Here is a 57,671-nt window from a genome sequence, read left to right as displayed (position 1 = left end):
TTCACCGCGGCCGCGAGCCGGCGCAACTGCGCGTCCGGCCAATCGGCGAGCCTGGCCGGGCCGGGCACCGCCTCGACGATCAACTGCGCCAGCCGCTTGGGCAGAAATGCCGCCAGCGCGGTCTGCGGCGCCTGGCGGCCGTTACCGACGCGCGCCGCCTTGAGCTCGGCCAGGACGTCGATGCCGGGAGCCAGCGACAGCGTGATGTCGTCGCCCTCACGCCAATACGACGAGACCTGCAGCACCGCCGGGCCGCTGAGGCCCCGGTGGGTGAACAGGAGCCCATCGGCAAACTGCGTTCTGCCATGGCGCGCGACGGCTTCCACGGCAACACCGACGGCCGGGCGCAGGCGCTCCAGGGAGGGCGGATCGAGCGTCAACGGCACCAGCGCCGGGCGTGGCTCCACGACGGCGAGCCCGAACTGCTCCGCCAGTTGGTAGCCGAAGCCGGTGGCGCCCATCTTCGGGATCGATTTGCCGCCTGTCGCCACCACCAGCGAGCTGCAGCCGACGACCTCCACGCCATCCGTTGCGGTGCCGCCGTTCCGGCCCCGCCCAGCGCGCTGCAGCGCCACTGCGAAGCCCCCGCCGGCCGGCTCGACGCCCACCACCGCCGTGTCGAGCCGCAGCTCGGCGCCGTGGCGCTGCATTTCGCCCGTCAGCAACTGGACGATCTGGGTCGCGGAGCCATCGCAGAACAATTGGCCGAGCGCCTTCTCGTGGTAGGCGACGCCATGCGCCTCGATCAGCGCCACGAAGTGCCGGGCCGTATAGCGGCGCAGCGCCGAGATGCAGAAGCTCGGGTTTTGGGACAGGAAGTTCGACGGCTGCGCATTCAGGTTGGTGAAATTGCAGCGTCCGCCGCCGGAGATGCGGATCTTCTCGCCGGGCGCCGACGCATGGTCGACGATGAGCACCGAGCGACCGCGCTTGCCGGCCTCGATGGCGCACATCATCCCGGCGGCTCCCGCGCCGAGCACGATCACATCGAACCGGTTTGGTGAATGCCCTCCCGCCATGCGGCCTACACGCGGGGAGCCCGCGCGAAAGTCAACCGCCGCGGCACGCCGGTGCCTTGCGCATGCTCCCATCCGATCGGGCCGTCTGATTGCGTGGACATCATCCAACTCTTTGAGCTTGAGCCATTTTTCTTGCGATTTGGTGGTGCCCCGAGAGCGCGCGGCGCTCTCGACGGCACGCTCCGAAAGTGAGACGCTCAACGCCGTGCGGGGCCGGCTGTCCGCTGCATTGCGAAAAACAATTCCGCATGCGTTGACTTGCTCGTTTCGCCCGTGTCAAGGAAGACCAAATGCCGGGTTGGGCCAGATGCCGGCCCGCCAGTCCTCATTCAAGGGAGCGAGCGCGGATGGGATGCCTCGAAGGTAAAGTGATCATCGTCACCGGCGCGGGACGCGGCATCGGCCGCGACATCGCGCTGCTCGCCGCCAAGGAAGGCGGCAAGGTCGTCGTCAACGATCTGGGCGTGGACCCGGAGGGCGAAGGCGCCGACACCGGCCCGGCGGCCGACGTCGTCAAGGAGATCCGCGCGGCGGGCGGCGAAGCGATCGCCAACGGCGCCAGCGTGGCGGAGCCCGGACCGGCCGAGTCGATCGTCAAGGCGGCGGTCGATACGTTCGGACGCATCGATTGCGTCGTGAACAACGCCGGAATCCTGCGCGACCGCATCTTCCACAAGATGAGCGTCCATGACTTCGAGACGGTCATCAAGGTGCACCTGCTCGGCTCGTTCTACATGGCTCGCGCGGCCGCCCAGTATTTCCGCGAGCAGGAGAGCGGCAGCTTCGTCCACTTCACCTCGACCTCCGGCCTCATCGGCAACTTCGGCCAGGCCAACTACGCCGCGGCCAAGCTCGGCATCGTCGGCCTGTCGAAGTCGATCGCGCTCGACATGGCGCGCTACAACGTGCGCTCCAACTGCATCTCGCCCTTCGCCTGGAGCCGGCTGATCGGCACCATTCCGGCCCAGTCGGAGGCGGAGCGGCTGCGGATCGAGCGCATGAAGGCGATGGGGCCGGAGAAGATCGCGCCGCTGGCGGTGTTCCTGGCAAGCGACCTGTCCCGCGAGGTCACCGGTCAGATCTTCGCGGCACGCATGAACGAGATCTTCCTGATGGGCCAGTCGCGGCCGCTGCGCGGCATGCAGCGCTCCGAGGGCTGGACGCCGCAGACCATCGCGTCGCACGCTCTGCCGGCGCTGAAGTCGTCGTTCTATCCGCTCGACCGCTCGGCCGACATCTTCGGCTGGGATCCGGTCTGAGCCGCAACGGCCGGGCTTGCCCGGCACGGTCTACGCTCAAGCGCCGGGCTCGCCCGGCATCGACCGAAGGCTGATCCGCCGGGCAAGCTCGGCACGATCTGCGCTCAAGGGCCGGGCGCGCCGCGCCCGGCCTCGCCAGAATACGCCGCGGCACCGTCCGTCGAGCCCTCGGGCAGGGCCCGGAGCGGTCCGAAAGGAGGAAGCATGACGTACGGCATTCTGTCCTATGGGGCCTACATTCCCCGGCTGCGATTGCAGCGTAAGGCCATCGCCGAGGCCAATTCCTGGTTCAACGCCGCCCTGAAGAGCCAGGGCAAGGGCGAGCGCGCCATGTGCAACTGGGACGAAGACCCGGTGACCATGGCGGTCGAGGCCGGCCGCGACGCCCTGCACGGGCATGAGCGCGGCGGCGTCAAGGCGCTGCTGTTCGCCTCCACCACCTTCCCCTTCCTCGACCGGTTGAACGCCGGCGTCGTCGCCGGCGCGCTCAGCCTCTCGGAAGAGATCGCCTCCAACGACGTGGCCGCCACCCAGCGGGCCGGCACCTCGGCGCTGCTGCAGGCCCTGGCGAGCGGCGGTGAGGCGCTGGTCGTCGCTGCCGAGAAGCGCGATTCCAAGGCCGCGAGCCCGCTCGAGATGCAGGCCGGCGACGGCGCCGCCGCCATCCTGGTGGGCGAAGGCGAGCCGGTGGCCAAGCTGCTGGCGCAGGCGACGCGCTCCGCCGATTTCGTCGACCACTACCGCACCATCGACTCCGGCACCGACTACGGCTGGGAGGAGCGCTGGATCCGTGACGCCGGTTACATGACCATCGTGCCGCCGGCCATCGCCAGCGTGCTCGACAAGGCCGGCCTCAAGGCCGCCGACGTCACCCACTTCTGCATGCCGGCGGTGCTGCCCAAGCTCGCCAACACCATCGCCAAGGCCGCCGGCATCCCCGACGCTGCGGTGCGCGACAACCTGCATGCCGTGTGCGGCGAGACCGGCGCGGCCCATCCGCTGGTGATGCTGGTGGCTGCGCTCGAGCAAGCCAAGCCCGGCGACCGTATCCTGGTGGTCGGCTTCGGCCAGGGCGTCGACGCGCTGCTGTTCGAGGTGACGGCCGCCAACGCCAAGACGACCGGCCGTCTCGGCGTCAAGGGGCACCTGGCGCGCAAGCGCGAGGAAGGCAACTACAACAAGTTCCTGGCCTTCAACGACGTCATCGAGATCGAGCGCGGCATGCGTGCCGAGGCCGACAAGCTGACGGCGCTGTCCGCCATGTGGCGCAACCGCGGCGCCGTGACCAGCTTCACCGGCGGCAACTGCACCAAATGCGGCACGTTGCAGTATCCGCTGAGCCGGATCTGCGTGAACCCCAATTGCGGCGCCGTCGACACCCAGGTGCCCGAGCCCTTCGCCGAGAAAACCGGCAAGATCAACTCCTACACCGCCGACCGGCTGACCTATTCGCCCGATCCGCCGGCCTCCTACGGCATGATCCAGTTCGAGGAGGGCGGCCGCTGGATGATGGACTTCACCGACGTCGACGAGAGCGATCTGGAGGTCGGTCGTCCCATGCGGATGATGTTCCGGGTCAAGGATATCGACACGCAGCGGGGTTTCCGCCGATATTTCTGGAAAGCGGCCCCGGCTGGCGCTGCAGGGAGGAGCTGAGATGGCCAAGGGTATTCGCGACAAGGTCGCCATTCTGGGCATGGGCTGCTCGAAGTTCGGCGAGCGCTGGGACATGAACGCCGAGGACCTGATGGTCGAGGCCTATATCGAGGCGCTGGCCGATGCGGGCATCGAGACCAAGCAGATCGACGCAGCCTGGCTCGGCACGGGCATCGAGGAGCAGCACGTCGGCAAGTCGGCGGTCCCGCTCGCCGTGGCGCTGCGCCTGCCGTTCATCCCGGTGACGCGCGTCGAGAACTTCTGCGCCTCGGGCACGGAAGCCTTCCGCGGTGCGGTCTACGCGGTCGCCTCGGGTGCGGCCGACATCGCTCTGGCGCTGGGCGTCGAGAAGCTTAAGGACACCGGCTACGGCGGCCTGCCGCAGCGCGGGCGCGGCACGGTCAACAACATGACCTGGCCGAACCTGTCGGCGCCGGGCTCGTTCGCCCAGCTGGCCGCGGCCTACCGCGCCAAGCACGGCACGGCGCCGGAGGACCTGAAGCGCGCCATGGCGCACATCTCGGTCAAGAGCCACGACAACGGCTCGCGCAACCCCAAGGCGCACCTGCGCAACAAGATCACCATCGACACCGTGCTCAATGCGCCGATGATCGCCGAGCCGCTCGGCCTCTTCGACTGTTGCGGCGTGTCGGACGGCTCGGCTTGCGCCATCGTCACGACGCCCGAGATCGCCAAGAGCCTGGGCAAGACCAACCTGATCTCGGTCAAGGCCCTTCAGCTGTCGGTCTCCAACGGCACCGAAGCCCAGCACAACTCGTGGGATGGCAGCTACTTCGCCACCACCCGCATCGCCTCCAAGCGCGCCTATGCCGAAGCCGGCATCGACAACCCGCGCGAAGAGGTCAACCTCATCGAGGTGCACGATTGCTTCTCGGTGACCGAGCTGGTCACCATGGAAGACCTGCACATCTCGCCCGAGGGACGGGCCGTGCACGACGTGCTCGACGGCTTCTACGACTCCGACGGCACCATCCCCTGCCAGATCGACGGCGGGCTCAAGTGCTTCGGCCACCCGATCGGTGCGTCGGGCCTGCGCATGATCTACGAGATGTATCTGCAGATGCAGGGCCGGGCGGGCGAGCGCCAGCGCAAGGAACTCCCGCGCATCGGCCTTACCCACAACCTGGGCGGCTTCCCGCACCAGAACGTCTGCTCGATCTCGATCGTCGGCCACTACGAGGGCTGACCGGGCGTGGAGCAGTCTCGGCTGCTCCACGGCTCATGCCTCCGGAACCGGGCGTGCCCGCGTCCCGGCGCCGGATCCAAGGTGCGTTCGTCATGGCCGGGCTCGCGCCCGGCCATCTTCTTATGGATGGCGTCGTCAGGGGCCGCGCGTCTTCGCCTGCTCGCGATCCCAGGTCGCCGGCCCGATGCCCCGTTGGCGCAGCTCCGTCTTGCGCACCTTCTCGGTCGGCGTCTTGGGCAAGGCGTCGACGATTTCGATGTAGCGCGGCTGGGCGAAGCGCGGCAGCTCGCGGTCGGCGTGGCGGGCGATGTCGTCCGGCGTCAACGCCGCGCCCTGGCTGACGATGACCGCCAGCATCACCTCGTCCTCGCCGCCGCTCATCGTGGCCGGCACGGCGAAGGCGGCGACCTCGGCCACGCCGGGCAATTGCGCGATCGCCTGCTCCACCTCGAACGAGGAGATGTTCTCGCCGCGGCGGCGGATGCAATCCTTGATGCGGTCGACGTAGTAGAGGTAGCCGTCGGCATCGATGCGGCCGGCATCGCCGGTGTGGAACCACAGATTGCGCCACGCCTCCACCGTCTTGCCCGGCATGGCGTGGTACTCGGCCATGAAGCCCGACGGCAGCCTGGGCCGCACCATGATTTCGCCGACGAGCCCGGCGGGCACCTCGGCATCGGTCTCCGCGTCGCGGATGCTCACCTCGAAAAAGCGGTCATAGGGTTTGCCGGCGGAGCCGGGCCGCGTGCCCTCGGCCGTGCCCCAGGCGACCATATTGACCTCCGTCATGCCGAAGCCGGAGCTGACGGCTGGCACGCCGAAACGCTCGTGCCAGACCGGGACGTGGTCGGCCGGGTTGGGGGCGGCGAGCACGAGACGCAGCTTGTGGTCACGATCCTCGGGCCGCGGCGGTGTGTCGACGATGAAGGCGCTGACCACGCCGAGCGCGTTGGTGACGGTGGCGCCGGTGCGGCGCACATCGTTCAGCCATGCGGCGGCGCTGAAGCGCCGCCGCACCACGGCCGTCGCGCCGGCGATCAGGCAGGCGTAGAGCTGCATGAACAGGCCGTTGGCGTGGAACAGCGGCAGCACGATGTAATAGGTGTCGGCTTCGCTGACCTTCAGGCAGTCGACGGTGCCGAAGCCGAACAGGAAGCAATGGGCATGCGGCATCAACACGCCTTTGGCCGGCCCGGTCGTGCCCGAGGTGTACATGATGGCGGCGATGTCGTGCGCCTGCGGTAGCGGGCCGGCATAGGCCGTGGCGGCGCGCCAGCCGGAGAACGGCAGCAGGGTCCAGTCGGCCGGCCCGTCGGGTATCTCGTCGCTTTCGGCAACCAGGGCGGTCCGCAGCGTCGACAGGCGCGGCGCGATCTCGGCCAGCACCGGCAGCAGGTCGGCCCCGACGACGGTGATGGCCGCGCCGCAGTTCTCCAGCTGATGAGCGAGGAAAGCGCCTTTGAGCTCGGTGTTCAGCAGCACGCAGACGGCGCCGAGCCGGCTGATCCCCGTCCAGGCGCGGACGAAGTCGAGACTGTTGCGGACGAACACGGCCACCTTGTCGCCGGGCGCCACGCCCAGCGCCAGCAGATGGCCGGCGACCTTGTCCGCGTCGTGCGCGGCCTCCGCGAAGGTGAGGGCCTGGCCGTCGACGATCTCGATGAAGCGTTTGTCGGCATGGGTCGCGGCGCGGGCCGCCAGGACCTGAGGCAGCACCCACTGACGGCTATCCTCGCTGTAGATCGTCACCTCCGCGCCCTCGTTCGATCGGTCTCGTTGCATGGTGGGCGCGAGCGCCGGCGCGGCGCAAGCCCTCCAGATTCCCAAACCCTTCAAATTCCAAAGATTTGGAGCATGTCTATCCGATCAGGCGCCCCCATCTGACCAGAAGATGTTCCTGTCAGCGGCCGGTGCCGCCGAGCTGGGCGGCGATCTGACGGGCGGTGTCGGCGAGCATCGGCCCGTAGTGGCTGGCGATCTGCTCCTCGCTCAGCAGATAGGCCGGGCCGCCGAGCGCCAGCATATAGATGCCGCGGCCGTCCGGCATGACGATGGGGGCGGCCGCACCGTTGATGTCGCGCTGCCATTCGCCGATCGACGTGCAGTAGCCGTGCTCCGCCAGTTCGGCGATGGCGAGCTCGACGGCTTGCGTGAGGCGCGGCCAGTCGTCCGGCGTCTGGCGCCGCAGCGCGTCCAGCACGGTGGACCGCTCCGCCTCCGGCGCGCTGGCGAGCCAGGCCTTGCCCATCGAGGTGTTGCCGATCGGCATGCGCGTGCCCGGCGGCAGCCGCAGGCCGATCAGCGCCGAGCCCTCGCAGGTTTCGACCGCGAGGATCTGCAGGCGATCGCGCAGACTGAGCGAGATGTTCATGTTGCCGCTGTCGGCCAAGGTCTGCATCAGCGGCCGCGCGACCCGCCGGATGTCCAGGTTGGACAGCGCGGCGAAGGCCAGCGACAGCGTGCGCGCGCCGAGCTCGTAATTGGCGAGCCGCGGATTGTAGGTGAGATAGCCCAGCTGCATCAGCGTGTGGGTGATGCGGGAGATGGTGGGCTTGGGCAGGCCGGTGCGCTCGGCCAGCTCCTGGTTGCCCAACGCGCCGTCGCGGGCGCGGAAGGCGCCGAGCACATCGAGCCCGCGCGCCAGCGCGGCGACGAACAGACGCCCGCCCTCGGTGTCGGTCGCGCCCTCCCGCGGCCGCCGCGTCGCCGCCCGGCTGCCGCCGCCCTCGCGCACGGTCCGTGGGCTCGCCGGGGGCGAAACGCCGTTGATCGGACCGTCGTCCCCAACGGCCGATGCTGGTCGGGTCCGTCCGGATGCCTTGCTCGGCTTGGTCTTTGGCATTCGCTCCCTTTGCGCGTCGCCCTCTGCGCGCGTCTTGTACACATTTGCCGGCTCTGGCAACCATCGTCGCATGGTTGCGCACGAAGCCGGCTCCTGTTGCCCCATATCCTGCGCGGCGCCCGGTGCCGTCGGCTGGCTTTGCAAAAATCGTTTTCGCAGATTGATCGACAGCGGGCGCTGTGACAAGGTCCGGCCAAGAAGCATCAACAAACGGGCTCAAGGAGGAGCGCTCCGATGCCGATCGATCCCCAGCGACTGCTGAACTGGCCGTTCGAAGACCTCGAGCACACCTATACCGCGCGCGATACCATGCTGTACGCGCTGGGGCTCGGCGTCGGCGCCGATCCGCTGGACGAGGCCCAGCTGCGCTTCGTCTACGAGGAGAACCTGGCGGCGCTGCCGACCATGGCGGTGGTGCTCGGCTATCCGGGCTTCTGGGTCAAGGACCCGGCGACCGGCGTCGACTGGAAGAAGGTTCTCCATGGCGAGCAGGGCCTCCAGGTGTTCAAGCCGCTGCCGGCGGCGGGCACCGTCATCGGCCGCACCCGCGTCACCAACATCATCGACAAGGGCGCCGGCAAGGGCGCGCTGCTGTTCTCGGATCGCGATGTCATCGACAAGAAGACCGGCGACCTGCTGTGCCGGGTCAGCGGCACCAGCTTCCTGCGCGGCGACGGCGGCTTCGGCGGCTCGAGCGGCCCGGCGCCGGCGCCGCACCCGATGCCGGAGCGCGCGCCGGATCTCAGCGTCGCCATCCCGACCCTGCCGCAGGCGGCGCTGATCTATCGCCTCTCCGGGGACTACAATCCGCTGCACGCCGACCCCAAGGTTGCGGCCGCCGGCGGCTTCAAGGCACCGATCCTGCACGGGCTGTGCACCTACGGCGTCGCCGGCCGGGCGTTGCTGCAGGCGGTGGGCGGATCGCGGCCGGAAAGCCTGCGGCGCATGGACGTGCGCTTCACCTCGCCGGTCTATCCGGGCGAGACCATCGTCACCGAGATCTGGACGGGCGAGGGCGGGGAGGTGTCGTTCCGCGCCAAGGTCGCCGAGCGCGACATCGTCGTGCTCAACAACGGCCGCGCCGAGTTTGCGTAGGTCGTGATCTTGACGCCGGAGGCGGCTCGATCCGCATCGGGGGCGGGGCCGTCACGGCGCTGGCACCAGCCGCTGCCTGAAGAACGCGATCATCGACTGCTGAAATGTGCGCAGGAAGGCTGGCCGGTCGAAACCGTCCGCGTCCTTGCAGATGTGCGGTGCGCGCGCGGCCAGCGCCTCGCCGCAAGGGGCCAGAAACGCGTAGTGGCCGGCCCTCGCGACAAGGTGATCGTCGGGCGGGGTCGGTAGCAGCGATCGGAACAGCGCGGCGTTGGGTACGATCGTATCGTCGGCGGCAACCCAAAGCTGAACCGGCACCTTCACGTCGGCCAGGCCGTCCGGTGCGAAGGCGACGGCCAGCGCCGGGGCCGCCACCACGGCTGCCTTGATCCTCCCATCCGCGTGCACGATCAACGGCATGTCATGGCCGGGCGCTGCATCGGCATTGCCGCGCTGCCGGCCGTTGCGGCATCCCCAGTCGTCCGGCGTTTCCCGGCAGAAGGCGACGACGCGGCCCCAGTCGGCTTTGCCGCCGATGGCGATCAGCGCGGTCGTGCCGCCGGCCGAATGCCCGAAGATGCCGATCCGCGCCGGATCGAGGCTGCTGCGCCCGGGCCATCGGCCGAGCATATGATCGATGACTTGGCTGATCTGCTGCGCTCGCTTGGCGAAGTTCTGCGGCGTGAAGGCGCTGCTCCGCTCCTTGTAATTGTCGCCGCCGTGGGTGACCGCCGCGACGACGAAGCCGGCCTCGGCCAGTGCCATCCCGGTGTCGTAGGAGTTCAACGCCGATCCGCCGGTGCCGTGCGAGATGACGACGAGGGGGAGCGCCGTCCCTGCGACGGCGCCGTTCGGCGCGACGGTCAGCCGGAAGGGGCCGAACTGCTGGGGCGCCGCGCCGGCGTCGCTGGGGTACCAGATGGCGACCTCGAGCGATTGGCCGTCGCTGTCGGGAACCATGGCCCACTGGAAGCCGACGGCGCTCGCCGAATCAGCCGCGAACGCCAGCAGCACTCCAGCCAGGAGGGCCAGGAGATAGCGAGGGGTCATGACAGGCTCCCGAAGTCGACGATGTTGCGCAGATTAGCGGTCGGCGCGCACCTGGCGGCGGAGGCGCCTCGGACGAGTCAGGGGAGGCGCGTGCCGCGCCCGTGGGCCGGCGCGATCCCGTCCGGCGCCGCGTCGGAGAAGCCGAGCTCGGCGCTGACGAGGCTCGCCGCCCGCTTGACCAGAACCGCCACCTCGGCGACGCGCGCCTCGTCCATGTGCTTGACCGTGCTGGAGACGCTGATGGCGGCGACGATCTTGCCGCCGGCGGCGCGCACCGGGGCGGCGACGCACATGGCATTGGGATCGCTCTCCTGGCGATCGAGCGTGTAGCCGTTGTCCACGTACGTGTGGAACGCCTTGAGCCAGCTCTCCACGTCGACGACCGGGCGCATGATCTCGCCCACGGCTTCATAGTAGGAGCGCCAGGAGGACGCATCCTGGTCCAGCACCAGTGCCTTGCCGACGGCGGTCGGCGCGATCGGATAGCGTTCGCCCACGCGTGACCTGAATTCGAAGCGGCGAGAGCCCGACAGCTTGTCGACGAACAGCATGCTGCCGCCGTCGAGCGTCGCCAGGTGGACCGTTTCCCCGGTCTCGTGGCACAGGGCCTGGAGGAACGGCCTGGCGCATTTGACGATGCTGTTCTGGGCCTGGCCCAGAAAGCCGAGCTCCAGGAGCTTCGGCCCCAGCGCGTAGCCCTCTCCCAAGGTGAAGCTCAGGTAGCGCCGCTGCACCAGCGCGGACGCCAGGCGGTGGCAGGTGCTCTTCGACAGCCCGAGCCGGCTCGACAGCTCGGCCAGATCCCTGGGCCTGGCGCCGACCGATTCGAGCAGGTCGAGGGCCCGAAAGAGGCTTTGCGCGCCCTTCACCTCCGACTTGATGGCCTGCTCCAACGCGTTGTCCGGCGGCAAGGCGTTCTCCGCAACGTCCAAGATTGACTCTCCTCTGGAAGATTTCTAGCATCTCGCAATACGGAAGGTCATCCCATAATATGGGATATCCCGGCTCTTCGATAGTGGGAAACCAAGTCGGGACTCCCATATCTCCAACGACATGACCGCCACCGCTAACGGGTGCGAAACATGACAGCTCTCGCGAACGTCACGCTCGAGGACAAGTACACGCTGCCCTCGGGCCGCATCTATCTCTCGGGCATCCAGGCGCTGGTGCGCCTGCCGATGCTGCAGCGCCAGCGCGATCTGGCTGCCGGCCTCAACACCGCGGGCTTCATCTCCGGCTATCGCGGCTCGCCGCTCGGCATGTACGACAACGCCCTCTGGCAGGCGAAGAAGCTGCTCAAGGCCGAGCACATCCATTTCGAGCCTGGCCTGAACGAGGACCTGGCGGCGACCGCCGTCTGGGGCAGCCAGCAGGTCGGCCTGTTTCCCGGCGCCCGCTACGACGGCGTCTTCGGCATGTGGTACGGCAAGGGCCCGGGCGTCGACCGCTCCGTCGATGCGCTGAAGCACGCCAATGCCGCCGGCACCTCGCCGAACGGCGGCGTCCTGGCGCTGGCCGGTGACGACCACGGCTGCCAGTCGTCGACCCTGGCGCACCAGAGCGAGCAGGTGTTCGAGGCGGCGATGATGCCGATCCTCAACCCCGCGACCGTTCAGGAGTACCTGGATTTCGGCCTGATCGGCTTTGCGCTGTCGCGATTCTCGGGCTGCTGGGTGGGCTTCAAGGCGATCTCCGAGGCGGTCGAGAGCTCGGCTTCCGTGCGCGTCGACCCCGCGCGCATCCAGATCGTCCGGCCGGGCGATTTCGAGATGCCGCCGGATGGGCTGAACATCCGCGTCGGCGATACGCCGCTGGTGATGGAGGCGCGCCTGCACGGCGCGCGCATGGCGGCGGTGGCCGCCTTCGCCCGCGCCAACGCCATCGACCGCATCGTGCTCGACAGCGCGCCGGGCACGCCGGCCCGCTTCGGCATCCTCACCACCGGCAAGGCCTATCTCGACGCCCGCCAGGCGCTCGCCGACCTCGGCATCTCCGACGCCCAGGCGAGCGCGCTCGGCATCAGGATCTACAAGGTCGGCCTCACCTGGCCGCTCGAGCGCGAGGGCGCGCTGCGCTTCGCCGAGGGGCTCACCGACGTGCTCGTCGTCGAGGAGAAGCGCGGCTTCGTCGAGGACCAACTGGTCAGATATCTCTACAACATGGATGCCGCCCGGCGCCCCAGCGTCGTCGGCAAGCGCGACGAAGCCGGCTCCATGCTGCTGCCGAGCGAAGGCGAGCTGTCGCCGACGCTGGTCGCCGGCGCCATCGTCTCCCGGCTGAAGCGGCTCGGCCACCAGGATCCGGGCCTCGATCAGCGTCTGGCGCGTCTGGCCTCGTTCGAGCAGATCGGTGCGACGCCCGCGACCAAGACGGTGCGCTCGCCGTTCTTCTGCTCCGGCTGTCCGCACAACACCTCGACCAAGGTGCCGGAAGGGTCGCGGGCGCTGGCCGGCATCGGCTGCCACGCCATGGCCATGTACATCCCGGCCCGGCGCACCTCGATGATCACCCACATGGGCGCCGAGGGCACCAACTGGATCGGCCAGGCGCCGTTCACCAGCGAGCCGCACATCTTCCAGAACCTGGGCGACGGCACCTACACCCACTCCGGCATCCTGGCGATCCGCGCCGCCGTCGCCGCCAACGTCAACATCACCTACAAGATCCTCTACAACGACGCCGTCGCCATGACCGGCGGCCAGCCGGCCGAAGGCAGCTTCACCGTCGGTCAGATTGCGGCCCAGGTGGCGGCGGAAGGCATCAAGCGCCTCGTCGTGCTGTCCGACGAGCCCGAGAAGTACCCGCCGGCGGGCTACTTCCCGCCCCACACCGACGTCTTCCACCGCGATGATCTCGACCATGTGCAGCGCGAGCTGCGCGAGACCGACGGCGTCACGGTGCTGATCTACGATCAGACCTGCGCCGCCGAGAAGCGCCGGCGCCGCAAGCGCGGGCTGTACCCGGATCCGGCCAAGCGGGTCTTCATCAACGACTTGGTCTGCGAGGGCTGCGGCGACTGTTCGGTCAAGTCCAACTGCGTCTCCGTCAAGCCCCTGGAGACCGAGTTCGGCCGCAAGCGGCAGATCGACCAGTCGAACTGCAATAAGGACTATTCCTGCGTCAACGGCTTCTGCCCGAGCTTCGTCACCGTCCACGGCGGCTCGCTGCGCAAGCTGACCAAGCCCTCCGCCAAGGGCCGCCCGGCGGCGGCTGCGGATCGCGATCCGTTCGCCGCGCTGCCGCTGCCCCAGTCCAAGCCGCTGATCGAGCCCTATGGCATGCTCATCACCGGCATCGGCGGCACCGGCGTGATCACCGTCGGCGCCCTGATCGGCATGGCGGCGCACCTGGAGGGCAAGGGCTGCACGGTGCTCGACTTCACCGGCCTGTCGCAGAAGAACGGCGCCGTCATGAGCCACGTGCGGCTGGCGGCGCAGCCCGAGGACCTGGCGGCGGTGCGCATCGCGCCCGGCGGCGCCGACCTGCTGCTCGGTTGCGACATGGTGGTGGCGGCGAGCGCTGCCGCGCTGTCCAAGGTGGAGACGGGCGTCAGCCGCGCGGTGGTCAACGACTACCTGCAGCCGACGGCGGGCTTCGTCATCAATCCGGACGTCGATTTCGAGGCCGCGGCGATGAGGCGGTCGCTGCGCCAGGCGGTGGGCGAGAAGGGCATCGACTTCATCGACGGCACGGAGCTGGCGACCGCTCTCATGGGCGACTCCATCGCCACCAACCTGTTCATGCTGGGCTACGCCTTCCAGCGCGGGCTGGTACCCTTGTCGCTGGAGGCCATCGAGCGGGCGATCGAGCTCAACGGCGCCGCCGTCGACATGAACAAGCGTGCCTTCGCCTGGGGACGGCTGGCCGCCCACGCCCCAGCCGAGGTCGAGACGATCGCGCGGCCGCTGCTGGCGCCCGCGCCGCCGCAAGCGCCGAGCCTCGACGAGGTCGTCGGCCGCCGCGCCGGCTTCCTCACCGCCTACCAGGACGCCGCCTACGCGGCGCGCTACCGCGCGTTCGTTGCGGAGGTGGAGCGGGCGGAGGCGACGCTCGGGAGCCGCCGTGATCTCACCCAGGCCGTCGCCCATAACCTGTTCAAGCTGATGGCCTACAAGGATGAGTACGAGGTGGCGCGCCTCTACACCGACCCGGCGTTCAAGGAGAAGCTGGGCCGCCAGTTCGACGGCGACTACACGCTCAAGGTCTATCTGGCGCCGCCGCTGTTTGCGCCCCGTGATCCGCACACCGGCGAACTGAAGAAGCGCGCCTTCGGGCCATGGGTGTTCCGCGCCTTCAAGCTGCTGGCCCGGCTGAAGGGCCTGCGCGGCGGGCCGCTCGACATCTTCGGCTACACCCAGGAGCGGCGCACCGAGCGGCAGCTCATCACCGACTACGAGACCCTGGTCCGCGAGATCCTGTCGGGGCTGACGTCGGCGAACTACAAGACGGCCGTCGACCTGGCCAAGATCCCCGAGCAGATCCGCGGTTATGGTCACGTCAAGGAGAAGAGCCTGAAGACCGCCAAGGACAACGAGGCGGCACTGCTGGCCGTGTTCCGCAACCCGGCGCCTCAGCTGGCGGAGGCGGCGGAGTAGAGGGCAGGCGCCCGTCGTTCGCCGGCTGCGCGGCCGTCATCCGGAGCGCACGGCATCGCGGCGGGCTTCGGCCGGGCGGTTGCCTGGCCGCAGTGTCCAGCCCTCGGAGGCGGCACGGGCGTTGCGGAAGCTGGCGTAGCGGCCGCCCAAGGCGATCAACTCGTCGTGGGTGCCCTGCTCGACGATACGGCAGCCGTCGAGCACGGCGATGCGGTCGACGCGCGATAGCGTGTCGAGCTGGTGGGTGATCACCAGCATCGTGGCGCGACCATGCAGGCGGCGAAGCCCTTCGGTGACGGCCGCCTGGCTTTCAGCGTCGAGCGCACCCGTCGCCTCGTCGAAAAGCAGGATCGGCGCACGCTTGAGCAGCGCCCGCGCGATCGATACCCGCTGACGCTCGCCGCCCGACAGCTGCGCCCCGGCCTCGCCGACCGGACTGTCCCAGCCCGCGGGCAGGCGCGCGATCACATCGTCGAGCCGGGCCATGGCAGCTGCTTCGTGGAGCTCGGCTTCGTCGGCATCGGGACGGCCGAGCAGCACGTTGTCGCGCAGCGTGCCGGCGAACAGGTAGTCATCCTGGAACACCGGCGCGATGAGGCTCGTCAGCTCGGCGCGCTCGAGATCGCGCAGATCCACGCCGCCGACGCGGATCGAGCCCACGTCGGGGTCCCAGAAGCGCGCGATGAGCCGCAGGATCGTGGTCTTGCCCGCGCCCGAAGCGCCGACCAGGGCGGTCGTCGTGTGGGCAGGCAGCGTCAGGGCGAGCCCGTCGAGGACGCGCGCACCCGGGCCGTAGCCGAAGCCGACCCGATCGAAGACGACATCGTGGCGCGTCGGCAGCGCCACCGGGACGGCGGGCTCCGACAGGGGGCGGGCCGCGAGGATCTCCTCCACCGCCTCGATGTGAGCCGACGCCATCCGGATGCCCGCGCTGTAGGCGGCGACCTCCGTCAGCGGCTCGACGATGCGGTTGACCAGCACGAGCACGGCGACGAGGGCCGCGACGCGGCGGGGATCGCTATCCTGGAGCGCCAGGGACGTGGCGCAGGCCATCAGGCTCAGGAAGCTGAGCTGGGCGACCCAGGAGTTGGCGAGCAGCGGCGGCAGGACGGCCCAGAGCTGCCGCCGGCTGGCGCGGTTCTGCGCCACCAGGGCTCGGTCGAACACCGCGTGCCCGCGCTCGCCGCACCCGAAGGCCCGCAGGACGAACTGGCTCTGCGCGAACTCGACCATGCGCTCGCCGGCCTCGGCCGCCGCGGCGTGCGCGGACCGGTCGACGGAACGGCCGAGCCGCCCGGCCCACCAATAGACGGCTGCGACGGCGGGGGTGACGATCGTCGCCGCGAGCGCCATGCGCACGTCGTAGAGGGCGAGCGCCGCGACCAGGACCACCGGCGTGACCACGGCGCGCAGCAGGGGGGTGAGCTGGTGGGCCGGCAGGCCGAGGATGTCCATGACGCCCTGGCTCAGCGTCACGCCGAGGCGGCCGACGTTGTCGGGCGTGAACCAGCCCAGCGGCAGCGTCACCACGTGCTCGCCGATCCGGTGGCGAAGGGTATCCAGCAGCGCCAGCGCCACGTCGAAGCCACCTTGCGCGGCGGCATATTGCAGCCGCCACGTCACCGCGGTTCCGATCAGCAGCGGCGCGAGCCAGGCGGCGGCCCGCGCGATCTCGCCTTCGAGCAGCGCTCCGACGAGCGGGGCCGCCAGCGCGAAGGTCGCCCCTTGCACGGCGCAATAGGCGAGCGTCCAGCGGACGTAGCGGGTCAGCCGCGCGCCATCGTCCGCGGACAGCAGCCTGGACAAGCGGCTCAGGATCATGACGCTGCCGTTGGGCCGACGGGCGCCTCGAGCGCGCGCCACATCCGCGCGTAAGCGCCGTTCCGCGCCACGAGCTCGCCGTGGGAGCCGGTCTCGGCGATCGCGCCGTCCGCGAGCACCACGATCGCGTCGGCGCCGGCGATGCTGCGAAGCCGGTGCGTGATGATCAGGACGGTGCGGCGGCGCGGGCCGTCGGCGATCAGCGCGCTCAGACCGTCCTGGATCGCGGCCTCTGCTTCGGCGTCCGCCTGCGCCGTGGCTTCGTCGAGCACCAGGACGGGCGGATCGAGCAGAAGGGCGCGCGCGATGCTCACGCGCTGCGCCTCGCCGCCGGACAGCCGCGCGTCCTCCCCGTAGACCGACTGGTAGCCGCGCGGAAGCTTCAGAATGCGCTCGTGGACGTGGGCGGCGCCGGCGGCGGCTTCGACCTCCGCGTCCGTTGCATCGGGCCGCCCCAAGGCGATGTTGTCACGGATGCTCATGCGCAGAAGACGCACCTCCTGCGGGACGAAGCCGATCTGCCGGTGGAGATGAGCCGCGTCGACGTCCGTCAGGTCGGCGCCGCCGAGGGTGATCCGCCCGCTCTGGGGCCGGTCGAGGCCCAGCATCAGCTTGGCCAGCGTCGACTTGCCGGACCCGGAGCTCCCGACGAGCGCGGTCACGGTGCCCGGACGCAGCGTCAGAGACACGTCCCTCAGGATCTCGCGCTCGGCCCCGAAGGAGAAGCACACGTGCTCGAATACGACGTCGCTTCCCGGTGGGCGCAGCCTGCCCGTGGTTGTGGGCTGCTCGGGGATGGCGAGCAGCGCGTCGATGCGCGTGGTCGCGGCGCGCGCCACCTGCAGCGCCTGCGCGCCGCCGCTCAACGCGACGACCGGCACCGAGATGCCGAGGCCGATCACCGCGAAGGGCAGCACCCGCCACGGCTCGATCCAGCCGAGGCTCGCGAAGGTGATACCGAAGCCCAGCACGATGAGCAGCAGGGTGACGGGGGCGATGGCGATCGACGCCCGCGTCTCGGGCTCGATGAGGGGGCGGACCCAGTCGAGGAAGAAGCTGCGGAAATCGTCCACGGCGCGACGGTAGGCAGCGTGGGCCTGGCCTTGCCGGCCGTAGGACTTCACGACCGGAATGCCCTGCGCGAACTCGACGACGGCGTGGCTGACGCGCTCCAGCGCCCCGCCGTAGCGGGCCATCGTCTCGTCGTCGCACGCCGCCATGACCCGCCCGTAGAGCATGGCGAACAGCGGCAGCGGCAGCAGCGCGACCAGCGTCATGCGCCAGTCGACCCAGGCGAGGTAGCCGTAGACGAACAGCGTCGTCGCGACGGCATCGGCGAGATCGACATAGCTGTGCGCCACCAGGTGGTGGATCGCCGTCACGTCGTCCTGCATGGCCTGCCGGATGCGGCCGCTGCTGTTGGCCGTGAACCAACCGATCGGCGCACGGGAGAGCCGTTCGGCGAGCCGGCGGCGCAGGTGCAGGGACAGAACGCTGTCGGCGAGGTGGGTGATGAGCTGGACGAGGCCGCGCAGCGCCAGGCCGGCGCTCAGGGCGCCTGCGGACCAGGCGACGATATGCCAGGCGCGCTCACTGCGGCCGGCGTCGTCGCCGAGCAGGGTGCGCGCCAGCTCGGTCAGCCCGATGAGCGGTGCGAGGACGAGGGCGGACGATGCGACCTGCAGCAGGATGGCGAGGCAGAGCCGCATGCGGACCGGCTTGAGCAGGCTCGGTCCGCGGGACGGCCGGAAGGCGTCGACGAGCAGGCTCACCGTCGTCCTCCTGCCGGCTCGGGCCATCCGGCCGCGCGGCGGTGGAGCGCGAAGCCGAGCGCCAGTAGGGCGCTGAGGAGATAGCCCAGGCCGGCGATGAGCAGGGTGGAGCCATAGCCCAGCCGCTGCGCCACGACGCCGCTGGCGGCGAAGCCCAGCAGCGCGATGGCCGACATCATCGAGGTCAGGAAGGTGACGTCGGTGGCCGCCTCGCCGGCCTTGGCGAGTGAGAGGAACCACGTGGTGAACGCGACGTGCTGGATGGCGAGGGCGGAGAAGACGGCGGCGACGCTCAGCAGGGCATGCAGGCGCGCGGCCGGCCAATGCTCGGCCACCACCAGGAGGGCAAAGCAGACGGCGAGGAGCAGGCAACTGCCGACCACCGCCCGTCCTGGTGCGACCCGGGCGATGGCATAGCCGGCGAGGGGGCCGACCACCGTGAAGGTGGCGACGTTGGCGGCGGCGCCGATGTAGCCGATGTCGACGGTACCGAACTCGAGGTCGACCAGCCGCGGCTGGACCATGGCGAAGGCCAGGGCGATCCCGAACACGGCCGGCGCGATGACCGCTACGGCCGTCCAGAGCCGCGCGCTGGCGATGATGCCGAGCAACGGCGTCGGCGTGGCTGCACGCCGATCGTCTCGTTTGGGTTCCGGCACAATCAGGATGCCTGCGGCAAAGACCACGAGAAGTCCGGCGAAGCCGAGCAGGGCCGGGCGCCAGCCGACGGCGTCGATGAGCTGTAGGCAGAGGGCGCCGCCGATGGCGTTGCCGAGCGCGCCGCCCCAGCCGAACAGGGCGGTCCCGAGCGCCCGTTCGTTCTCGCCCAGCGCCTCCGCCAGGTAGCCGAGCGTGGCAATGCGCTGCGTGGCCGCCAGCCCGGCCAGGCCGAAGCTGAGGGCGAGGATCGGAGAAAAATCGTGCCGAGGATCACAGGCGGCCATCAGCGCCACCAGCGCGGCGCTGCCAAGCTGCATGGCGAAGATCCACGATCGCCGCAGTCCCAGCCGGCCCAGGCTGTAGCGGTCGACCACGGGCGCCCAGAGGAAATTGATCGAGAAGGCGAAGAAGACGGTGCCGAACAGGCCAATCAGCTCCAGCGGCGCGCCGCCCTGCCGCATGATGACGGGAACGGCGGCGTAGATCAGAGCGATCGCGAGATATTGCTGGCACGAGAGGGCCGCGACGACGACGAAGCGCATCATCCCCGAACTTTGATTGAGGCGGATTTCAAAGGCTGCGGCTTGAGCATTTCTATCCGATCAGATGACCTCACCGGCGCGGGTAGAAATGATACAATTTATTGAATATGAAGCGCTTTTCTTGAGATCTGGTTGGATCCGCCCGATCGCGAAGCGCTCCGCGCGTGGGTGAGAGATGCTCTAGATCGGGCGCTGCCGCGGAGCCAGGGAGGCGTCGTTTGGGCACGGCCGAAAGACCTATGCGGGAGGCCGGCTCAATGCCGGTGGACCTCCTTGGGCGGCACGCCGAACCGCCGTCGAAACGCCGTCGCGAAATTCGTCGGGTGCCGGTAGCCCACGTAATAGGCGGCCTGCGATACGGTCCAGCCGTCGCTGCGCAGACCGTCCCGCGCGCGGTCGAGCCGTTGTTCGCGGAGGAACTGGAAGACGGGCTGGCCGACGACGGCCGCGAACTTGAGCTTGAAGGTGCTCGCGCTCATGCCCGCCTCCCTGGCAAGGTCGCAGAGCCGGTGGTCCGCATCGAGGTTCGCGATCAGCTTGTCGCGGATCAGCATGATCTTGGCTTGATCGCGCGGGCGCACCGAAGCGCCCTGCGCGCCTTCGCCATCGCCGTCGTGCTCCGCCTCGAGCACCGCGGCGACGAGGTCGAGGGCACAGCTTTCGGCACGCAGCCGGCCCACCACGCCGCCCTGTGCCGGAGCGAAGAGGGCTTGCACGAGCCCCCGGGTCCGGCCGTTCAAGACGAGGGGGGCTATGCGCGCCGACCGAAGCCGGTGGTCCAGATGCTCGGCCAGTTCCGCGTCATGCAGGTGGTCCAGGCAGGCCTGCACGACGAGCAGGCGCGAACTCTCTCCGGTCCGGTAGCTCGACGCCAGGCGCGCCGCATCGCGGGTGGCGACGACAGCTGCGCTGCCGGGCGTCACGCGCGTCGCGGCACCGTCGTTGAGCGCGTAGTTGATCGCGGAGCCGTCGAGGTTGACGGAGATCAGCAGGGAGCGGCTGACGAAGCCGACCCTCACGTTGTCCTCCAGCGTGAGCAGCTCGCTGGCACAGACGTTCAGGCCGCAGGGGAGCCGGTGGGTGGCGATCATCCCTTCCGCCAGCGCGCAGCCGCGGCACGACATCTCGCAATCGTAGCCCCAGGCGCTGGCGATATCGGCGAGGATCGAGGACGAGTGCGTGCCGCCCCCACGCCACCGCTGATCGATTCCGGCATGCACCACTGTCCCACCGCCTTCCCGGGACGGCTCGCCCGCCGCCGCGCGTCGCATACGCGGCGGAAGTCTAGCGGTGGCGAAATTTCATTGCAAATGCAATAACTTAATCTGGTTCTAAACTGGCCGGGAGTGGACTCGCCGCAAGCCCGGCGGGGGTCAGAAGGACGCCTCGGCGCCGAGGCCGATGACCCGGCCGAGCCCGGGCGTCACCGCCAGGACCTGCGGCGAATAGGCCGTGCCGGCGAGCTCGACGGTCGCGTTGAACAGATTGCGCGCGAACCCGTAGACCTTGAAGCCCTCGGTCGCCCAGCCGAAGCGCGCATTGACGATCCTGTAGGGGCGAAGATCGAACGTGTTGGCGATGTCGGCGGTCCGCTGCCCCGCGACGAACTGCAGCTCGGCGCTGGAGACCAGATTGCCCTTCAGCCCATACGGTTCGAGCGGGAGCCGGTTCTCCAGGCCGACGACGCCGGACCAGGTCGGAATACCCGGCAGGCGGCCGCCGTTGCGGGCGCCGGTGGTATCCGTCGCCGGCACGTTGGCGAACGTGGCGTGGACGTAGCCGAGCTTGCCGTAGGCGGTCCAGCCATCCGTGATCTTCGTCCGCGCTGAGAGCTCGAAGCCGTAAGTGCGGTAGTCGAGCGCGGCGATGACGAAGGTGTTGGCGAGAAGATCGAACGAGTTGACGTGCCCCTTGGAGACGTCGTTGTAGAAGATCGTGCCGTCGAGCGACACCCGGTCGTCCAGCACGGTGGTGCGGCCGCCCAGCTCGTAGGTCCAGGCGTAGGACGCGGGATACGACGGCGCCGGCTTGCCGAAGACGGAGTAGATATTGAAATAGGGGAAGCCCGCGCTCGAATAGCCGCGCTTCACCGATCCCCAGAGCAGGGAACCGTCGTTCGGCTTGAAGCTCAGCGTCACGCCGCCGGCGGCGAAGGGATCGCTGACCTTGCCGAACTCGTTGAAGCTGGGGACGGTTCCCGCCGCGCCGTTGGACAGGTAGGAGCCGGCCCGTGAGATCGTATCGTAGCCGATGCGCACGCCCGGCGTTAGCGTCCAGCGTTCGTCTAACGGGATGCCGGCCTCGGCAAAGGCCGAATAGCTGTCGAGGTTGAGCTTGGCGTCGTAGAGACCGTTTTGCGTCGGGCCGAAGGAGCTCCTGTTGGTGCCACCCTGCTCGAAGCGCGAGCTGTAGATGCTGAGGCCCGCGATCCAGCGCAGCGGATCGTTCGGCTTGGAGCTGGCCCGAACCTCGCCTGAGTAGGCGCGCTCGTCGAAGCTGTAACGCGTGCAATCCGAGCAGGACGGGCTGGAGAACGAACCGAACGGCCGGCCCATCAGCTGGCCGTAGATGAGCCCGTCGGTGTTGTCCGATCGCATCTTCGCCTGGATGTTCTGGACGCCGAACGTCCCCGTCAGGTCGAACCTGTCGAATTCGTGCTTGACCTCGACATTGCCCAACGCAAGGTTCCGCTTGAACCCCAGTGGCTGGTCCAGCGCCGCGGCCGGATAGCCCGGGCCGTCGCGAAGTATGTAGTTGAACGTGTCGCTTCTGTTCTTCTCGTAGAAGCCGGAAACCGTGACGGTCGTGCGATCACCGAGGAAGAAGCGGAGCGCGCCGCGGGCAGCGCCGATCTCGTTGGCCGGCAGCTCCTGGCCGCCGATCAGATTCGTGACGTCGCCGTGGTTGCCGGTGAAGCGGATCGCCGCCCGCCCGTTCAGGACGCCGGGAACGATCGTGCCGCCGACGATGAGATCGCTGAGGTAGTTGCCGTTGCTGCCAACCTCGCCCCGCACCCTGATGTCGCGAACCCCGTCCGCCTCGGCGGGCACGATATTGACCGTGCCGCCTTCGCTCGAGCGCCCGTACAGCACGTTTTGCGGCCCGCGCAGCACCTCGACGCGCGCCACGTCGAGCAGCTGCTGCGTGCCCGCGTACATGGAGATCGGGGTGCCGCCGAGTGCGTAGCCGATGGTCGAGTCGAACGGGTTCTGCGGGAAGCTCAGCGTACCGATGCCGCGGATCGCGCCGAAGGCGAAGAGCGGGTTGCCGACGTCGGTCACGCTGTAGTTCGGCACGTTGCGCGAGATATCGACGGCGGCATTGCTCGGCGCCTCCAGCTCGATGTCGCGCGGCAGCACCAGTCCGACGCTGACGGGCACCTTGGTCAGCGGCTCCTCGCTGCGCCGGGCGGTGACCTCGATGACATCCAGCGTCAACGGGCTACCTGGCGCAGGAGCGGAATTGCCCGCGCCACTCTGTGACCACGCGGACGTCGCCGAACCGGCAACCAGCAGCGCGCCCGACACAATCGTCGCGATTTCGCCAAGCAAAGACGAGCGGGCCGTGCGCTCCGACATAGCTCGTGAGGCTCGTGCCATGATTATCCCCTCAGCCAATGCTGTTGCGCCCGGGCGATTTCTGCCTGGATACCTGTTCGGAATCTGTGCTCGGCGGTGTCGGGATTGCCGGCGGCGTGACGCCCGAACCTGAGCGGCGCATCAATAGTTGGCCGGGGTCGGATCGGCCAGCCCGCGGGCATTTGCAGACGGCCGAAATACGTATGCGAGCTGACAAGCATCCCAAGGGGGCGGGGCCGTCCTCAGCCCGCGGCGGAACACATCCTTCGTATCGGCGTTCACCCTCACAGAACATGCACGCCCGCTCCTTGATGAGCGGGATGCGTTTCACAAGGAGAACTCCATGTTCAGCTGGGCTCTAACCTTTTTGATCATTGCATTGATCGCAGCTGCGCTTGGCTTCGGCGGCATTGCTGGCACGGCTGTCGGCATCGCCAAGATCATTTTTGTCGTTGCGCTGGTGCTCTTCGCCATCTCGGCGCTGGCCGGCGTGCTGCGAGGGCGCAACCCCATCTAGCTATCGGCGCCCGCCGCCGAGCCGTCACGGAGCCCGCCGAAGACGATTCGGCGGGCTTTCGTTCGGTCGAGGGGGCTTCGGGGAGATAATCCCGTTCCGGCCGCCGGCGTCCCGCGTCGGGTGCGCGGCTCTAAACCGCTGCCGCCTGCTGTGTCGGCATGGTCACGGCGAGGATCGCGGCGACATCGGCGAGCGGGGCGGCACCGATCTGGTCAAGAAACGCCTTCTGAAAGCGCCCGCTCCTGATCTCCTCGGTATGGGCCGGCGCGGTGATGACGAGCGACATCGCCCGGTCGAACTCCTTGACCTCCACCGTGAGGCCGACGCGGCTCGCCAGCGGCGCCATCAGCAGCGGCCACAGGGTCTCGACCAGCAGCAGGGCCAGCGGAATGGCATGGTCGAGGTCGAGGAAGGCGCCGTTGTCGTGCTGGCGCAGCGTGATGGTGTTCCCCGGCAGGCCGGCCGCATGCTGGACGTAGGCCACGACGTCCTCGATGACCACCGGGACCGACACCAGCCGGATGTCGCCCTGGGCCAGCGCGAGCTTGTAGGCGGCGGCCATGGCGTGGACCCGGCTTTCGGCAAAGGCGAGCGCTTGGCGCGCCTCGCCGGAGCGCTCGCGCTTCATCAGGTTGAGAAAGCTCGCGATGACCTGAAAATTGTTCTTCACCCGATGGTGCAGCTCGCGCAGCAGGGCGCTGCGCTGCTGTGCCACCGTCGCCAGCTCGCGCGTGCGGGAGCCGAGCACCTGGGTCATCTGGTCGAAGGCGTTGGCGTATTGGCGCAGCTCCAGCGGCGCGTCGTCCGGCAGCTCCGCCTTGACGCTGAAGTCGCCGAAGGCCAGTCGCCGCGCCGTGGCGTCGAGCCGCCGGATCCAGTGCAGGAAGAGCCGGTCGATGGCGATCCAGGCAACCGCCAGCACGATCACGAACAGCAGGAACGGAAACACCAGGCCGATCGCCAGCTGCCGCTCCGCCGGACCGAACGAGATGCGTGGAAAGCCGGCGATCGCGGTCAAGGCCGCGTCGACGGGCTCGGACGAATAGGCGAAGGCGCGTCCGTCCCGGCTGTCGGCCTTGGCGAGGCCGAGGCCGTTTGGCGTGGCGAGCGCCGCCAGCGTCGACGGCAACCAAGACGGGGAGCGGCTTTCATCGCCGGCCGCGCCGATGACTTGGCCGTCGCTGTCGACGATTGCGACCGTGCCGCCGGCGGTCGGGGCGACGTCGGTGATCGATTTGCGCCACCAGGCCGGGTCGATGACGAAGGCGAGCACGGACGTCGGGCTCGCCCGCACGGAAACGGCGACGCGCGGCCCGAGCGGACCGCGACCGACCAGCACCGTGTCCGCCCGCCCGCCCGGCGGCCGGCGGGCGGCAGCGTCGGTCCCCGTCCGTTCGTCGGGTGGTTGCGATGCCAACGGCGCCAGCAGCGATGCCCGCGGGAACTGGTCGAGCTCCGCCAATTGCCCTGTGCCGCATGGGATGCCGTCATCGGCCACGACGGCAATCGTGCTGTACTGGCCATTGACTTCGGCGGTTTGGAGCAGACGGTTCTTGCAGTCGGCGCCGCCGACGTCGGAACCGGCGGCGGCAAGCAGGGTGTTGGCGATCCGCCGCGTGCCGCTGATGACACCGCGCGCCTGCCCGGCGACGTTCACCGCCGTCTGGCGATAGCCGTCCTCGCTGGTCCTGTTCGCCGTGCGGTAGACGTGCCACGACAACGCCAGGGCCAGGGCCACTGCCGGGAAAGTCGCAAGCGCAAACAGACAGATCAGGCGGGATCGGAACGTCGCAAAGCTGGCCATGGCCGCCGGGGCTACTCCCCGATGGGCGTGGAGAGCGGTCCAGAGCTGAGTACGGCGTGAGAGCGCGCGTCCGGTCCGAACTCGTCGCCCGAATCGACCGCGAGCAGGGCGACCAGGCGGGAGCGGGCGCGATTGATGCGGCTCTTGATCGTGCCCAGGGCGCAGCCGCAGATCTCGGCCGCTTCCTCGTAGGAAAAGCCGGAGGCGCCGACGAGGATCAAGGCTTCGCGCTGGTCAGCCGGCAATTGCGCCAGCGCCGCTTTGAAGTCGGTGAAATCCATGTGGCCGTCCTGCTCGGCATGTACGGCCAGACGCTCGGAATAAGTGCCGTCGTCCTCGACTTCGCGCGAACGCTTGCGGTATTCTGAGTAGAAGGTGTTGCGAAGAATAGTGAACAGCCAGGCTCTGAGGTTGGTGCCTTCCGTGTAGGCGTGCATGTTGCTCCACGCCTTCATCAAGGTGTCCTGAACGAGATCGTCGGCACGCTCCACGTTGCCTGCAATCGAAATCGCAAACGCTCTCAGGCTTTGCAGTTCGCCGAGCAAGCCGTCCTTGAAGCGTTGTGGATCCGTCACGCGCGCTTCCCTTCGTCGGGCTCGGCCGCGGCCTCGGCGTCGGACGCCTGCACACTGTCGAGCTTGGCCAGCAACTCCAGAAAACGATCGGGAACCGGCTGGCGCACCACCTCATCATAGGCCGCTTTGAGCTGCGACCCGATCACATGTTGCAGCGTCTCGTTGAGCGGCGTGCGCCCCGCGCGCTTGCCCTCGTCGTGCCAGCCGCTGCCTCCGGCCGACGGCAATCCAGCAGCATCCCCGTTGTTGGAGCTGTTCTTCATTTCTGTCTCTCCTGCGCCTCCTTCCGCGAAGCGCAAACGATCTATCCCCCGGGCGGGGCATGGGCGATCGATGTCAGCCAACGCCGTTTTTCCATGATTGTTCCGGCGTGAACGGAACATTTTTGCCATATCGCTGTTTCAGAACGACCGCACGCGCGAGACTTCAAGAGGTCCAGCAGATGTCCCTATCGCAAGAGATTGCGCCGCACCTTCCTTATCTCCGCCGCTTCGCCCGCGCCCTGAGCGGTTCCCAGGCGAGCGGAGACGCCTACGTGGTGGCCACGCTGGAGGCCATTGTCACCGACGCCTCGATCTTCCCCTCCGACGTGCGCCCCAAGCTCGGACTTTACCGCGTGTTCCTGTCGCTGTGGAACACCGTCGGCGACAACGGCAGGCTGACCCGGGTATCGTCGAGCCCGGCCGAGCGCAACCTCGATGCGATCACGCCGCGGCCGCGGCAGGCCTTCCTTCTGCGCACGGTCGAGGGCTTCTCGCTGGAGGAAGCGGCGAGCATTCTCGACGTGCCGATGGAGGACGCGCGCCAGCTGATCGACGAGGCCGGCCGCGAAATCGCCGAGCAGGTCGCGACCGACGTGCTGATCATCGAAGACGAGCCGGTCATCGCCATGGACCTGGAATCGCTGGTGGAGGAGATGGGCCACACGGTGACGGCGACCGCGCGCACGCATCGCGAGGCGGTTCTGGCCGCGCAGACGCACCGGCCCGGCCTGGTGCTCGCCGATATCCAGCTCGCCGATGGCAGCTCGGGCATCGATGCCGTGAACGAGATGATCACCAGCTTCTCGGTGCCGGTGATCTTCATCACCGCCTATCCCGAGCGGCTGCTCACCGGCGAACGGCCGGAGCCGGCCTTCCTCATCACCAAGCCCTTCCAGATCGACACGGTGAAGGCGGCGATCAGCCAGGCCCTGTTCTTCGACCGCAGGGCGGAGCGCAGGCCGGCGGCCTGATGGCCGGCGCAGGGGCGGGCGGTCTGCCCTCGGGCGGCCGCAACGCCTTCCGGTGGGGTGTGGACACCCTTGACCGGCAGCAAGCGCCGCACCTGCGAGCCCCCGCCCACTCCGGAATGCCCAGGTCCGTCCCCGGGACGGGCGCCAAGCACGGCAAAGGCCGGGCGATGCCCGGCCTGCTCGCGTGCGCCCGGCCTGCCCGTCAGCGCCGGACGGTCAGGCCGATCAGGAAGCCGATGCCGGCGGCGACGGCCAACGCCAGCGCCGGATTGCGCTCGACCGAGCCCCGCGCCTGCCGCCAACCGTCGTTGACTTGGCCTTCAGCCGTGCCGAGCCAGTCCCTGCTCTGGCCCAGCGCATTCCGCGCCGCGCGGCCCAGACGGTCCTGGGCCTGGCTGGCGGAGGGCATGCTGTCGCGCAATTGCTCGACATTGCTGCGCAGATTGTCCCCGGCCGCTCCCGCAACCCGAGAAATGCGGTTAGTAATGTTGCCGAGCTCCGATCGGATCGCGTCGATCTCGTCCATGACGTCGACGTTTCTACTGCTGCCGAACCAGGCGCCCATGTTCAACTCCTTGCATCAGGTCTCGTCTGACCAACGCCCTGCCGCAGGACAAGGTTCCGCCCCAGGCGACAGCTTGACAGCGGGCGGCCGGCGGCACGGCGCGCCGTTCGCCAGCGAGGGCCCCGCGTGAGCCTTGAAGCTGCGGCCGCCGGGCCTGGCGTGCGCCTCCTCGATGCGCTCGCCAACGCGCTGATCGCGCTTGCCTGCTTCGTCATCGTCCTCGCCATCGTGCAGATCGTGCGCCGCCGTGAGGATCTGGTCCTGCCGTACCGGCGCATTGCCTGGCGCGTGTCGGCCTTCCTGGTCGTGGTCGGCGCTTCGAGCGTGATCGGGGTGGCGGCGGCGACGGGCCTCGACGACGCGTGGCTTGCCGTGGCGCGGCTCATGATTGCCGTTGCCGGCCTCGGGGTGTTGGTCGCCATCTGGCGCATGCCGAACGTCATCGCGGCGATTCCCTCCCACGCCGACATCAGGCGCGCCAACGCGCGCCTGATCGCCGAGGCCGAGGCCCATGTGCGCACGCTCCGGGAACTCCAGACGGTGCGCGACGAGCTGGAGACGCGCGTCGGCGAGCGCACGCGGGACCTGGACGAGGCTCGCTACCGGTATGAGTTCGCGTTGCGCGGCAGCGGTGTCACGCTGTTCATCCAGGACGAGACGCTGACCTACATCTGGGTCAGCCGGCCGATCTTCGGGCTCGGGCTCTCCGAGGCGGAGACCGTCGGCAAGACCGACGAGGACATCATCCCCGAAGCGTCGCGCACGCGCATGCTGGCGCTGAAGCGCAGCGCGCTGCAGAGCGGCGGCACCCAGACCGGAGAGCTGTCGATCGAGACCGCCGAGGGCACGCGCTGGTGGGACATCCATGCGGAGCCGACGTTCGGCGACGAGGGCGTGCGGCTCTACTGCGCCGCCGTCGACATCACCGAGCTCAAGCAGGGCGAGCAGCGCCTGCGCTTCCTCATGCGCGAGGTGACGCACCGCTCCAAGAACATGCTCGCGGTGATTCAGGCGATGGCGCGCCAGACCGCCGCCGGCTCCGAAACCCTGCCGGAGTTCCTGCACCGCTTCGGCGAACGGCTGCAGTCGCTGTCGGCGTCGCAAGACCTGCTGGTGCAGGAAACCGGTGCCGGCGTGCCGCTCGCCGTGCTGATCCGCTCCCAGCTCGGCCACGCCGCCGATCTCATCGGCGGACAGATCAGCCTCGACGGGCCGCCGGTGACGCTCGGCGGCGATGCGATCCAGCACCTGGGCCTGGCGCTGCACGAGCTGGCGACGAACGCGGCCAAGTACGGGTCGCTGTCGACGCCCGAGGGCCGCGTGAGCATCGACTGGTCGATCGAGACGGCGGGCGACGGGGATCGCTTCCGCATGAGCTGGCGCGAGGAAGGCGGGCCGCCGGTCGCGCCGCCGAGCCGCCGCGGCTTCGGCCAGGTCGTGATCGAGCGGACCGTGGCGAGGACCCTGGAGGGCGAGGTCGAGCTGCGCTACGCCCCGAGGGCGTGCACTGGACGCTCGACGCGCCGGCCGACAATGTCCTGCTGCGGGAGGAAGCCTAGTGTGGCGAATCCGAAATTCGCACCACCCTGGGGCAGCGCTGGGAGCGAATTTCGGATTCCTAAGCCACACTAGCAACTCTATGATTCTAGTGTGGTTTAATAGATCTGAAGTTCCTGAACGCTGGTGCCGTGTGGGGGGCAGGAACTTCAGATCCACCACACTAGAGCATTTCGCCATTGGATGGACCCATCCAATGGCAGAGAAATGCTCATAGCCTTTTGAATCTGGAGCGCTTTCCCGCGATTGGGTGAGTCCACCCAATCGCAAAGCGCTCCAGCGTACCCCGCGGGTTACACCAGCGGCGCCTTGATCCCCGCGCTGCGCTCGAGCCAGCCCGGCACCGGCAGATCCTTGGACCGCAGGAACGCCGGGTTGAACAGCTTGGACTGGTAGCGGTTGCCGTAGTCGGCCAGGATGGTCACGATGGTGTGGCCGGGCCCCATCTCGCGCGCCAGCCGGATGGCCCCGGCGATGTTGATGCCGGAGGAGCCGCCCAGGCACAGGCCCTCGTGCTCGAGCAGGTCGAAGATGAGCGGCAGCGCCTCCTCGTCCGGGATCTCGTAGGCGACGTCGATCGGCGCATCCTCGAGATTGGCGGTGATGCGGCCCTGGCCGATGCCCTCGGTGATGGAGGAGCCGTGCGACTTGAGCTCGCCGGTGGTGTAGTAGGAATAGAGCGCCGCGCCGAGGGGATCGCTCAGGGCGATGCGCACGGCCGGGTTGCGCTCCTTCAGCGCGATGGCGATGCCGGCGAGCGTGCCGCCGCTGCCAACCGCGCAGGTGAAGCCATCGATCTTGCCGTCGGTCTGCTCCCAGATTTCCGGGCCCGTGGTCTCGATGTGGGCCAAGCGGTTGGCCACGTTGTCGAACTGGTTCGCCCAGACGGCGCCGGCGGCATCGGTGCGCGCCAGCTCCTCCGCCAGTCGGCCCGAGACCTTCACGTAATTGTTGGGATCGGCGTAGGCGACCGCCGGCACCTGCACCAGCTCGGCGCCGAGCAGCACCAGCGCGTCCTTCTTCTCCTGCGCCTGCGTCTCCGGGATGACGATAACGCTGCGGAAGCCCAGCGCGTTGCCGACGACGGCGAGCCCGATGCCGGTGTTGCCGGCCGTGCCTTCGACCACGACGCCGCCGGGCCTGAGCGCGCCGCGAGCGACCGCGTCCTTGATGATGTAGAGCGCCGCCCGATCCTTCACCGATTGGCCCGGGTTCATGAACTCGGCCTTGCCGTAGATCTCGCATCCGGTGAGCTCGGACGCGTGCTTGAGACGGATCAGGGGGGTGTTGCCGATGGCATCGACGACGCTGCTGAAGCGGTTCATGGCTCGTCCTGTGTTAGATCGGGGCTCACCCCACGGCATGGCGGCGACGGGACTCCACTTTTCGCGCGCACGCTCCAGATGCCTTGTGTCGGGCGCCTTTCCGGGGCGCGCGGGCGAAACCCCCGCTTCTCCTGTGGACGGTCGCGTGCCGCAAGGCAAGGGCCATGATGGTGGCATTGTTTTCATAATAACACATACGATATGTAAATTATACTATTTCACTTGCGCGCGCGTTGCTTTTGGCTAGTAAGGATGTGAACCCGGTCGCCGGAGACGTACCATGAACACGCGCATCGAAGCCCGGCTGTTCGGCCGCTTGCCGGCCCTGGGCCTCGCCCTCGGGCTCCTCGGCGGACCCGTCCTGATCGCCGGCTGCGGTCCGGCGGCGGCCGAGACGAGCATCCTGAACGTCTCCTACGACCCGACGCGCGAGCTCTATCGCGACGTCAACAAGGCGTTTGCCGAGAGCTACAAGAAGCAGACGGGCGAGGAGATCACCGTGCGCACGTCCCACGGCGGCTCGGGCGCCCAGGCCCGCACCGTGATCGATGGCGTCGATGCCGACGTGGTCACGCTGGGCATCCCCTCCGACATCGACGCGATCGCCAAGATCACCAAGAAGATTCCGGCCGACTGGCGCGAGAAGCTGCCGAATCGCGGCCTGCCTTACACCTCGACCGTGGTGTTCGTGGTGCGCAAGGGCAACCCCAAGGCCATCAAGGACTGGGACGACCTGGTCAAGCCGGACGTGCAGGTGATCACGCCCAATCCGAAGACCTCCGCCGGCGGCCGCTGGAACTTCCTCGCCGCCTGGGGCCATGCCCTGAACGCGTCGGGCAAGGACCCTGCCAAGGCCAGGGAGTTCGTCACCGCGCTCTACAAGAACGTCCCGGTGCTCGACACCGGCGCGCGGGGCTCGACCGTCACCTTCGCGCAGCGCGGTCTCGGCGACGTGCTGCCGGCCTGGGAAAACGAGGCCTATCTGATCGCCGAGGAGTTCGGCAAGGACAAGGTCGACATCGTCGTGCCGCCGGTCTCCATCCTGGCCGAGCCCCCTGTCGCGCTGGTCGACGGCAACGTCGACAAGAAGGGCACGCGCAAGGTTGCCGAGGCCTATCTCAAGTTCCTCTATGAGCCGGAGGCGCAGGCCATCATCGCCAAGCACCGCTACCGTCCCAGCGACACGGCTGCCGCCAAGGGCGAGGCGGCGCTGCCGCCGGTGAAGACGTTCCCGATCGAGGAGCTCCTCGGCAACTGGGACGTGATCCAGAAGGACTATTTCGAATCCGCCGGCGTGTTCGACCAGATCTACGCGGCAGCCCGCGGGGCCAAATGAACGCCGCCGTGATCGCCCCGGCTCCGGCCGGGGGCTGGCGCTGGAAGCAGCCGAGCGTGATCCCGGGCTTCGGGATCTCGTTCGGCTACACCATTGTCTACCTCAGCCTCATCGTGCTGCTGCCGCTGGGGGCGCTGGTGCTCAAGGCGTCCACGGTCGGGCTGTCCGGCATCGTGGCGGTGGCGCTCGAGCCGCGCGTCTTCGCCGCCCTGCGCGTCAGCTTCGGCGTCTCGGCCGTTGCGGCCCTGGTCGCCTCGGTCTTCGGCCTGCTCGTCGCCTGGGTGCTGACGCGCTACGACTTCCCCGGCCGCAAGTTCGTCGACGCCATGGTGGACCTGCCGTTCGCCCTGCCGACGGCCGTGGCGGGCATCGCGCTCGCGGCGCTCTACGCCCCGAACGGCTGGATCGGCGCCCCGCTCGCCGCCCTGGGTGTGAAGGTCGCCTTCACGCCGCTCGGCATCTTCGTCGCGCTGGTGTTCATCGGCCTGCCGTTCACCGTGCGGACCGTGCAGCCGCTGATCGCCGACCTCGACCGCGAGCTGGAGGAGGCAGCCGCGACCCTCGGTGCCAGCCGCTCGCAGGCGCTGCGCCAGGTGCTGCTGCCGCCGCTGCTGCCAGCGGTGCTGACCGGGCTGGCGCTCGCCTTCGCCCGCGCCGTCGGCGAATACGGCTCGGTGATCTTCATCGCCGGCAACCTGCCGTTCGTGTCCGAGATCGCGCCGCTGCTCATCGTCATCAAGCTGTCCGAGTTCGACTATACGGGCGCCACCGTCATCGCGACGATCATGCTGGCGCTCGCCTTCCTCATGCTGTTCGCGATCAACCTGCTGCAGGCCTGGAGCCGGCGGAGGTTCGGCCATGGTTGACACAGCCGGGCACAGCCCCCCGCGCGCCTCGGCCGGGGCGACCGACGTCACCACCGAGCGTCGGGCGACGCGTGTCATCGCCACCCTCGTCGCCGTCGCCTTCCTCGCCTTCTTTCTGCTGCTGCCGCTGACGGTCGTCTTCGTCGAGGCCCTGCGCAAGGGCATCGGCGCCTATCTGGCGGCGTTCCAGGAGCCTGACGCCCGGGCGGCCATCCGCCTCACCCTGCTGGTGGCCGCGATCGCCGTGCCGCTCAACCTGGTGTTCGGCATCGCTGCCGCCTGGGCGATCGCCAAGTTCGAGTTCGCCGGCAAGAGCTTCCTGATCACGCTGATCGACCTGCCGTTCTCGGTGTCTCCGGTGGTGTCGGGTCTCGTCTATGTGCTGCTGTTCGGGGCCCAGGGGCTGCTCGGTCCATGGCTGCAGGCGCACGATATCCGCATTGTCTTTGCGGTGCCGGGCATCGTGCTGGCGACTGTCTTCGTCACCTTTCCGTTCGTTGCTCGCGAGTTGATCCCGCTGATGCAGGAGCAGGGCAATTCCGATGAAGAGGCGGCGATGACGCTGGGCGCCGGCGGCCTGCGCGCCTTCCTCACCGTGACCTTGCCCAATGTCCGCTGGGCGCTGCTCTATGGCGTGCTGCTCTGCAACGCGCGCGCCATGGGTGAGTTCGGCGCCGTTTCCGTCGTGTCCGGCCACATCCGCGGCCTCACCAACACGATGCCCCTTCACGTCGAGATCCTCTACAATGAGTACAACTTCGTCGCGGCCTTTGCCGTCGCCTCGCTCCTCGCTCTCCTGGCCCTCCTCACCCTCGTGGGCAAATCCATTCTCGAATGGCGGTTTGGCGACGCCATATCAGGACGGACAGCCCATTGATCGGAGCCCCTCCTTGGACATCCGCGTGGCCGGGATCAGCAAGGATTTCGGAGCCTCGCCTGCGCTTTGCGATGTAAGCCTCGAGATCAAGGCCGGCGAGCTGGTGGCGCTGCTGGGCCCGTCCGGCTCCGGCAAGACGACGCTGCTGCGGGTGATCGCCGGGCTGGAGCGGCCGGCCAGCGGCCACGTCTTCTTCGGCGACACCGATGCCACGCGGCTCAGCGTGCAGGAGCGGCAGGTCGGCTTCGTCTTCCAGCACTATGCGCTGTTCAAGCACATGACGGTGGCCGAGAACGTCGGCTACGGCCTGCGCGTGCGCAGCCGCGACCGGCGGCCGAGCCGGACGGCGATCCGCCAGCGGGTGGCCGAGCTCCTGGATCTGGTGCAGCTCGGCGGCCTCGGCGGCCGCTACCCGGCGCAGCTCTCGGGCGGCCAGCGCCAGCGCGTGGCGCTGGCCCGCGCGCTCGCCGTCGAGCCACGGGTGCTGCTGCTCGACGAGCCGTTCGGCGCCCTCGACGCCAAGGTGCGCAAGGATCTGCGCCGCTGGCTGCGCGAGCTGCACGGCCGCACCGGGCACACCACCATCTTCGTCACCCACGACCAGGACGAGGCCCTCGAGCTCGCCGACCGCGTGGCGATCCTCAACAACGGCCGCCTGGAGCAGATCGGCACGCCGGACCAGGTCTACGACGCGCCGGCCTCGGCGTTCGTCATGTCGTTCGTCGGCGACACCACGAGCCTGCCGGCGATCGTCGACGGCGGCCGCGTCCGCCTGGGCGGGCTGTTCCTCGACGTAAACGTGGGGGCCAGCAAGGACGGTCCCGCCCAGCTCTACCTGCGCCCGGCCGACGTGGTGCTCACCCCTGGCGCGTGCGGCGGCGGCCTCGCCGGCACCGTCGTCGGACTGCGGCGCACAGTGGCCGGCCGCCGCGCCGAATTGACGCTCGACGCGACCGGGACGCGGGTCGAGGTCGAGGTGCCGAACCAGCAATCGCTGAGCGTCGGCGACCGCGCCGCCGTCCATATCGTGCGGGGAACGTTGTTCACGGATCGGACCTGATCGGTTATTTAACGATCATATAATGTTAAATAGCCGTATTTTCATTTTTTGTCGGAGAATTTCTTTCTCTCGCTCTTGCACCATGTTAAACGGTCCCTCACATCGGAATAGTTAGCGAGTGCGGGTTCACCCGCGTCAGTGGCACAGGGGATTTCTTCGCTATGAAGCGAGCGGCCAAGGGGCTTTCGCCGCAGGTTGTGACGGCCAATGCGCTGATCACGGGATCGGTGGTGTTCCTCACTGCCGTCGGTACCTGGTCGGGCGCCATTGCCGATGCGGAGGTGGCCGACGACCCGGCGACCGCCGAGCGCCTGCTGGAGCGCGGCAATCGCGATGTCCAGCGCGACGTGGTGGTCGAGCCCTACCTCATCGATGTGCTTCGTGAGGGCGCGACGGTGCGGCCGGTGCTCCTGCGCGAGCGCATCCGGGCCCAGGGCGGTCCCACGATCCGCGAGAACCGTACGCTGGTGCACGCCGCCGCATAGTCGAAAGCGACAACAACGGGCCGGCGGCGCACGTTCGCCCCGGGGCAGGGTGCGGGGATGCAGACCCGCAGGACAAGACCATGTATCGCTATGATGAGTTCGATCGCCGCTTCGTTTCGCAACGCGTGGAGCAGTTTCGCGACCAGGTCGGCCGGCGCCTGTCAGGCGAGCTGACCGAGGACGAGTTCAAGCCCCTGCGGCTGATGAACGGCCTCTACCTTCAGCTGCACGCCTACATGCTGCGCATTGCCATTCCCTATGGCGGGTTGGACAGTGCCAAGCTGCGCAAGCTGGCCCACATCGCCAAGCGCTACGACCGCGGCTTCGGCCATTTCACCACGCGCCAGAACCTCCAGTTCCACTGGATCGAGCTCAGGGACGTGCCGGAGATCCTGGGCGAGCTCGCCGAAGTCGAGATGCATGCCATCCAGACGTCCGGCAATTGCATCCGCAACGTCTCGGCGGATCATTTTGCCGGCGCAGCGGTCGACGAGCTTGCCGATCCGCGGCCCTATGCCGAGATCCTCAGGCAGTGGTCGTCGCTGCACCCGGAGTTCACCTATCTGCCGCGCAAGTTCAAGATCGCCGTCAGCGGCGCGGCCCATGACCGGGCAGCCATCCAGGTGCACGACATCGGCCTGCAGATCGTACGCGACAGGGACGGTCAACTGGGCTTCACCGTCTATGTCGGCGGCGGCCTGGGCCGGACCCCGCTCATCGGCAAGCTCGTCCGGGAGTTCCTGCCCGAGAGCGAATTGCTGAGCTATTGCGAGGCGATCCTGCGCGTCTACAACCAGTTCGGCCGGCGCGACAACAAGTTCAAGGCGCGCATCAAGATTCTGATCCACGAGGCCGGCGTCGACGAGATCCGCCGCCGCGTCGAGGAGGAGTACGCGGCGATCCAGGGCCAGGCGCTCACCTTGCCCAAGGCCGAGCTCGACCGCATCGCCGCCTATTTCGCGCCGCCGGCCCACGAGGCGCTGCCCGCCCTGTCCGAGGCCTACGAGCAGGCGCAGGCGATCGACGCGGGCTTCGCGGCCTGGGCCGAGCGCAACGTCACCCCGCATCGTGTTGCCGGCTACGGCATCGCCACGATCACGCTCAAGGGTGTGGGCGAGGTGCCCGGCGACATCTCGGCGGCGCAGATGGAGGCGGTGGCCGACATCGCCGAGCGTTACGCCTCCGACGAGGTGCGTGTCAGCCACGAGCAGAACCTGGTTCTGCCGCACGTCAAGCTCGGCGACCTGCCGCAGGTCTACGCCGAGCTCCAGCGGGCCGGCCTCGCCTCGCCGCATGCGGGGCTGATCACCGACATCATCGCCTGCCCGGGGCTCGACTATTGCGCCCTGGCCAATGCGCGCTCGATTCCCGTCGCCCAGCGTATCGCCCAGCGCTTCGGGGACCTCGACCGGCAGCGCGAGATCGGCGACCTCAAGATCAAGATCTCAGGCTGTATCAACGCCTGCGGGCACCATCACGTCGGCCACATCGGCATCCTCGGCGTCGATCGCAAGGGCGAGGAATTCTACCAGATCACGCTCGGCGGCTCCGGCGACGAGAACTGCTCCATCGGCGACATCGTCGGCAAGGGCTTCTCGTCCGCCGAAGTGGTGGACGCGGTGGAGACCATCGTCGACACTTACGTGCGCTTGCGCGAAAGCCCGCGCGAGAGCTTCCTTGAGGTCGTGCGCCGGCTGGGCGAGGCGCCCTTCCGCGAGGCGCTCTATGCCGAGGCCGCTTGAGATGGCGACGGCGTTGGTGGGCGGGAGCGCGCCCACGGGAGCGATCGCGTCGGCTGCGGACCTCGCTGGCCGCGCGCGTGCGCTTGACGCGCGGTACGGCCACCGGCCGCCACGTGACATTCTGCGGCTGGTGCTGGACGAGCAGGTCGCCGGCCGGGCGGCGCTGGTATCGAGCTTCGGCGCCGAGTCGGCGGTGTTGCTGCATATGGCCGCCGAGATCGATGCCGGCGTGGCGGTGGTCTTTGTCGACACCGGCCGGCTCTTCCCCGAAACGCTCGCCTACAAGGATCGGCTGGTGGCCGCGCTGGGCTTGACCGATGTGCGCACCGTCGGCCCCGCGGCCGCGGTGGCGGAGGCGCGCGATCCGCTCGGCGCGATGTTCGCGCTCGACGCGGATGCCTGCTGCGGCTTCCGCAAGGTCGAGCCGCTGGCGGCCGCGTTGCAGCCGTTCGACGCCTGGATCACCGGCCGCAAGCGCTATCAGGCCTCGACGCGGGAGCAGATCCCCGCCTTCGACGCCAGCGACACCCACGTGAAGATCAACCCGCTGGCGGCGTGGAGCATGGCCGACGTCGCGACCTATCTGCGCGAGCACCACCTGCCGGCTCATCCGCTGGTGGCGGCGGGCTATCCGTCCATCGGCTGCACCCCCTGCACCACGCAGGTGGCCGCCGGTGAAGATGCACGCGCCGGCCGCTGGCGCGGCCAGGACAAGACCGAGTGTGGCATCCACCTGCCGCAGCCGCAGACCGTCGGGAGGCCCGCATGACCACGCTGGTCAAGGACGGCCAGATTGTCGACGATCCCTGGATCACGCCCGGCGACGACGAGCGGCTGCCGGCCGATAGCCCGGCGCTGATCTCCAAGGCTCGCTTCCTGGCCGAGCTGGAAGGGGTGAGCGGTCGCAATGCGCCCCTCGGCCTCAAGCTCGAAGCGGGGGAGGGGCTCGACGGCATCGAGGCCGATCTCCACCGCTTCTCGCTGATCGTGCTGAGCTTTCCCAAGTACACCGACGGCCGCGCCTACTCGCTGGCCCGGCTGCTGCGGGAGCGCCATGGCTTCAGCGGCGAGCTGCGCGCGTCGGGCGAGGTGCTGCGCGACCAGATCCCGCTGATGCGGCGCTGCGGCTTCGATGCGTTCGCGATCTCCCACGCCGGCACGTTGAAGGCGCTGCTCGAAGGCCGCATCAAGGATGTCGACGTGCACTACCAGCCCGCCGGCCTCGACGAGGTGGAACAGACGCCGCCCGGCGCCCGACCGTGGCTGCGCGTTGCCAAATAAGTCTTCAGCTTGCCGTACTGGAGCGTTTTTGCGATTGGGCGGGCTTGCCCAATTGCGAAGGAAGTACTCCGGATCGAACGAGTTGGAGCATGTCTTTGCAACTGGATGACGTCATCCGGTCGAAAATGCTCTCAAGCGTCGGACTCGGACGCGGACATCGTTTTGAGCTTATTTCGATGCTAGGACAAAGAGATAGAGCGGCAGCTCCGATCTGATCGAGGTGTCCGCCGCTCTCGCGCGAAGGCTCATGGCGCCGCTGCCCCATTTGCCTCCAGGCTGCCAACACCGACGCTCGCCCGGCGAGCTCGGCCTCGGAATGTAAGAAGATGCACGCTTCCACTGCCGCGCTCGCCCGAACCTCCGACCTGCCTGCCGTCGAACTGCCGCGCCAGCCGCTGTCGCCGCATCTGGCGCGTCTGGAGGCCGAAGCGATCTTCATCATCCGCGAGGTGGCGGCCGAGTTCCGCAACCCGGTGATGCTGTATTCGATCGGCAAGGACTCTGCCGTGATGCTGCATCTGGCCCGCAAGGCGTTCTTCCCGGGGCCGCTGCCGTTTCCTCTGCTGCATGTGGACACCACCTGGAAGTTCCGCGAGATGATCGCCTTCCGCGACAAGACCGCGGCCGAGCTCGGCCTGAACCTCCTCGTCCACGTCAACCCGGACGGCGAGGCCTTGGGCATCGATCCGTTCCGCTCGGGCTCCGCCGTCCATACCCAGGTGATGAAGACAGAGGGCCTCAAGCAGGCGCTCGACAAGTGGGGTTTCGATGCCGCCTTCGGCGGGGCCCGCCGCGACGAGGAGAAGAGCCGCGCCAAGGAGCGCATCTTCTCCCATCGCACCAGCAGCCACGCCTGGGAGCCGCGCAACCAGCGGCCCGAGCTCTGGCATCTGTTCAACACGCGCATCGCCAAGGGCGAGTCGATGCGGGTGTTCCCGCTGTCGAACTGGACCGAGCTCGACGTCTGGCAGTACATCCTGGCCGAGGCGATCCCGGTGGTGCCGCTCTACTTCGCCGCGCCGCGGCCGGTGGTGGAGCGCGACGGCGCGCTGATCATGGTCGACGACGACCGCATGCCGCTGGCGGCGGGCGAGACCCCACAGACGCGACGGGTCCGCTTCCGCACTCTCGGCTGCTATCCGCTGACCGGCGCCGTTCCGTCCGACGCGATGACGGTCGAGGACATCGTGCGCGAGCTCACGCTCTCCCGTTCGTCCGAACGGCAGGGCCGGGTTATCGACCACGACGACCAGGCGTCCATGGAGCGCAAGAAGCGCGAGGGCTATTTCTGATGAACGCGCTCACGCCCACCAAGGCCGCGCTGGCGGATGCGCCGCACGGCCTGCTGCGCTTCCTCACCTGCGGCTCGGTCGACGACGGCAAGTCGACGCTGATCGGCCGGCTGCTGTACGACACCAAAGCCATCCTGGAAGACCAGATGGCGGCCTTGGAGAAGGATTCCCGCCGCCACGGCACGACCGGCGACTCGGTCGATCTGGCGCTGCTCGTCGACGGGCTCGAGGCCGAGCGCGAGCAGGGCATCACCATCGACGTCGCCTACCGCTTCTTCGCGACGTTGCGCCGCTCGTTCATCGTCGCCGATACACCCGGCCACGAGCAGTACACGCGCAACATGGCCACCGGCGCGTCCAACTCCGACCTCGCCGTGCTGCTGGTGGATGCCCGCAAGGGGCTGCTGACCCAGACCCGGCGGCACGCGGTCATCGCTTCGCTCCTCGGCATCCGGCACGTCGTCCTGGCCGTCAACAAGATCGACCTCGTCGGCTTCGACGAGGCGACGTTCCGCGCCATCGTGGCCGACTTCGGTGCTTTCGCCGTACCGCTCGGCTTCCGGACCATCGAGGCCATCCCGCTGTCGGCCCGGTTCGGCGACAACGTCACGGAGCCGAGCGCGTCGACGCCTTGGTACGATGGTCCGACGCTGCTCGGCCATCTGGAGCAGGTGGACGTGGAGACGGACCGCACCTTGCAGCCGTTCCGCATGCCGGTGCAGCTGGGCAACCGGCCCAACCTCGATTTCCGCGGCTTCTCCGGCACGGTGGCGAGCGGCCGCATCGAGGTGGGCGAGGACGTCGTCATCGCCTCATCCGGCCACACCAGCCGGGTGGCGCGGATCGTCACCTTCGACGGCGACCGGGCTGAGGCCGTCGCCGGGGACGCGGTCACCATCGTGCTCGCTGACGAGATCGACGCGCCGCGCGGCGAGGTGCTGGCAGCGCCTAAGGCGCGGCCGGCCCATACGACGCGCTTTCGCGCGCGGCTCGTCTGGATGGCGGCGGAGCCGCTCAGGCCGGGCCGCAGCTTCCTGCTCAAGACCGGCACGCGCACCGTCCCCGCGACCGTGTCCCAGCTCACCGGCGCGCTCGACGTGGAGACCTACACGGACCGAGCCGTCGAGGAGCTGCCGCTCAACGGCATCGGGCTGATCGAGGTGGAGACCGGGGCTCCGGTCTCGCTCGATCCCTACGCCGACAATCGGGAGATGGGCGCCTTCATTCTCATCGACCGCTTCGCCAACACGACGGTCGCCGCCGGCATGGTCACCCAGACGCTGGGGACCGCCAACGTCTATCAGCACGGCTTCGATGTGGACCGTTCGTCCCGGGCCGGGCTGAAGCATCAGCGGCCGGTGCTGCTGTGGTTCACGGGTCTGCCCGGGTCGGGCAAGTCGACCATCGCCAATCTGGTCGAGCGCAGGCTGGCCGCGGTCGGGCGCCACACCATGCTGATCGACGGCGATGCGCTCAGGATCGGCCTCAATACTGATCTGGGCTTCGACGCGGCGAGCCGGGCCGAGAACATCCGCCGGGCCGGCGAGGTGGCGAGGCTGATGATGGAAGCCGGTCTTGTCGTGCTGTGCGCCTTCGTCTCCCCGTTCCGGGCCGACCGTGAACGCCTGCGCGAGCGCATCGGCGCCGATTTCGTCGAGATCTTCGTCGATACGCCGGTCGAGATCTGCGCCGAGCGCGATCCCAAGGGCCTCTACGCCCGCGCCAAGGCCGGCGGCATCAAGGATTTCACCGGCATAGGCCAGGACTACGAGGCGCCACTGGCCGCCGATCTGGTGCTGAGCGCGGGGCAGGGCACGCCCGAGCAATTGGCCGAGCGGGTGCTGGCCTTCGTCGAGCCGCTGATCGCGGGCGACCGGCCGACCTCGGAGGACTCGGCCGCACTGTGAGCGGCGAGGGCGCCGAAGGCAGCGGCGCCCATGCAGCCGTTCATGGCCGGGAAAAATCGTTCTCGGTCGATCGTCCCGATTGTCAATATTTGGCGATTTAAGGCAAAATCGGGCTTTCCCTGGCCTTGAGCCTTTTGTTCCTTGACGGCTAAGTGTACTGAACAGCTTGTCAGCTGGATGTCACATGCGCATGCGCTACATCTAGCGGCGTAGAACGCGCCACGTCGAAGGAGTGAGCTATGGGACTGTTCAGCTTTATCAAGGATGCGGGTGCCAAGCTGTTCGGCACGACCGAGGCCCACGCCGCTGAGGCGCTGACCCCGGATGGGCTGAAGCAGCACCTCAAGGAAGCCGGGTTCAACGCGGACAACCACGAGATCACCGTCGACGGCGACAAGGTCACCATCAAGGGCAATGTCGCCACCCAGGAAGAAGCTGAGAAGACCGTGCTGACGCTCGGCAACAGCAAGGGTGTCGCTTCGGTCGACAACCAGCTGACGGTTGCCGCCCCGGGCTCGGAAGCCAAGTTCTACACCGTGGTGAAGGGCGACACGCTCTGGAAGATCGCCGAGGAGCACTACGGCAAGGGCCACGGCGACAAGTATCCGGAGATCGTCAAGGCTAACAACCCGCCGGTCAAGAACCCCGACCTGATCCAGCCGGGCTGGGTGCTGCGCATTCCGCCGCTGCCGGCCGCGCAGGCGTAAGCCAGGTTCCACGTTCCACGGTCGCGGATGCCGAGGGCCGACAGCCCTCGGCATTCGCTTTTTTTCAGCGCCCATCGGTGCTGGAAGCGGCGGCCCCCGATGGCTATTTGCCGGGTACGGAGCGACGATACCGAAGGGCGGACGTCGGTCCCGGATCGACGATGATCCGAGACATGAGGGAGCAGACAGTGAGCGACCAACCCAACGCGCCGATCGTCCATCTGGACCGCGAGGAGATCAAGCGAGGCCTCGCCGACGGCAGCATCCTGCTCGTCGACGTCCGTGAGCCGAATGAGTGGGACGCGGGCCACATCCCGGGCTCCGTGCTGTTTCCTCTGTCGACCTTCGATCCCGGGGCGCTGCCGGATCCGCAGGGGCGGCGCCTGGTGTTCTCCTGCCGCTCCGGCAATCGCTCGCAGACGGCCATCGCGCACGCGCTGGGCGCCGGTCTGCCGTATCGGGAGCATTACCGGGGTGGCTTCAAGGACTGGGCCGAGAGCGGCGAGCCGGTCGAGACCGACGCTTAGAGGGTCGAGCCCGAAAAAGTAGGCACCGACTTGAGCCACGTGGCACGGCGACCGGGTGAGTCCATCCCATCGCAACGCGCGCTGGGTTAGAGCACTTTGCGATTGGGTGGACTCGTCCAATCGCGAGAAAGCGCTCCAGATTCAAGAAGTTATGAGCATTTCCTGATCGGGTGGAAGCACCCGATCAGAGACAAGCGCTCCGGATGAAAGGACCTGGAGCATGCCTATCCGATCAGATGAGTCCATCTGACCGGGACCTGCTCTAGAGCATTTCGCCATTGGATGGACCCATCCAATGGCGGAGAAATGCTCATAGTCTTTTGAATCTGGAGCGCTTTCTTGCGATGGGGTGGTTCCACCCCATCGCAAAGCGCTCTAGAGGCTCTTGAGCAGGTTTTCTGCAGAGGAGACGTCGGCCTTGCCGGGCGCTTCTTCCAGGTTCAGTGCCTCGACGATGCCGTCGTTGACGACCATGGCGTAGCGCTGCGAGCGGGTGCCGAGGCCGAAGCCCGAACCGTCCATGGCGAGACCGATGGCCTTGGCGAAGTCGCCGTTGCCGTCGGCAAGGAACTGGACCTTCCCTTCGGCGCCCGAGGCCTTGAGCCAGGCGTCCATGACGAAGACGTCGTTGACCGCCGTCACGTAGATCCCGTCCACGCCCTTGGCCTTGATGGCGTCGGCCTGGGTGACGAAACCGGGCAGGTGATTGCGGTGGCAGGTCGGCGTGAAGGCGCCGGGCACCGCGAAGAGCACCGCCTTCTTGCCCGCGAAGATGTCGTCGGTGGTCTTGGCTGCAGGCCCCTCCGCCGTCATGATTCGGAACGTCGCCTGGGGGAGATGATCGCCGACTTTGATCGTCATCATGAGCTCCTGAAAAGGCCGTGGCGCGGACGTGCGCGGGCAGGCCGGCCGCATGTCACCGTGCTTAGAGCGTGTTGCGCCGTTTGTCACGGCGGACGCGGGCGCGACGCGTCCCGGAGCTGGCGCAAGGGCCTTCATCGCAAATTGGCCGTTCCGCGCCATGTCCTTATTTGGGCATGATCTTTTTGCAGTATCGGTGGTCGCCTCGGCGAGCCGGAGGTTCGGCGCGGGTGCGATCGTTCGGTCGGATTTGATGCGGCTTCGCCGCGTTGCTGCGCACGGCATCCTGGCCCTGGTTCGGCCCTAAGGGGGACCACGATCGAGCTTTTTTGGGTATAGGAAAAAGAGGCTGCTGGTCTTAGCATGGGCACTATGAGGATCCCGCGCGTCACCCTCGGCTCCGACTCCAAGGGGTATCTCGACGGCCAGCTGCTGGTCGCGATGCCGACGATGGAGGATGAGCGCTTTTCGCGTGCGGTGATCTACCTCTGTGCCCACTCCGACGAAGGTGCGATGGGCATCATCGTCAACAAGCCGGCGGCGGATCTCAACCTGCCGGATCTGCTGGTGCAGCTCGACATCATCGGCGCCGACACGGCGATCCGGCTTCCCCAGCGGGCCGAACGGGTCAAGGTGCTGCGCGGCGGGCCGGTCGACACCGGCCGCGGCTTCGTCCTGCACACGCCCGACTTCTTCATCGACAATTCCACCTTGCCAATCGACGACGGCATCTGCCTGACGGCGACGGTGGACATCCTCAAGGCGATCGCCCGCGGCGAAGGTCCCGAAAGCGCCATCCTGGCGCTCGGCTATGCCGGCTGGGGCGCAGGCCAGCTGGAGAGCGAGATCCAGTCCAACGGCTGGCTCCATTGCCCGGCCGAGCCGAGCCTGATCTTCGACGCGGCCGCCGAGACCAAGTACGACCGGGCGCTGCGCCTGATCGGCATTGACCCGATCATGCTGTCCGGCCAGGCCGGCCACGCCTAATCGCTCTGCCTAAAGGCTTTGACGCTTGGCCCCGCTTGCGGCTGCCATCCGCCAGCGTCAGGGCCGGGTCGAGCCCGGCCCTGACGGCGAGGGACGTGGGATCGTAGCGGGCGAGGCCCCGCTATGGTGAATGGCTGCACGGCACCAGGAGGCAAGCCCGCGCGCAGCCGTGCGAGCGGGCGCGGCGGCTTCCGGCCAGGGCCAACCGTCAAAACCTGTGTGCGGATCTACGACGGATCAGGCAGCCTCAGGCGCCGAGCCCACCAGGCGGCGCGCGTCGTAGGCGCTCATGGCGTCCCCGAAGGCCTGCCCCTGGGCGTAGTCGCAGCCCAGCTGTGACAGCTCGACCGAATCCGACTCGTCCTCGGCACCATCGGCGCCCACCTCGATGCCGAGATCGTGGGCGAGCGCGATGATCGACCGCAGGATCGCCGTGCGCGCCGCCGAGCCCTTGTGGCGGACGATCGAGGGATCGATCTTCACCATGTCGAACTCGAAGCGCTGCAGGTAGGTCAGCGGCGATTGGCCGACGCCGAAGTGCGCCAGCGAGACGCCCGCCCCCGCGTCGCGCACGCGCTGGAGCATGCGGACCGCAAACTCCGGATGCTCGGTCAGCAGCCGCTCCGGGATATCGAGGCGGAGCGAGCCGGGCAGGACGCCCGAGCGCTCGATCACGGCGCGCATCGGATTGAGCGTCTCCGGTCGCAGCAGCCGGCTGCTCGGCAGGCTGACGCCGGCGAACATCGGTGGGTCGACGTCGAGCACGTCCTGCCAGGCGGCCAGCTCCCGCGCCGTGCGCTCGACCGCGAAGGCGAACAAGTCGCCGAGCAGGCCGTTGTCGATGGCGATATCGAGGAATTCGGACAGGCCGAGACGGCCCTGGCGTGGATGGTCCCAGCGCAGCACCGTCTCGAAGCCGGCGACGGTGCGGTCCTCGAGGCGGACGATCGGCTGGAAGAACACCTTGATCTCGCCGCGGTCGAGCGCCTTGCCCAGGTCCGAGCCGAGCGTCAACGGCTCGGTCCTGAGCCCGCGCATCATCGGTCGGAACGCCTCTATCTGGTTGCCGCCCTGGCGCTTGGCGTAGGCCATGGCGATCTCGGCATTGCCCAGCAGCTCCTCGGCGCCGGCCTTCATCGTCGGGTCGTAGAGCGCGATGCCGATCGAGCCGGTCAGCACCGCCTCGTGCTCGCCGAGCGGGATCGGCGTGCTCAGCACCTCGCGGGCGCGCTCGGCGAAGGCGGTGATCTGGTCGGGCTCCACTTCCGAGAACAGGATGACTGCCAACTCGTCACTGCCCAGACGCGCCAGCGTATCCTGCGGCTTGACCAGCCTGGCCAGGCGTCTGGCGACCATCTGCAGCACGGAATCGCCCACCGCGGGCCCTGCGTCCTCGTTGATGGTGCGGAAGCGGTCGATATCGATGACCATGACCGTCGGCCGCACGAATTCGTCCCGGCGCGCCAGCACGAGGGCCGAGTCCAGCCGATCGAGGTAGAGCTGACGGTTGGGCAGGCCGGTCAGCTTGTCGTAGATCGAATCCTGCAGCAGCCGTTCCTCGGACACCTTGCTTTCGTTGATGTCCGACAACGTTCCGACGACGCGGATCACCTCGTTGTCGCTGCCGACGACCGGCCGGGCCTTGAGCTGGTACCAGAGGAAGTGCCCGCGCGCCGCCTTGAGCCGGAAATCCATGGCGATGCGGCCGCGGCGCTGCTCCAGCACGGCATCGAGCGTGGTGCGATAACGGTCGCGATCGAGCGGATGCAGCAGATCCAGCCAGTCGGCCGCTCCGCCGTCGAGCGTATCGCGCTTCAGGCCCAGCTGCTGCTCGAGCTCCGGGCTCACCGAGATGCGGTCGGTCAGCACGTCCCAGTCGAAGACGATGTCGCCCGAGCCGGCGAGTGCCAGGGCGCGCCGCTCGGTATCGCTCACCAGCCCCTGCGCCAGGGCGCCGCCGGCGAAGGCGTGCTGCATGACGGTGAAGCCGATCAGCATGACGATGAGCACCAGGCCGCCGATCAGCGCCGGCGAGACGAGGTCGCGGCTGAGCTCGCCGGTGATCGCCAGCGCCGCCGCGCCCACCCAGACCAGCAACAGCGTCCATGTGGGGATCAGCATCACCGCGCGATCGTAGCCGCGGCTGGCCAGGTGGACGACCAGCGCAAAGCCGATGGCCGCGACCGCGGCGATGGAGATCCGCGCAACCCCCGCGGCGACCGGGGGATCGATGACCGCGAGCCCCACCAGGGCGCCCAGGAAGATCAGCCAGGCGGCCGTGACGTGGCTGTAGCGGACGTGCCAGCGGTTGAGGTTGAGGTAGGCGAACAGGAACACCAGCAGCGTCGCCGCCAGCACCGTCTCCGCGCCGGCCCGGTAAAGGCGGTCGGTCCCCGCCGTGATCGGGAAGATGCGCTGGATGAAGCCGAAGTCGATGCACGTGTAGGCCAGCACCGCCCATGCCAGCGCCGCCGCCGCCGGGAAGATGACCGCGCCCTTGACGACGAAGACGATGGTCAGGAACAGCGCCAGCAGCCCCGATATGCCGATGATGATGCCCTTGTAGAGGGTGAGGCCGTTCACCTTCTGCTTGTAGGCATCCGGCTCCCACAGCGACAGCTGCGGCAGCTGCGGGGCGCTGAGCTCGGCAATGAAGGTCACCGTCGTGCCGGGGTCGAGCGTGATGGTGAAGACGTCGGCGTCGGCGCTGTCGTCGCGCTCGGGCTTGATGCCCTGGCTCGCGGTGATGGCAGCTATGCGCGAGGCGCCGAGATCCGGCCACACCACACCTGAACCGGTGAGCTTGTAGTGCGGCGCCACCAATAGCCGGTCGATCTGCTCGTCGCTCGGATTGGACAGCGCAAAGACGATCCAGTCCGGCCGCGTCCCGGTCTCGCGGGCCTTGACGGCGATGCGCCGGACGATGCCGTCGGGGCCGGGCGCCGTCGAAATCTGGATGACGTCCGCCTCGGAGCGATAGTGCTCGACCACGGAGGTGAGATCGAGCGCCGGCTGGTCGAGCGACACCCGCACCGCTTCGACCGCCCGGGCGGGGCCGGCAGTTGCGAGAATCGCAAGCACCAGCAGCGCGCACGGGACGATAAGGCGAAGGCGTAGCAGCGGGAGAGACTCTGACAGCAGCATGATCCAGTCTGAACAGGGATGTCGTAATCAGGCGCGCGGCGGAGGGCAACCGGTCAAGCCAAAGCCTGGAGCGGGAGCCTGGGCCAAGGTCATGGTCGAAGTAAGGACACTGACGATCCGGCCCGGCGGTGATCGGCCGCGTCGGCTGCCGCGCGGCCGCGCGGTCGGTTGCGCGGCTGTGCGCTGCGGCGCCGGAGATCGGCGCGCCGGTCGCTTGGATGGTCGATCATACGTTGGGATCGTCCCTCAGTCGGGCGTAGAGGAGGTGGTCCTGCCACTCTCCTGCAATGCACAAATAGCGGCGAGCCAAGCCCTCGCGGATGAATCCGGCCTTTTCGAGAAGCCTGATGGACGGACCATTGGTCGGCAGGCACGCCGCTTCCAGGCGGCGCAGCCCGAGCTCGCCGAAGGCAAAGCGGGCCGTCGCCTTCACCGCCTCGGTCATCAGCCCCCTGCCGGCATAGCGCTCGCCCATCCAGTAGCCGACGGTCGCCGACTGGGAGACGCCGCGACGGATGAGGCCCAGGGTGAGACCGCCGACCAGCACGTCGCCCGGGCTGGAGAAGACGAAGAGGGGGTAGGCGCAGTCGTTGCGGATCTCGTCGATGTAGCGCCGGATCCGGCGCCGGAACGCCGTCCGCGCCAAATCGTCGGCGGGCCACAGCGGCTCCCAGGGTTCCAGGAAGGCGCGGCTTTCGGCGCGCAGCACCGCCCATTCCTCATAGTCGGTCATCGTCGGCGCCCGCAGGTAGAGGCCCGAGCCGTGCACCCGGGGAAAGCTCTCGTTGGCGGACGTCAGTCGGAACAGGGCCATGCCATCACCCTCCGCCAGCCCCGCGTTGCCGGCCTCACGCCGCGATTCCGGCAACGGCGCGGGCGCGACCGCGAATGAAGTTTTCGATCGCCGCCTGGTCGTTGGCGATGACCGTGAACCGCTCCGGCCGGTCGAAGAGGTCCGCCAGATGCGGCGGGAGGGCCGGGCGCAGCCCGGTCGCGCGCTCTACGGCGTCCGGAAATTTGGCCGGGTGCGCGGTGCCGAGCGCCACCATCGGCACGGCGGGATCGCGCGCCAGCTCGCGCCGGGCGCCGCCGACGGCCACGGCGGTGTGGGGATCGAGCAGATATCCCGCTTCGCGCCAGACCCGACCGATCTCCTCCTGGGTCTGCCGCTCGCTCACGGCGTGGCCGGTGAAATCGGTCCGGATGGCCGCGAGCGGCTTGGCATCGATATTGAAGCTGCCGCCCTGCTGCAGGGCGCCCATCAGGCGACGGACCTGCTGCCCGTCGCGGCCATAGACCTCGAACAGCAGCCGCTCGAAATTGGACGAGACCTCGATGTCCATGGACGGCGAGGAGGTGGGCTTGACGCCGCGCACCTCGTAGCGGCCGCTCGCCAGGGCGCGCACCAGGATGTCGTTCTCGTTGGTGGCGATGGCGAGCCGGTCGATCGGCAGGCCCATGCGCTTGGCGATGTAGCCGGCCAGCACGTCGCCGAAATTGCCCGTCGGCACGGAGAACGACACCGGCCGGAACGGTGCCCCGAGCGCCACGGCCGAGGTGAAGTAATAGACCGTCTGGGCGGCGATCCGTCCCCAGTTGATGGAGTTGACGCCGGAGAGCGCCAGCTCGTCGCGGAAAGCGTGGTGGTTGAACAGGCCTTTGACGATGGCCTGGCAGTCGTCGAACGTGCCTTCCAGGGCGATGGCATGGACGTTGGGTGCATCCACGCTGGTCATTTGCCGGCGCTGCACCTCGGACACGCGGCCGTGCGGGTAGAGGATGAAGACATCCACCTGGTCCAGGCCGCCGAAGGCCTCGATGGCCGCCGAGCCGGTATCGCCCGAGGTCGCACCGACGATGGTGGCGCGCTGGCCACGCGCCTCGAGGGCGTGGTCCATCATGCGCGCCAGGAGCTGCATGGCCACGTCCTTGAAGGCGAGCGTCGGCCCGTGGAAGAGCTCGAGCACGAACAGATTGTCGCCGATCTGCACCAGCGGGCAGACAGCCGGGTGTCGGAAGCCGGAATAGGCGGCACGGACCATGTCGCCCAGTCGCGCGGGGGGCATATCGTCGGCGGTGACGAGCGCGCCCAGCACGCGCTCGGCCACCGCTGCATAGGGCTCCCCGGCGAACGCGGCGATGCCGTCGGCCGCGAGCCGCGGCCAGGTCTGGGGCACATAGAGCCCGCCATCCCGTGCCAGTCCGGCGAGCAAGGCGTCAGTGAAGCCGATGGCGGGCGCTTCGCCCCTGGTCGACACGTGCAGCAATGGTCCCTCCGACGGCGCAGGTTACGGCCCGCGCAGGACGGTTTCAAGGAATCGGAAGCCGTTAGGCGAGGTATTAGCCCTATTCTTCAATGTCATGGCTGAAATCAGCCCCCGGCGGGGCCGGCGCCGCGGATGTGCCGGCGCTACCTCCGATGCTCGCTCACGCGCCGGACGGCGAACGTGATGAAAACGCCGGCCAAGCCCGCCGCCAATCCAAACCAGGTCAACGCGTATTGCAGGTGGTCATTGGGAAAGCTGACCACGGTCAGGCCGCCGCGCGGGCCCTCGACCTGGCCGGGCCGGGCATCGGCATCGATGAGGAAAGGGGCGGTGCGCTGAAGCCCGCCGGCGGCGGCGATGGCTGCGATATCGCGGGTGAACCATTCGCCCCGCGCCGGATCATCCGCGGGTGTGAAGGTGCCGCGCGCCTGCGACGCCCGCATCAGGCCGGTGACGGTCACCGTCGGGTCGGTCCGCCGATCCAGCGCGGCCAGCGCCTCGCGCATCTCCTGGGCGATGAAGCCGCGGTTGACCAGTACGGTCGCTCCGGAGGCGAGCTCGAGCGGCGTGATGACCACGAAGCCGGCCACCACCGTGCCACGCTCGCGCGGGGAGTTGCCGCGGACCAGAACCTGCTTGTCGAACCGGTAGCGGCCGGTGGCCTCGACGTGCCGGTATTCGTCGGCCTCCGCCGTCCATTGCGGCCATTGCGCCTCCGGCGGAAGCGGGGCGGGTGCGGCGTGGATGCGGGCGTCGATGCGGGCCAGCAGGTCGGTCTTCCAGGCCCGCCGGTCGAGCTGCCACAGGCCCAGGCCGACCAGGATGGCGATGCCGATGACGGTCGCGACGGCGGGCCACAGGAGCCCGCGCAGGGGGCCGTGCCCGGCCGAATCGGGCGTGCGCGGCGGCGGATTGCCCGTATGCGGCGCGCTGCCCCGGGGGCGATCACGTCTGCCGCGGATCGCGACGAACCGGCGCGTGAGTCATCGCTCAAAGCGCCCTTCTTCGGCCTTGTTGACGTACTGCTGCGCGATCATCACGCCCTTCAGCGGCCTGAGCGGCAGGACGCACAGCAGGAATGCCAGCGGCAACGTGGTGATCAGGTGCACCCAGAACGACGGCTCGTAGGTGAACTCGAGCCACAGGGCGAAGCCCAGGACCATGACGCCGGCGATCGTCATGATGAAAAAGGCCGGGCCGTCGGCGGCGTCGGCGAACGAGAAGTCGAGCCCGCAGACGTCGCACGACGGCGCGACGCCGAGGAAGCCCTTGAACAGACGGCCCTGGCCGCAACGGGGACACCGGCCCGCGATGCCGGTGGAGATCGGATCTTGCGGAGGATAGTGGTCAGTGCTCATGGTCGGCGTTCTCGGTCGCAGGATGCCTCGTCGTAAGTCCCCCACGTTTCCGCGAGGGGGCGCATCCTGATCCGCGTGACGGGCGCCGACCTGAAGGCCGCCGCCCGCCGGGATGCACATCAGTGGCCGGCGATCGGCCCGGCGCCCCACACGTAGATGCAGGCGAACAGGAACAGCCAGACCACGTCGACGAAGTGCCAGTACCAGGCCGCGAACTCCAGGCCCAGGTGGTGCTTGGGCGTGAAGTCGCCGCGCAGCGCCCGCAGCAGGCAGACGATCAGGAACGTGGTGCCGACGATGACGTGGAAGCCGTGGAAGCCCGTCGCCATGAAGAAGGTGGCGCCGTAGATGTTGCCCGAGAACGCGAAGTGCGCGTGGGCGTACTCGTAGGCCTGCACCGACGTGAACAGCAGGCCCAGGATCACGGTGAGGATCAGGCCCTGCTTGAGGCCTTCGCGATCGTTGTGCAGCAGCGCGTGGTGCGCCCAGGTGAGCGTCGTGCCGGAGGTCAGCAGGATCAGCGTGTTGAGCAGCGGCAGGTGCCAGGGGTCGAGCGACTCGATGCCCTTGGGGGGCCAATGCCCGCCGGTCATCTCGGTGCGCGCGTACTGGATCGCCTCGCCCGGGAACAGCGCCGCGTCGAAAAAGGCCCAGAACCAGGCGACGAAGAACATCACCTCGGAGGCGATGAACAGCATCATGCCGTAGCGGTGATGCAGTTGCACCACGCGGGTATGGTGGCCCTCGTCCTGGGCCTCCCGGATCACGTCGATCCACCAGCTGGCCATGACGTAGAGCACGCCGATCAGGCCTGCCCCGAGCAGGTAGGGGCCGAGCTTGAGGCCGCCCATGCTGAGGCCCTTCATGGACATGACGAGCCCGGTCGCCATGACGAAGAAGGAGATCGAGCCGACCAGCGGCCACGGGCTGGGGTTGACCAGATGGTAGTCGTGCTGGGGCTTCGCGTGCGCGTCGGCCATTGAAGGGGTTCTCCTGCCTCAGGGAGTAAGGCGCTTATAGCCTCACAATTTCGATTTGTCCGTCGCACCTTCGGTCGCAGCCAGCGGCCGGCCGTCCTTGGCCGGGAAGACGGTGTACGACAGCGTGATGGTGGAGAGGGTCTTGAGGTCGCGGTCCTTGGCGAGGTCGGGATCGACGTAGAAGACCACCGGTGCGTCGATCGATTCGCCGGGTGCCAGCGTCTGCTCGGTGAAGCAGAAGCACTGGATCTTGACGAAGTAGGCGCCGGCCTGCTCGGGCTGGACGTTGAAGGTGGCGATGCCCGTCGTCGGCACTTTCGATCGGTTGGTGATCCGATAGAACACGGTCTTGGTCTGGCCCAGCGGCGCTGCGACCTCGGTCTGCTCCGGCGTGAAGCTCCAGGCCACGCCAGGCGCCACGTTGGCGTCGAAGCGCACCGTCACCTCCTGCTCGGCCTGGGCGGTGGATGGTCCGGTGCCGATCCGCGGCGTGCCGGCGAAGCCCGTCGCCTGGCAGAACAGGCGGTAGAGCGGCACCGCGGCAAACGACAGCGCCACCATGCCCAGTACGGTGGCGGCACAGGCGATCGCGGTGGCACGCCGCCCCCGCGACGAGGCCGTCGCGCCGGACAGGGCGCCTCGGCCTTCGGTATCCTGATCCGGGGTGGTGCTCATCGCGCCCTCCTCACAGGGGCCGGTTGAGGATGTTGACGCCGAGCTTGGCGACCGTGACCACGTAGAACAAGAGCGCCAGGGCGCCGAGGGCGAGGCCGATGGCGATGTTGCGCGCGCGGCGACGCTTGCGCTCCTCGGGCGTCAGCACGATGCCTGTATGCTCGTCGTCGGCCATCACAGCATCCGTACGGGCAGGACGCCGCCGAGCAGGTCCGCGAGGGAGGCCGCCTGGCCGCCGAGGCCCAGGCTGCGCTCGGCAAGCAACGTCGCGAACAGCAGCAGCAGGTACAGGATCGAGAAGCCGAACAGGTGCTGGGCGGCCCGCGTGGCCGCCTCGCCGGTCCGGCGCACGAACACCCGGACCGCGAAGGCCAGCATGACCGCGCCACACACGCCGGCAACGACGGCATAGGCCACGCCGCCCACGCCCAGCACGAACGGCAGCATGCCGCAGGGCACGAGCAACAGCGTATAGATGAGGATCTGCAGGCGCGTGGCGTCGGGGCCGGCGACGTTCGGCAGCATCGGAATGCCGGCCCGCCCGTAGTCGTCCGACTTGTTGAGCGCCAGGGCCCAGAAGTGTGGCGGCGTCCACAGGAAGATGATGAGGAAGAGCACGGCGGTCTGGGCGCTGACACCGCCGGTGACCGCGGCTTCCGCCACCATGGGCGGGAAGGCGCCCGCGGCGCCGCCGATGACGATGTTCTGCGCCGTCGCCCGCTTCAGCCACATGGAATAGACCACGGCGTAGAAGAAGATGGTGAAGGCCAGGAACGCGGCGGCAAAGAGATTGGTGATCAGCCCGAGGAAGGCGACGGAGCCGACCGACAGCGAGACGCCGAGGGCCAGCGCCTCGTCGGCTGCCACCCGGCCGGCGGGAATCGGCCGGCCCTTGGTGCGCGACATCTTCGCGTCGATGTCGGCGTCCCACCACATGTTCAGTGCGCCCGAGGCGCCGGCGCCGATGGCGATGGCGACTAGGGCGGCGAAGCCGATGACCGGGTTGACGTGGCCCTTGCTCACCACCATGCCGACCAGGGCGGTGAAGATGACGAGCGACATCACCCGCGGCTTGAACAGCTCGATATAGTCGCCGACGGTCGCAGTGGAGATGGCCGGGCGAGAGCCGAAGGCGGCGTCGGCCGTGCGTGCGTCGGTCAGTCGATCGCCTGTCATCGTCATACTGCGAGCGTCTTTCCTCGAGGGGCGGCGCGGGAGCGCCGCCCGGTGCGGCTGCGGGGGCCGGGGCGCGCCGCCGCTGCACGGTGATCGGAGCGAGCCGCCGGACGACGGACAGCGCCATGCGTCCAGCCTCGCTGTCGCGTTTCGCACGGCATCAGATTAGAGCCATTCGCGGAACGCGGCCGCTCGGTTCTAACCGCAACCGCCGCATACTCAAGAGCCGAGCCCGGGCCAGCGCTGTGGCGCTTTGTCCGCCTGGAGCGCCTCGTGAGCGGCGGGAATCTCCCGCTCGGACGGGCGCGCGCCAGATCCAAACAGTTGGCGCAGCCCAATCCGGGCGGATGAGCCCATCTGTCGGACTGCAACGCATCCGGAGCGGCGGCGAAGCCGACGCCCCTTTTTGGGGCCGATGCTCTGGCAGCGGATCCCCGATGTCTTAACGAACGAAGCCGGGACCAGGGTCCCGGCTCGACGTCCACCTCGGCATGACCAACCCTGCCGGGCATGGCCGGGGCAAGCCCGGCCATGACGCCGTTCAGTGATCGGAGCCCGTGATGCGGGGCAGCGTCTCGAACTGGTGGAACGGCGGCGGCGACGACAGCGTCCATTCCAGCGTGGTGGCGCCGACGCCCCACGGATCGTTGGCGGCGCGCTCCCGACGGCTGTAGGCGACATAGACGCCGTAGAAGAACACCAGCAGGCTGAAGGCGAAGATGTACGAGCCCATCGACGCCACCCGGTGCCAGCCGGCGAACGCGTCCGGATAGTCCACGTAGTGGCGCGGCATGCCGGCGAGGCCCAGGAAGTGCATCGGGAAGAACAGCACGTTGGCGCCGATGAAGGCGAGCCAGAAGTGCAGCTTGCCGATCCAGTCGGGGATGACGTAGCCGAACATCTTCGGGAACCAGTAGTACCAGCCGGCGAAGATGCCGAACACGGCGCCGAGCGACAGCACGTAGTGGAAGTGGGCCACGACGTAGTAGGTGTTGTGCAGCTCGCGGTCGACGCCGGCGTTGGCCAGCACCACGCCGGTGACGCCGCCCACGGTGAACAGGAAGATGAAGCCGATCGCCCAGACCATCGGCGCCGTCAGCCTGAGCGAGCCGCCCCACATCGTCGCGATCCACGAGAAGATCTTGATGCCGGTGGGCACCGCGATGACCATGGTGGCGAAGACGAAGTAGCGCTGCGTGTCGAGCGACAGGCCGACCGTGTACATGTGGTGCGCCCACACGATGAAGCCCACCGCGCCGATGGCGACCATGGCGTAGGCCATGCCGAGGTAGCCGAAGATGGGCTTGCGCGAGAACGTCGAGACGATGTGGCTGATGATGCCGAAGGCCGGCAGGATCATGATGTACACTTCGGGGTGGCCGAAGAACCAGAACAGGTGCTGATAGAGCACCGGGTCGCCGCCGCCCGAGGGATCGAAGAAGGTCGTGCCGAAGTTGCGGTCGGTCAGCAGCATGGTGATGGCGCCGGCCAGCACCGGCAGCGCCAGCAGCAGCAGGAAGGCGGTGACCAGCACCGACCAGGCGAACAGCGGCATCTTGTGCAGGGTCATGCCCGGCGCGCGCATGTTCAGGATCGTGGTGATGAAGTTGATCGCGCCCAGGATCGAGGCCGCACCGGCCGCGTGCAGGGCGAGGATGCCGAAGTCCAGCGCCGGGCCCGGATGGCCGGAGACGGAGAGCGGCGGATAGACCGTCCAGCCGCCGCCGAAGCCGGGGACGCCCGGGGCGCCTTCCATGAACAGCGAGGTGAACAGCAGCAGGAAGCCGGTCACCGTCAGCCAGAAGGAGATGTTGTTCATGCGCGGGAAGGCCATGTCCGGCGCGCCGATCATCAGCGGGACGAACCAGTTGCCGAAGCCGCCGATCAGGGCCGGCATCACCACGAAGAACACCATGATCAGCCCGTGGCCGGTGACGACCACGTTGTACATCTGACCGTTGGAGAAGATCTGCAGCCCCGGCTCCTGCAGCTCGATGCGCATCAGGATCGACAGGAAGCCGCCGATGAGGCCCGCCATCAGGGAGAACAGCAGGTAGAGGGTGCCGATGTCCTTATGGTTGGTCGAGAACAGCCAACGGCGCAGGCCGGTCGGATGATCGGCATGGGCATCATGCGGGGCGGTGGTCGTCGAAGCCATCGGTCAGCTCCCGGGTTCTTCTTGTCTTGCGATGTTCAGCGGGTGATCGCGTCGCGATCGGCGACCTTGATCGGCCCGGACGGGTTGGCGGCGAACTTCTTCTTCGCGTCGGCGAGCCAAGCCGTATACGCATCCTGGCTGACGACGCGGATCATGATCGGCATGAAGGCGTGGTTCTGGCCGCAGATCAGCGAGCACTGGCCGTAGAAGACGCCTTCCTTGTCCGCCTTGAACCAGGTCTCGTTCAGGCGGCCCGGAATGGCATCGATCTTGACGCCGAACGACGGCATGGCGAAGGCGTGGATGACGTCGGCGGCAGTCACCTGCACCTTGACGATCTTGTCCACGGGCAGGACCAGCTCGTTGTCGACGGCGAGCAGGCGGGGCTGCTTGTCGGCGGCCAGATTGCTGTCGAAGCCGAAGCCGCCCTGGTCGGCCGGATATTCGTAGGACCAGTACCATTGATGGCCGGTCGCCTTGACCACGATGTCGGGCTTGGGAATGACGAGCTGGGTCTTGAGCAGACGGAACGACGGCACCGCGATCACCACCAGGATGAGCACCGGCACCAGCGTCCAGGCCACCTCGAGCAGCGAATTGTGGGTGGTCCGCGACGGGGTCTGGTTGCGGCTCTCGTGGAAGCGCACCATCACGTAGACGAGCAGCGCCAGCACGAAGAGCACGATGGCGGTGATGATCCACAGCAGCAGATCGTGGAAATCGTGGATGGACTCGGCGCCGATCGCCGCCGGGGTCTGCATGCCGAGCTGCCACGGGCTCGGCTGCCCCATGGCCGCGAGCGCGTCGCCCGTCAGTGCCACGGCGAAGCCAGCCGTCGCCAAGAGCCGAAATGGCAATGTGTCGATTCGCATCGGAGGATCGGTGCTCCCGTACTCACTGGGCATCCACAGCGGCGCCGGCAGCGCGGGAGGAACCCTGCCCGGGCCGGCCACTCTCGCGCTGAAAGATCACAACGGAAGACGGCGCGCAACGCCATCGATTGGTCCATTTCTGCGGCATAAGGGCACGAGAAGCATTCTAAGGTGGGCGCGCCGGCTGCCGCGAACCGGCCACTTTGCCGTTTCATGAGCCATAGCCGCCGGCCGTTCTTGACATCGGGGAGGCCAGCGTGGTCCGAACCCGTAGAATGAGTCGCGTGAAGCCGGTCGGCGCAGCCGCGCGCAGGCGGCGGGCGGGCTATACGGGATATGCGGCGGGGCCCTGCACATGAGCCGGCGCTGCCGGCGCCAGTCATCTCACCCTTGATCGTCGAGTGGATACCAAGTTGACGTCTAAGAGCCCTTTCGAGATT

General features: G+C 68.3%; 48 protein-coding genes (1 of these 48 cut by a window edge). 21 read left to right on the top strand and 27 right to left on the bottom strand.

The window, feature by feature from the left end; translation table 11 throughout:
- Window positions 1-1,019, bottom strand: the 5' portion of a protein-coding gene (locus ACZ5PO_RS36355; RefSeq protein ID WP_464187696.1) for a BaiN/RdsA family NAD(P)/FAD-dependent oxidoreductase. It extends 220 nt beyond the left edge of the window; the window shows 1,019 of its 1,239 coding nt (coding positions 1-1,019); it begins with the start codon at window positions 1,017-1,019; the stop codon falls past the left edge of the window.
- A 347-nt stretch (window positions 1,020-1,366) separates the two neighbouring features.
- Between ACZ5PO_RS36355 and ACZ5PO_RS36350 the strand changes: the two genes are divergently transcribed.
- The 3 genes from ACZ5PO_RS36350 (at window position 1,367) to ACZ5PO_RS36340 (ending at window position 5,141) form a co-directional block, all read left to right on the top strand.
- Window positions 1,367-2,278, top strand: a complete 912-nt coding sequence (locus ACZ5PO_RS36350) for an SDR family oxidoreductase (protein ID WP_464187694.1) — start codon at window positions 1,367-1,369, stop codon at window positions 2,276-2,278.
- A gap of 204 nt (window positions 2,279-2,482) precedes the next feature.
- A complete protein-coding gene (locus ACZ5PO_RS36345; protein WP_464187692.1) occupies window positions 2,483-3,934 on the top strand; it encodes a hydroxymethylglutaryl-CoA synthase family protein in 1,452 nt (483 codons plus the stop codon).
- A gap of 1 nt (window position 3,935) precedes the next feature.
- On the top strand, window positions 3,936-5,141 hold the full coding sequence (locus ACZ5PO_RS36340; protein WP_464187690.1) for an acetyl-CoA acetyltransferase: 1,206 nt from the start codon (window positions 3,936-3,938) through the stop codon (window positions 5,139-5,141).
- Window positions 5,142-5,276: 135 nt separating this feature from the next.
- Here ACZ5PO_RS36340 and ACZ5PO_RS36335 read toward each other — a convergent pair whose 3' ends face one another.
- Both ACZ5PO_RS36335 and ACZ5PO_RS36330 read right to left on the bottom strand, forming a co-directional pair.
- Window positions 5,277-6,890 (bottom strand): AMP-binding protein, encoded by a 1,614-nt coding sequence (locus tag ACZ5PO_RS36335; RefSeq protein WP_464187689.1) that lies wholly within the window; start codon window positions 6,888-6,890, stop codon window positions 5,277-5,279.
- 151 nt (window positions 6,891-7,041) lie between these two features.
- On the bottom strand, window positions 7,042-7,875 hold the full coding sequence (locus ACZ5PO_RS36330) for an IclR family transcriptional regulator (RefSeq protein WP_464187687.1): 834 nt from the start codon (window positions 7,873-7,875) through the stop codon (window positions 7,042-7,044).
- Between the two features lie 342 nt (window positions 7,876-8,217).
- On the opposite strand from ACZ5PO_RS36330, the gene ACZ5PO_RS36325 reads away from it, so the two are divergent.
- On the top strand, window positions 8,218-9,078 hold the full coding sequence (locus ACZ5PO_RS36325; RefSeq protein ID WP_464187685.1) for a MaoC/PaaZ C-terminal domain-containing protein: 861 nt from the start codon (window positions 8,218-8,220) through the stop codon (window positions 9,076-9,078).
- A gap of 51 nt (window positions 9,079-9,129) precedes the next feature.
- Here the strand turns inward: ACZ5PO_RS36325 and ACZ5PO_RS36320 are convergent, their stop codons facing one another.
- On the bottom strand, window positions 9,130-10,128 hold the full coding sequence (locus tag ACZ5PO_RS36320) for an alpha/beta hydrolase family protein (RefSeq protein ID WP_464187683.1): 999 nt from the start codon (window positions 10,126-10,128) through the stop codon (window positions 9,130-9,132).
- A 77-nt stretch (window positions 10,129-10,205) separates the two neighbouring features.
- Window positions 10,206-11,060 carry an IclR family transcriptional regulator gene (locus tag ACZ5PO_RS36315; protein WP_464187681.1) on the bottom strand — a complete coding sequence of 285 codons (855 nt, stop codon included), beginning with the start codon at window positions 11,058-11,060 and terminating at the stop codon, window positions 10,206-10,208.
- Window positions 11,061-11,210: 150 nt separating this feature from the next.
- Here ACZ5PO_RS36315 and ACZ5PO_RS36310 point away from each other — a divergent pair, with 150 nt between their 5' ends.
- A complete protein-coding gene (locus ACZ5PO_RS36310; RefSeq protein ID WP_464187679.1) occupies window positions 11,211-14,723 on the top strand; it encodes an indolepyruvate ferredoxin oxidoreductase family protein in 3,513 nt (1,170 codons plus the stop codon).
- 36 nt (window positions 14,724-14,759) lie between these two features.
- On the opposite strand, the gene ACZ5PO_RS36305 is transcribed toward ACZ5PO_RS36310, so the two are convergent.
- The 5 genes from ACZ5PO_RS36305 to ACZ5PO_RS36285 form a co-directional block, all read right to left on the bottom strand.
- A complete protein-coding gene (locus ACZ5PO_RS36305) occupies window positions 14,760-16,544 on the bottom strand; it encodes an ABC transporter ATP-binding protein (protein WP_464187677.1) in 1,785 nt (594 codons plus the stop codon).
- Complete coding sequence (locus tag ACZ5PO_RS36300; RefSeq protein ID WP_464187675.1) at window positions 16,541-18,316, bottom strand: ABC transporter ATP-binding protein; 1,776 nt, start codon at window positions 18,314-18,316, stop codon at window positions 16,541-16,543. The genes ACZ5PO_RS36305 and ACZ5PO_RS36300 overlap by 4 nt, the downstream gene beginning before the upstream one ends.
- Window positions 18,313-19,521, bottom strand: coding sequence for an MFS transporter (locus ACZ5PO_RS36295; RefSeq protein ID WP_464187673.1), 1,209 nt, complete (start codon window positions 19,519-19,521; stop codon window positions 18,313-18,315). The genes ACZ5PO_RS36300 and ACZ5PO_RS36295 overlap by 4 nt, the downstream gene beginning before the upstream one ends.
- Window positions 19,522-19,772: 251 nt before the next feature.
- Window positions 19,773-20,789, bottom strand: a complete 1,017-nt coding sequence (locus ACZ5PO_RS36290) for an AraC family transcriptional regulator (RefSeq protein ID WP_464187671.1) — start codon at window positions 20,787-20,789, stop codon at window positions 19,773-19,775.
- Between the two features lie 102 nt (window positions 20,790-20,891).
- Complete coding sequence (locus ACZ5PO_RS36285) at window positions 20,892-22,955, bottom strand: TonB-dependent receptor (protein ID WP_464187669.1); 2,064 nt, start codon at window positions 22,953-22,955, stop codon at window positions 20,892-20,894.
- Between the two features lie 484 nt (window positions 22,956-23,439).
- On the opposite strand from ACZ5PO_RS36285, the gene ACZ5PO_RS36280 reads away from it, so the two are divergent.
- The gene (locus ACZ5PO_RS36280) at window positions 23,440-23,613 is read left to right on the top strand and encodes a DUF1328 domain-containing protein (protein ID WP_464187667.1); all 174 of its coding nucleotides are present in this window, start codon (window positions 23,440-23,442) and stop codon (window positions 23,611-23,613) included.
- A 130-nt stretch (window positions 23,614-23,743) separates the two neighbouring features.
- Here the strand turns inward: ACZ5PO_RS36280 and ACZ5PO_RS36275 are convergent, their stop codons facing one another.
- From ACZ5PO_RS36275 to ACZ5PO_RS36265, 3 genes are read right to left on the bottom strand one after another with little or no spacing between them, the layout of a single operon-like run.
- Entirely contained in the window at window positions 23,744-25,417 is a 1,674-nt protein-coding gene (locus ACZ5PO_RS36275; RefSeq protein WP_464187665.1) for a sensor histidine kinase, read from the bottom strand.
- 11 nt (window positions 25,418-25,428) lie between these two features.
- Window positions 25,429-25,992 (bottom strand): sigma-70 family RNA polymerase sigma factor, encoded by a 564-nt coding sequence (locus tag ACZ5PO_RS36270; RefSeq protein WP_464187663.1) that lies wholly within the window; start codon window positions 25,990-25,992, stop codon window positions 25,429-25,431.
- Window positions 25,989-26,255 carry a NepR family anti-sigma factor gene (locus ACZ5PO_RS36265; protein WP_464187661.1) on the bottom strand — a complete coding sequence of 89 codons (267 nt, stop codon included), beginning with the start codon at window positions 26,253-26,255 and terminating at the stop codon, window positions 25,989-25,991. The genes ACZ5PO_RS36270 and ACZ5PO_RS36265 overlap by 4 nt, the downstream gene beginning before the upstream one ends.
- Window positions 26,256-26,434: 179 nt before the next feature.
- On the opposite strand from ACZ5PO_RS36265, the gene ACZ5PO_RS36260 reads away from it, so the two are divergent.
- A complete protein-coding gene (locus ACZ5PO_RS36260) occupies window positions 26,435-27,226 on the top strand; it encodes a response regulator (RefSeq protein ID WP_464187659.1) in 792 nt (263 codons plus the stop codon).
- Between the two features lie 202 nt (window positions 27,227-27,428).
- Here ACZ5PO_RS36260 and ACZ5PO_RS36255 read toward each other — a convergent pair whose 3' ends face one another.
- Complete coding sequence (locus ACZ5PO_RS36255; protein WP_464187657.1) at window positions 27,429-27,752, bottom strand: hypothetical protein; 324 nt, start codon at window positions 27,750-27,752, stop codon at window positions 27,429-27,431.
- Window positions 27,753-27,917: 165 nt separating this feature from the next.
- On the opposite strand from ACZ5PO_RS36255, the gene ACZ5PO_RS36250 reads away from it, so the two are divergent.
- Complete coding sequence (locus ACZ5PO_RS36250; protein WP_464187655.1) at window positions 27,918-29,423, top strand: sensor histidine kinase; 1,506 nt, start codon at window positions 27,918-27,920, stop codon at window positions 29,421-29,423.
- Window positions 29,424-29,641: 218 nt separating this feature from the next.
- On the opposite strand, the gene ACZ5PO_RS36245 is transcribed toward ACZ5PO_RS36250, so the two are convergent.
- On the bottom strand, window positions 29,642-30,673 hold the full coding sequence (locus ACZ5PO_RS36245; RefSeq protein WP_464187653.1) for a cysteine synthase A: 1,032 nt from the start codon (window positions 30,671-30,673) through the stop codon (window positions 29,642-29,644).
- A 280-nt stretch (window positions 30,674-30,953) separates the two neighbouring features.
- On the opposite strand from ACZ5PO_RS36245, the gene ACZ5PO_RS36240 reads away from it, so the two are divergent.
- From ACZ5PO_RS36240 to ACZ5PO_RS36185, 12 genes are all read left to right on the top strand, one after another.
- The gene (locus ACZ5PO_RS36240; protein WP_464187651.1) at window positions 30,954-32,009 is read left to right on the top strand and encodes a sulfate ABC transporter substrate-binding protein; all 1,056 of its coding nucleotides are present in this window, start codon (window positions 30,954-30,956) and stop codon (window positions 32,007-32,009) included.
- Window positions 32,006-32,875: a sulfate ABC transporter permease subunit CysT gene (cysT, locus tag ACZ5PO_RS36235; protein ID WP_464187649.1), complete on the top strand. Its 870-nt coding sequence runs from the start codon at window positions 32,006-32,008 to the stop codon at window positions 32,873-32,875. Before ACZ5PO_RS36240 ends, cysT begins: the two co-directional genes overlap by 4 nt.
- Entirely contained in the window at window positions 32,868-33,752 is an 885-nt protein-coding gene (gene cysW / locus ACZ5PO_RS36230; protein WP_464187647.1) for a sulfate ABC transporter permease subunit CysW, read from the top strand. Before cysT ends, cysW begins: the two co-directional genes overlap by 8 nt.
- Before the next feature lie 13 nt (window positions 33,753-33,765).
- Window positions 33,766-34,812, top strand: a complete 1,047-nt coding sequence (locus ACZ5PO_RS36225; RefSeq protein WP_464187645.1) for a sulfate/molybdate ABC transporter ATP-binding protein — start codon at window positions 33,766-33,768, stop codon at window positions 34,810-34,812.
- Between the two features lie 161 nt (window positions 34,813-34,973).
- A complete protein-coding gene (locus tag ACZ5PO_RS36220) occupies window positions 34,974-35,297 on the top strand; it encodes a DUF2849 domain-containing protein (RefSeq protein WP_464187643.1) in 324 nt (107 codons plus the stop codon).
- Window positions 35,298-35,377: 80 nt separating this feature from the next.
- Window positions 35,378-37,039 (top strand): nitrite/sulfite reductase, encoded by a 1,662-nt coding sequence (locus tag ACZ5PO_RS36215; RefSeq protein WP_464187641.1) that lies wholly within the window; start codon window positions 35,378-35,380, stop codon window positions 37,037-37,039.
- Between the two features lies 1 nt (window position 37,040).
- Window positions 37,041-37,808 (top strand): phosphoadenylyl-sulfate reductase, encoded by a 768-nt coding sequence (locus ACZ5PO_RS36210; RefSeq protein WP_464197176.1) that lies wholly within the window; start codon window positions 37,041-37,043, stop codon window positions 37,806-37,808.
- On the top strand, window positions 37,805-38,320 hold the full coding sequence (locus ACZ5PO_RS36205) for a DUF934 domain-containing protein (RefSeq protein ID WP_464187639.1): 516 nt from the start codon (window positions 37,805-37,807) through the stop codon (window positions 38,318-38,320). Before ACZ5PO_RS36210 ends, ACZ5PO_RS36205 begins: the two co-directional genes overlap by 4 nt.
- A 326-nt stretch (window positions 38,321-38,646) precedes the next feature.
- Window positions 38,647-39,612: a sulfate adenylyltransferase subunit CysD gene (gene cysD, locus ACZ5PO_RS36200; protein WP_464187637.1), complete on the top strand. Its 966-nt coding sequence runs from the start codon at window positions 38,647-38,649 to the stop codon at window positions 39,610-39,612.
- Window positions 39,612-41,519 (top strand): sulfate adenylyltransferase subunit CysN, encoded by a 1,908-nt coding sequence (cysN, locus tag ACZ5PO_RS36195; protein WP_464187635.1) that lies wholly within the window; start codon window positions 39,612-39,614, stop codon window positions 41,517-41,519. The genes cysD and cysN overlap by 1 nt, the downstream gene beginning before the upstream one ends.
- A 239-nt stretch (window positions 41,520-41,758) precedes the next feature.
- On the top strand, window positions 41,759-42,226 hold the full coding sequence (gene lysM / locus ACZ5PO_RS36190) for a peptidoglycan-binding protein LysM (RefSeq protein ID WP_464187633.1): 468 nt from the start codon (window positions 41,759-41,761) through the stop codon (window positions 42,224-42,226).
- 188 nt (window positions 42,227-42,414) lie between these two features.
- Window positions 42,415-42,753 (top strand): rhodanese-like domain-containing protein, encoded by a 339-nt coding sequence (locus ACZ5PO_RS36185; protein ID WP_464187631.1) that lies wholly within the window; start codon window positions 42,415-42,417, stop codon window positions 42,751-42,753.
- 375 nt (window positions 42,754-43,128) lie between these two features.
- Here the strand turns inward: ACZ5PO_RS36185 and ACZ5PO_RS36180 are convergent, their stop codons facing one another.
- Window positions 43,129-43,614 carry a redoxin family protein gene (locus ACZ5PO_RS36180; protein ID WP_464187629.1) on the bottom strand — a complete coding sequence of 162 codons (486 nt, stop codon included), beginning with the start codon at window positions 43,612-43,614 and terminating at the stop codon, window positions 43,129-43,131.
- Window positions 43,615-43,977: 363 nt separating this feature from the next.
- On the opposite strand from ACZ5PO_RS36180, the gene ACZ5PO_RS36175 reads away from it, so the two are divergent.
- The gene (locus tag ACZ5PO_RS36175; protein WP_464187627.1) at window positions 43,978-44,601 is read left to right on the top strand and encodes a YqgE/AlgH family protein; all 624 of its coding nucleotides are present in this window, start codon (window positions 43,978-43,980) and stop codon (window positions 44,599-44,601) included.
- A gap of 237 nt (window positions 44,602-44,838) precedes the next feature.
- Here ACZ5PO_RS36175 and ACZ5PO_RS36170 read toward each other — a convergent pair whose 3' ends face one another.
- From ACZ5PO_RS36170 to coxB, 11 genes are all read right to left on the bottom strand, one after another.
- Window positions 44,839-47,745, bottom strand: coding sequence for an EAL domain-containing protein (locus ACZ5PO_RS36170; protein WP_464187625.1), 2,907 nt, complete (start codon window positions 47,743-47,745; stop codon window positions 44,839-44,841).
- A gap of 226 nt (window positions 47,746-47,971) precedes the next feature.
- Window positions 47,972-48,559, bottom strand: a complete 588-nt coding sequence (locus ACZ5PO_RS36165; RefSeq protein WP_464187623.1) for a GNAT family N-acetyltransferase — start codon at window positions 48,557-48,559, stop codon at window positions 47,972-47,974.
- Window positions 48,560-48,593: 34 nt separating this feature from the next.
- Entirely contained in the window at window positions 48,594-50,012 is a 1,419-nt protein-coding gene (gene thrC, locus ACZ5PO_RS36160) for a threonine synthase (RefSeq protein WP_464187621.1), read from the bottom strand.
- Between the two features lie 143 nt (window positions 50,013-50,155).
- Window positions 50,156-50,833, bottom strand: coding sequence for an SURF1 family protein (locus ACZ5PO_RS36155; protein WP_464197174.1), 678 nt, complete (start codon window positions 50,831-50,833; stop codon window positions 50,156-50,158).
- A 162-nt stretch (window positions 50,834-50,995) separates the two neighbouring features.
- A complete protein-coding gene (locus tag ACZ5PO_RS36150) occupies window positions 50,996-51,370 on the bottom strand; it encodes a DUF983 domain-containing protein (protein WP_464187619.1) in 375 nt (124 codons plus the stop codon).
- A 119-nt stretch (window positions 51,371-51,489) separates the two neighbouring features.
- On the bottom strand, window positions 51,490-52,350 hold the full coding sequence (locus tag ACZ5PO_RS36145) for a cytochrome c oxidase subunit 3 (protein WP_464187617.1): 861 nt from the start codon (window positions 52,348-52,350) through the stop codon (window positions 51,490-51,492).
- Window positions 52,351-52,392: 42 nt separating this feature from the next.
- Complete coding sequence (locus tag ACZ5PO_RS36140) at window positions 52,393-53,025, bottom strand: cytochrome c oxidase assembly protein (RefSeq protein ID WP_464187615.1); 633 nt, start codon at window positions 53,023-53,025, stop codon at window positions 52,393-52,395.
- A gap of 10 nt (window positions 53,026-53,035) precedes the next feature.
- Window positions 53,036-53,200: a hypothetical protein gene (locus tag ACZ5PO_RS36135; RefSeq protein WP_464187613.1), complete on the bottom strand. Its 165-nt coding sequence runs from the start codon at window positions 53,198-53,200 to the stop codon at window positions 53,036-53,038.
- The gene (locus ACZ5PO_RS36130) at window positions 53,200-54,201 is read right to left on the bottom strand and encodes a heme o synthase (RefSeq protein ID WP_464187611.1); all 1,002 of its coding nucleotides are present in this window, start codon (window positions 54,199-54,201) and stop codon (window positions 53,200-53,202) included. Before ACZ5PO_RS36130 ends, ACZ5PO_RS36135 begins: the two co-directional genes overlap by 1 nt.
- 541 nt (window positions 54,202-54,742) lie before the next feature.
- A complete protein-coding gene (gene ctaD / locus ACZ5PO_RS36125; RefSeq protein WP_464187609.1) occupies window positions 54,743-56,359 on the bottom strand; it encodes a cytochrome c oxidase subunit I in 1,617 nt (538 codons plus the stop codon).
- Between the two features lie 35 nt (window positions 56,360-56,394).
- Window positions 56,395-57,231, bottom strand: a complete 837-nt coding sequence (gene coxB, locus ACZ5PO_RS36120) for a cytochrome c oxidase subunit II (RefSeq protein WP_464187607.1) — start codon at window positions 57,229-57,231, stop codon at window positions 56,395-56,397.
- Window positions 57,232-57,671: the final 440 nt, after the last annotated feature.

This window comes from Chelatococcus sp. KU-N122 (genome assembly GCF_055391085.1).
Note: the sequence above shows the minus strand (reverse complement) of the source record. Positions and strands in the feature narration are given on the sequence as shown.

Bases quoted from the DNA above. Each gene is read 5' to 3' on its own strand.
- ACZ5PO_RS36280 (WP_464187667.1), top strand. From the start codon at position 23,440: ATGTTCAGCTGGGCTCTAACCTTTTTGATCATTGCATTGATCGCAGCT.
- ACZ5PO_RS36205 (WP_464187639.1), top strand. From the start codon at position 37,805: ATGACCACGCTGGTCAAGGACGGCCAGATTGTCGACGATCCCTGGATC.
- ACZ5PO_RS36345 (WP_464187692.1), top strand. From the start codon at position 2,483: ATGACGTACGGCATTCTGTCCTATGGGGCCTACATTCCCCGGCTGCGA.
- coxB (WP_464187607.1), bottom strand. From the start codon at position 57,231: ATGCGAATCGACACATTGCCATTTCGGCTCTTGGCGACGGCTGGCTTC.
- ACZ5PO_RS36215 (WP_464187641.1), top strand. From the start codon at position 35,378: ATGTATCGCTATGATGAGTTCGATCGCCGCTTCGTTTCGCAACGCGTG.
- ACZ5PO_RS36240 (WP_464187651.1), top strand. From the start codon at position 30,954: ATGAACACGCGCATCGAAGCCCGGCTGTTCGGCCGCTTGCCGGCCCTG.
- ACZ5PO_RS36175 (WP_464187627.1), top strand. From the start codon at position 43,978: ATGGGCACTATGAGGATCCCGCGCGTCACCCTCGGCTCCGACTCCAAG.
- ACZ5PO_RS36140 (WP_464187615.1), bottom strand. From the start codon at position 53,025: ATGAGCACCACCCCGGATCAGGATACCGAAGGCCGAGGCGCCCTGTCC.
- ACZ5PO_RS36265 (WP_464187661.1), bottom strand. From the start codon at position 26,255: ATGAAGAACAGCTCCAACAACGGGGATGCTGCTGGATTGCCGTCGGCC.
- ACZ5PO_RS36325 (WP_464187685.1), top strand. From the start codon at position 8,218: ATGCCGATCGATCCCCAGCGACTGCTGAACTGGCCGTTCGAAGACCTC.
- ACZ5PO_RS36180 (WP_464187629.1), bottom strand. From the start codon at position 43,614: ATGACGATCAAAGTCGGCGATCATCTCCCCCAGGCGACGTTCCGAATC.
- ACZ5PO_RS36130 (WP_464187611.1), bottom strand. From the start codon at position 54,201: ATGACAGGCGATCGACTGACCGACGCACGCACGGCCGACGCCGCCTTC.
- ACZ5PO_RS36305 (WP_464187677.1), bottom strand. From the start codon at position 16,544: ATGATCCTGAGCCGCTTGTCCAGGCTGCTGTCCGCGGACGATGGCGCG.
- ACZ5PO_RS36165 (WP_464187623.1), bottom strand. From the start codon at position 48,559: ATGGCCCTGTTCCGACTGACGTCCGCCAACGAGAGCTTTCCCCGGGTG.
- ACZ5PO_RS36350 (WP_464187694.1), top strand. From the start codon at position 1,367: ATGGGATGCCTCGAAGGTAAAGTGATCATCGTCACCGGCGCGGGACGC.
- ACZ5PO_RS36310 (WP_464187679.1), top strand. From the start codon at position 11,211: ATGACAGCTCTCGCGAACGTCACGCTCGAGGACAAGTACACGCTGCCC.
- ACZ5PO_RS36320 (WP_464187683.1), bottom strand. From the start codon at position 10,128: ATGACCCCTCGCTATCTCCTGGCCCTCCTGGCTGGAGTGCTGCTGGCG.
- ctaD (WP_464187609.1), bottom strand. From the start codon at position 56,359: ATGGCTTCGACGACCACCGCCCCGCATGATGCCCATGCCGATCATCCG.
- ACZ5PO_RS36170 (WP_464187625.1), bottom strand. From the start codon at position 47,745: ATGCTGCTGTCAGAGTCTCTCCCGCTGCTACGCCTTCGCCTTATCGTC.
- ACZ5PO_RS36290 (WP_464187671.1), bottom strand. From the start codon at position 20,789: ATGCGACGCGCGGCGGCGGGCGAGCCGTCCCGGGAAGGCGGTGGGACA.
- lysM (WP_464187633.1), top strand. From the start codon at position 41,759: ATGGGACTGTTCAGCTTTATCAAGGATGCGGGTGCCAAGCTGTTCGGC.
- cysD (WP_464187637.1), top strand. From the start codon at position 38,647: ATGCACGCTTCCACTGCCGCGCTCGCCCGAACCTCCGACCTGCCTGCC.
- ACZ5PO_RS36245 (WP_464187653.1), bottom strand. From the start codon at position 30,673: ATGAACCGCTTCAGCAGCGTCGTCGATGCCATCGGCAACACCCCCCTG.
- ACZ5PO_RS36210 (WP_464197176.1), top strand. From the start codon at position 37,041: ATGGCGACGGCGTTGGTGGGCGGGAGCGCGCCCACGGGAGCGATCGCG.
- ACZ5PO_RS36145 (WP_464187617.1), bottom strand. From the start codon at position 52,350: ATGGCCGACGCGCACGCGAAGCCCCAGCACGACTACCATCTGGTCAAC.
- ACZ5PO_RS36295 (WP_464187673.1), bottom strand. From the start codon at position 19,521: ATGATGCGCTTCGTCGTCGTCGCGGCCCTCTCGTGCCAGCAATATCTC.
- ACZ5PO_RS36260 (WP_464187659.1), top strand. From the start codon at position 26,435: ATGTCCCTATCGCAAGAGATTGCGCCGCACCTTCCTTATCTCCGCCGC.
- ACZ5PO_RS36275 (WP_464187665.1), bottom strand. From the start codon at position 25,417: ATGGCCAGCTTTGCGACGTTCCGATCCCGCCTGATCTGTCTGTTTGCG.
- cysW (WP_464187647.1), top strand. From the start codon at position 32,868: ATGGTTGACACAGCCGGGCACAGCCCCCCGCGCGCCTCGGCCGGGGCG.
- ACZ5PO_RS36135 (WP_464187613.1), bottom strand. From the start codon at position 53,200: ATGGCCGACGACGAGCATACAGGCATCGTGCTGACGCCCGAGGAGCGC.
- cysN (WP_464187635.1), top strand. From the start codon at position 39,612: ATGAACGCGCTCACGCCCACCAAGGCCGCGCTGGCGGATGCGCCGCAC.
- ACZ5PO_RS36340 (WP_464187690.1), top strand. From the start codon at position 3,936: ATGGCCAAGGGTATTCGCGACAAGGTCGCCATTCTGGGCATGGGCTGC.
- cysT (WP_464187649.1), top strand. From the start codon at position 32,006: ATGAACGCCGCCGTGATCGCCCCGGCTCCGGCCGGGGGCTGGCGCTGG.
- ACZ5PO_RS36255 (WP_464187657.1), bottom strand. From the start codon at position 27,752: ATGGACGAGATCGACGCGATCCGATCGGAGCTCGGCAACATTACTAAC.
- ACZ5PO_RS36150 (WP_464187619.1), bottom strand. From the start codon at position 51,370: ATGAGCACTGACCACTATCCTCCGCAAGATCCGATCTCCACCGGCATC.
- ACZ5PO_RS36220 (WP_464187643.1), top strand. From the start codon at position 34,974: ATGAAGCGAGCGGCCAAGGGGCTTTCGCCGCAGGTTGTGACGGCCAAT.